The organism is Vibrio barjaei (assembly GCF_001639065.2).
Lineage (GTDB): Bacteria > Pseudomonadota > Gammaproteobacteria > Enterobacterales > Vibrionaceae > Vibrio > Vibrio barjaei.
This window is the reverse complement of sequence record NZ_LQXO02000036.1, coordinates 57548-105365: the sequence shown is the minus strand read 5'-3', so window position 1 is coordinate 105365 and position 47818 is coordinate 57548. Positions and strand designations below refer to the sequence as shown.

At 45.6% G+C, this 47818-nt stretch carries 40 protein-coding genes and 1 tRNA gene (1 of these 41 only partly in view); 24 read left to right on the top strand and 17 right to left on the bottom strand.

Annotated features, from left to right (window positions below):
* Positions 1-105: 105 nt before the first annotated feature.
* A tRNA-Pro gene (locus AWH66_RS17895) sits at positions 106-182 on the top strand.
* A 277-nt stretch (positions 183-459) separates the two neighbouring features.
* On the opposite strand, the gene AWH66_RS17890 is transcribed toward AWH66_RS17895, so the two are convergent.
* The gene (locus tag AWH66_RS17890; protein WP_063604183.1) at positions 460-1023 is read right to left on the bottom strand and encodes a porin family protein; all 564 of its coding nucleotides are present in this window, start codon (positions 1021-1023) and stop codon (positions 460-462) included.
* 117 nt (positions 1024-1140) lie between these two features.
* A complete protein-coding gene (locus AWH66_RS17885) occupies positions 1141-1995 on the bottom strand; it encodes a LysR family transcriptional regulator (protein WP_006072050.1) in 855 nt (284 codons plus the stop codon).
* A 159-nt stretch (positions 1996-2154) separates the two neighbouring features.
* On the opposite strand from AWH66_RS17885, the gene AWH66_RS17880 reads away from it, so the two are divergent.
* The 10 genes from AWH66_RS17880 to AWH66_RS17835 all read left to right on the top strand — a co-directional run bounded on the left by AWH66_RS17880 (position 2155) and on the right by AWH66_RS17835 (position 13216).
* Complete coding sequence (locus AWH66_RS17880) at positions 2155-3045, top strand: LysR family transcriptional regulator (protein ID WP_063604184.1); 891 nt, start codon at positions 2155-2157, stop codon at positions 3043-3045.
* Entirely contained in the window at positions 3035-3862 is an 828-nt protein-coding gene (locus AWH66_RS17875; RefSeq protein WP_063604185.1) for a LysR family transcriptional regulator, read from the top strand. Before AWH66_RS17880 ends, AWH66_RS17875 begins: the two co-directional genes overlap by 11 nt.
* Positions 3863-3971: 109 nt before the next feature.
* Positions 3972-4337: a hypothetical protein gene (locus AWH66_RS17870; RefSeq protein WP_063604186.1), complete on the top strand. Its 366-nt coding sequence runs from the start codon at positions 3972-3974 to the stop codon at positions 4335-4337.
* Between the two features lie 152 nt (positions 4338-4489).
* Positions 4490-5515, top strand: coding sequence for a hypothetical protein (locus AWH66_RS17865; protein WP_063604187.1), 1026 nt, complete (start codon positions 4490-4492; stop codon positions 5513-5515).
* A gap of 56 nt (positions 5516-5571) precedes the next feature.
* The gene (locus tag AWH66_RS17860) at positions 5572-6090 is read left to right on the top strand and encodes a transporter suffix domain-containing protein (protein WP_063604188.1); all 519 of its coding nucleotides are present in this window, start codon (positions 5572-5574) and stop codon (positions 6088-6090) included.
* 663 nt (positions 6091-6753) lie between these two features.
* A complete protein-coding gene (locus AWH66_RS17855) occupies positions 6754-8472 on the top strand; it encodes a dipeptide ABC transporter ATP-binding protein (protein ID WP_063604189.1) in 1719 nt (572 codons plus the stop codon).
* A gap of 85 nt (positions 8473-8557) precedes the next feature.
* Positions 8558-10111 carry an ABC transporter substrate-binding protein gene (locus AWH66_RS17850; protein ID WP_063604190.1) on the top strand — a complete coding sequence of 518 codons (1554 nt, stop codon included), beginning with the start codon at positions 8558-8560 and terminating at the stop codon, positions 10109-10111.
* A gap of 144 nt (positions 10112-10255) precedes the next feature.
* Positions 10256-11233, top strand: coding sequence for an ABC transporter permease (locus AWH66_RS17845; protein ID WP_038228651.1), 978 nt, complete (start codon positions 10256-10258; stop codon positions 11231-11233).
* 2 nt (positions 11234-11235) lie between these two features.
* The gene (locus AWH66_RS17840; RefSeq protein ID WP_063604191.1) at positions 11236-12180 is read left to right on the top strand and encodes an ABC transporter permease; all 945 of its coding nucleotides are present in this window, start codon (positions 11236-11238) and stop codon (positions 12178-12180) included.
* A gap of 115 nt (positions 12181-12295) precedes the next feature.
* Positions 12296-13216, top strand: a complete 921-nt coding sequence (locus AWH66_RS17835) for an SPOR domain-containing protein (RefSeq protein ID WP_063604192.1) — start codon at positions 12296-12298, stop codon at positions 13214-13216.
* A 3-nt stretch (positions 13217-13219) separates the two neighbouring features.
* On the opposite strand, the gene AWH66_RS17830 is transcribed toward AWH66_RS17835, so the two are convergent.
* The 5 genes from AWH66_RS17830 to AWH66_RS17810 form a co-directional block, all read right to left on the bottom strand.
* The gene (locus AWH66_RS17830) at positions 13220-14236 is read right to left on the bottom strand and encodes an acyltransferase (RefSeq protein WP_063604193.1); all 1017 of its coding nucleotides are present in this window, start codon (positions 14234-14236) and stop codon (positions 13220-13222) included.
* A 115-nt stretch (positions 14237-14351) separates the two neighbouring features.
* Positions 14352-15851: a glycoside hydrolase family 19 protein gene (locus tag AWH66_RS17825; RefSeq protein WP_063604194.1), complete on the bottom strand. Its 1500-nt coding sequence runs from the start codon at positions 15849-15851 to the stop codon at positions 14352-14354.
* A 267-nt stretch (positions 15852-16118) separates the two neighbouring features.
* Entirely contained in the window at positions 16119-17474 is a 1356-nt protein-coding gene (gene gorA, locus AWH66_RS17820) for a glutathione-disulfide reductase (protein WP_063604195.1), read from the bottom strand.
* 220 nt (positions 17475-17694) lie between these two features.
* Positions 17695-18393 carry a glutathione S-transferase family protein gene (locus AWH66_RS17815; protein WP_063604196.1) on the bottom strand — a complete coding sequence of 233 codons (699 nt, stop codon included), beginning with the start codon at positions 18391-18393 and terminating at the stop codon, positions 17695-17697.
* A gap of 217 nt (positions 18394-18610) precedes the next feature.
* Complete coding sequence (locus AWH66_RS17810) at positions 18611-19450, bottom strand: 23S rRNA (adenine(2030)-N(6))-methyltransferase RlmJ (protein ID WP_063604197.1); 840 nt, start codon at positions 19448-19450, stop codon at positions 18611-18613.
* A gap of 199 nt (positions 19451-19649) precedes the next feature.
* Here AWH66_RS17810 and prlC point away from each other — a divergent pair, with 199 nt between their 5' ends.
* Together prlC and AWH66_RS17800 are read left to right on the top strand one after the other, a co-directional pair.
* Positions 19650-21692 carry an oligopeptidase A gene (prlC, locus tag AWH66_RS17805; protein ID WP_063604198.1) on the top strand — a complete coding sequence of 681 codons (2043 nt, stop codon included), beginning with the start codon at positions 19650-19652 and terminating at the stop codon, positions 21690-21692.
* A 552-nt stretch (positions 21693-22244) separates the two neighbouring features.
* The gene (locus AWH66_RS17800; RefSeq protein ID WP_063604199.1) at positions 22245-24998 is read left to right on the top strand and encodes a cation-translocating P-type ATPase; all 2754 of its coding nucleotides are present in this window, start codon (positions 22245-22247) and stop codon (positions 24996-24998) included.
* A 103-nt stretch (positions 24999-25101) separates the two neighbouring features.
* Here the strand turns inward: AWH66_RS17800 and asnC are convergent, their stop codons facing one another.
* Positions 25102-25563, bottom strand: coding sequence for a transcriptional regulator AsnC (gene asnC / locus AWH66_RS17795; RefSeq protein ID WP_006072083.1), 462 nt, complete (start codon positions 25561-25563; stop codon positions 25102-25104).
* Between the two features lie 148 nt (positions 25564-25711).
* On the opposite strand from asnC, the gene AWH66_RS17790 reads away from it, so the two are divergent.
* Positions 25712-26491: a class I SAM-dependent methyltransferase gene (locus AWH66_RS17790; RefSeq protein WP_063604200.1), complete on the top strand. Its 780-nt coding sequence runs from the start codon at positions 25712-25714 to the stop codon at positions 26489-26491.
* A gap of 131 nt (positions 26492-26622) precedes the next feature.
* Positions 26623-27138 carry a hypothetical protein gene (locus tag AWH66_RS17785; protein WP_063604201.1) on the top strand — a complete coding sequence of 172 codons (516 nt, stop codon included), beginning with the start codon at positions 26623-26625 and terminating at the stop codon, positions 27136-27138.
* Between the two features lie 19 nt (positions 27139-27157).
* Here the strand turns inward: AWH66_RS17785 and AWH66_RS17780 are convergent, their stop codons facing one another.
* Both AWH66_RS17780 and uspA read right to left on the bottom strand, forming a co-directional pair.
* Entirely contained in the window at positions 27158-28036 is an 879-nt protein-coding gene (locus tag AWH66_RS17780; RefSeq protein WP_063604202.1) for a carboxylate/amino acid/amine transporter, read from the bottom strand.
* A 105-nt stretch (positions 28037-28141) separates the two neighbouring features.
* A complete protein-coding gene (gene uspA / locus AWH66_RS17775) occupies positions 28142-28567 on the bottom strand; it encodes a universal stress protein UspA (RefSeq protein ID WP_063604203.1) in 426 nt (141 codons plus the stop codon).
* Positions 28568-28932: 365 nt separating this feature from the next.
* Between uspA and ftnA the strand changes: the two genes are divergently transcribed.
* The 5 genes from ftnA to AWH66_RS17750 all read left to right on the top strand — a co-directional run bounded on the left by ftnA (position 28933) and on the right by AWH66_RS17750 (position 34854).
* Positions 28933-29460 carry a non-heme ferritin gene (ftnA, locus tag AWH66_RS17770; RefSeq protein WP_006072091.1) on the top strand — a complete coding sequence of 176 codons (528 nt, stop codon included), beginning with the start codon at positions 28933-28935 and terminating at the stop codon, positions 29458-29460.
* Positions 29461-29529: 69 nt separating this feature from the next.
* Entirely contained in the window at positions 29530-29853 is a 324-nt protein-coding gene (uspB, locus tag AWH66_RS17765; RefSeq protein ID WP_006072092.1) for a universal stress protein UspB, read from the top strand.
* A 192-nt stretch (positions 29854-30045) separates the two neighbouring features.
* Positions 30046-31233 carry a BaiN/RdsA family NAD(P)/FAD-dependent oxidoreductase gene (locus AWH66_RS17760; RefSeq protein ID WP_063604204.1) on the top strand — a complete coding sequence of 396 codons (1188 nt, stop codon included), beginning with the start codon at positions 30046-30048 and terminating at the stop codon, positions 31231-31233.
* Positions 31234-31560: 327 nt separating this feature from the next.
* The gene (locus AWH66_RS17755) at positions 31561-32847 is read left to right on the top strand and encodes an L-cysteine desulfidase family protein (RefSeq protein ID WP_063604205.1); all 1287 of its coding nucleotides are present in this window, start codon (positions 31561-31563) and stop codon (positions 32845-32847) included.
* A 684-nt stretch (positions 32848-33531) separates the two neighbouring features.
* The gene (locus tag AWH66_RS17750; RefSeq protein ID WP_063604206.1) at positions 33532-34854 is read left to right on the top strand and encodes an SLC5/6 family protein; all 1323 of its coding nucleotides are present in this window, start codon (positions 33532-33534) and stop codon (positions 34852-34854) included.
* A 61-nt stretch (positions 34855-34915) separates the two neighbouring features.
* On the opposite strand, the gene AWH66_RS17745 is transcribed toward AWH66_RS17750, so the two are convergent.
* From AWH66_RS17745 to flgA, 7 genes are all read right to left on the bottom strand, one after another.
* Positions 34916-36187: an NRAMP family divalent metal transporter gene (locus tag AWH66_RS17745; protein ID WP_063604207.1), complete on the bottom strand. Its 1272-nt coding sequence runs from the start codon at positions 36185-36187 to the stop codon at positions 34916-34918.
* Between the two features lie 327 nt (positions 36188-36514).
* Positions 36515-37399 (bottom strand): DMT family transporter, encoded by an 885-nt coding sequence (locus AWH66_RS17740; protein WP_063604208.1) that lies wholly within the window; start codon positions 37397-37399, stop codon positions 36515-36517.
* A gap of 91 nt (positions 37400-37490) precedes the next feature.
* Positions 37491-38048: a lytic transglycosylase domain-containing protein gene (locus AWH66_RS17735; protein ID WP_373682920.1), complete on the bottom strand. Its 558-nt coding sequence runs from the start codon at positions 38046-38048 to the stop codon at positions 37491-37493.
* Between the two features lie 154 nt (positions 38049-38202).
* Complete coding sequence (gene flgN / locus AWH66_RS17730) at positions 38203-38640, bottom strand: flagellar export chaperone FlgN (RefSeq protein WP_063604210.1); 438 nt, start codon at positions 38638-38640, stop codon at positions 38203-38205.
* A gap of 41 nt (positions 38641-38681) precedes the next feature.
* On the bottom strand, positions 38682-38966 hold the full coding sequence (gene flgM, locus AWH66_RS17725) for a flagellar biosynthesis anti-sigma factor FlgM (RefSeq protein ID WP_006072105.1): 285 nt from the start codon (positions 38964-38966) through the stop codon (positions 38682-38684).
* A gap of 92 nt (positions 38967-39058) precedes the next feature.
* Positions 39059-44203 carry a polysaccharide lyase family 8 super-sandwich domain-containing protein gene (locus AWH66_RS17720; protein WP_063604211.1) on the bottom strand — a complete coding sequence of 1715 codons (5145 nt, stop codon included), beginning with the start codon at positions 44201-44203 and terminating at the stop codon, positions 39059-39061.
* 173 nt (positions 44204-44376) lie between these two features.
* Positions 44377-45099 carry a flagellar basal body P-ring formation chaperone FlgA gene (flgA, locus tag AWH66_RS17715; RefSeq protein ID WP_063604244.1) on the bottom strand — a complete coding sequence of 241 codons (723 nt, stop codon included), beginning with the start codon at positions 45097-45099 and terminating at the stop codon, positions 44377-44379.
* A 133-nt stretch (positions 45100-45232) separates the two neighbouring features.
* Between flgA and flgB the strand changes: the two genes are divergently transcribed.
* The 4 genes in view from flgB to flgE are tightly spaced (at most 58 nt apart) and all read left to right on the top strand, a layout consistent with a single transcriptional unit that may run on beyond the window.
* Positions 45233-45595 carry a flagellar basal body rod protein FlgB gene (flgB, locus tag AWH66_RS17710; protein WP_006072109.1) on the top strand — a complete coding sequence of 121 codons (363 nt, stop codon included), beginning with the start codon at positions 45233-45235 and terminating at the stop codon, positions 45593-45595.
* Positions 45596-45597: 2 nt separating this feature from the next.
* Complete coding sequence (gene flgC, locus AWH66_RS17705) at positions 45598-46032, top strand: flagellar basal body rod protein FlgC (RefSeq protein WP_006072110.1); 435 nt, start codon at positions 45598-45600, stop codon at positions 46030-46032.
* Positions 46032-46709 carry a flagellar hook assembly protein FlgD gene (flgD, locus tag AWH66_RS17700; RefSeq protein ID WP_063604212.1) on the top strand — a complete coding sequence of 226 codons (678 nt, stop codon included), beginning with the start codon at positions 46032-46034 and terminating at the stop codon, positions 46707-46709. The genes flgC and flgD overlap by 1 nt, the downstream gene beginning before the upstream one ends.
* Positions 46710-46767: 58 nt before the next feature.
* Positions 46768-47818: the 5' portion of a flagellar hook protein FlgE gene (flgE, locus tag AWH66_RS17695; protein WP_038228686.1), read on the top strand. The gene runs 146 nt beyond the window's last position; only the first 1051 of its 1197 coding nucleotides appear in the window; it begins with the start codon at positions 46768-46770; its stop codon lies beyond the right edge, outside the window.

The window sequence follows — 47818 nt, the reverse complement described above, 5'->3', positions numbered from 1 at the left end:
CTGGATTGTGATTCCGGTGGTCGCGAGTTCGAATCTCGTTAGCCACCCCATTTATTTTGGTAGCGTTTGCTCCCCTTTACGATTTAACTCGTAATAAAACATCGTCGGTGAATAGCGCAGCTTGGTAGCGCATCTGGTTTGGGACCAGAGGGTCGGGGGTTCGAATCCCTCTTCACCGACCACCATTTAAAAGCCTCGTCGAAAAGACGGGGCTTTTTTTCGTCTGAAATCTGGTTTATTGAACCGAAAGTTGGATGATAAGGCGCAATACACTTTCGTCTTTAGTAGCTCTGTTTGTTAAATATCTAGTTCAAGTGAGTCTTGTTATATGATGGGGCTTTTTGCATTTTGGGATGGTAATAAATAGAGTGAGAGGTAAAGGCAGCAAAGAGAAGGCTTAGTGCTAAGTTGGAGTGGGCAAGTTGCATCCTTGCAAACTTGGTTAGGTTGTATAGAGAATTAGAATTTGTAAGCTAGGCCTAGGTTGATAGAGTGTGCATCAAACTGCTTGTGGTTCGACAGCTTCATCAACTCTAAGTTTGCACCTAGTGAGTTGGTAAAGTTGTATTGAGCACCAACACCGTATGAGAAGGAATTGATGGTCTTTTTGTTGTCATTTCCTTTATAACCAGCTTGTTTTAGGCGGATGTTATTCACACCAGCTAAGCCATACAGCTCAATGTTGTCTGATACATTGAATTTGATCTTTCCGTAAAGTCCGGTTTGACTGCCAACTTCTAAACCTTGACCATTTTTCTCTACCTTGCCGCTGTCGCGACTGTGACGCATTTCCGCCCCAAACATCGAGTTAAAGTCATAACCCGCTTTAAGGCCTAGTGAGCGAAAGTTGCTCTTCACTGATGTTTCAGTTTTCGAATTTACTATATTGTCAGTGTTCTTAGCTGACATCGTACCTAGATAAGTCCCCAGATAAAAACCAGAATCGCTTGTGGCTAAAGCTGGAGCTGAAACTGCGCCCATTAAAGCTAGCAAAGTAGCGGTTTTCAAAGTTGCTTTTTTCATATTTTCCTCGTTTAAAGTTTGGTCTTTTGACCTTATTGTGTGTTTCGAAGCGCATAGTAATCAGGAGCGCGTTTTTGTAAAAATCAGACTCTGTCGATGTTTATGACAGAGGCGGCGCTAGTGCGAGACGTGCTGACGAAGAACGTTATAGAGCACTTCTCGTATTCCATTAGCACAGTGTGAATCGCGGTAGCCAAGGCCAAACTTACTTCGCTGAATGGCTTCGCGGTGATTGATGATGACGAGCTCATTATTGTTCAACTCATGTTTAATCGAGTCTTGATCGATACAGATCCATCCAATGCCATCTTTGGCGAGTTGTCTTGCGGTTGCCACGTTGTTGACCGACATGGTGTCGAACTTGTAGCTACCCCATAAAGATTCATTTTGCTGCGTAATAGCGATAGCCAAATGCTGACTCAGCTGTTCTGTAGAGACTTCATCGAGTTGGGCGATGGAATGTTGAGGTGCGCAGACTGAAACGAATTGGCGCTGTGTGACATTCATAAACTCCCAGTGACCAATCCCGCTATAGGGATAGTGACTAATAATAAAGTCGTAGTCAGATGACGCGATGAGGTCATCACAAGGCGAAAATTCAATCTGCAGATCCATTTCAGCATCAATGTCGCGCAGCTGGTGGATAAGATGAGAAACAATTTTCGGGTCGATAAATGTCGTGATCCCAAGTCGGATGCAGCCTGCGCCTGAACCGTTTATTTTCTCGACATGAGACGCTAACTTTTCAGACAGCTGTAGAATGGATGATGCTTTATCCAAGAGCGCTTGACCTTGTTCTGTTAACACGGGTTTGTGCCCAGCACGATCAAACAGCTCGATCCCCCAATCCAACTCAAGATTGGCGATCCATTGACTTACTTGGACCCGACCTTTGTTCATCGCTTTCGCAGCAGCGGAAATGGAGCCGAGCTCGGTAGTAATAACAAACGCTTTGATGGCATTGATATTCATAAGAACCTCATATAGACATTGGGTGAATGTGCTTGTCTTATCCCGTATTCCCTACATGATGTTGCAAGCCAAAATCAGAGCTTTCCCTAAAAAGTGAAGCCATGGTAAATATCTTTGATAAACTAATATCTAGAACTAATGGTTTAAAAAGGTTATCACTTGGCTTCAATAGAGCAGTTAGAGAGCTTTGTCGCTGTTGCGAAAACAGGATCGGTGGTAGCGGCGGCTGAAAAGCTTGGCAAGACTCACGGCCCAGTAAGTCTGGCGATACAGAATTTGGAAAGCCGCTGGGGTGAGTTGTTTGTCGTTGGCACGGGCAAGAAACAGTTGTCGGAAAAAGGGGAGGCGATACTTCCTTGGGCAGAGGCTGTGATTGCTAGTTACTACGAGCTAAAAAACGCAGTGGCCGTTGAGTCACCAACACAGATGACACTCGGTGTTGATATCGCTTTACCTCGAGTCTGGCAACAAGAAATCTTGGCTTCTATCATCGATTTGAATATCAGTATTAGAGTCAATTGCTTGCCTAGTGATGAATTGATTGCCGCCTTTAATGCTCAGTGCCTAGATTGGATAGTGACACTGGTTGATTTACCTTGGCCCGAAACACCAAACTTTTTTTCACTTGGTACTGTGGATAGTTACTTGATAACCAGTAGTGAAGGGCTGTTAGAATCCAGCAACCAGTCGCCAATCGTGTTCGACAGTGGCCACCTTCTGACACTGCCTCAACTCTCTATTTCTCATGCTAAGCGAACTTCCGCTCCAATATACAAGCGCTTCGATTTCCCTTGTCCTTGGCAAATTCGAGTCACCGATCATCAACAAATAGCTGCCATTCTTTCGGAGTTACCGAGTCATACGTCTGCGGTGTACAACAATATTGATCTAACAGACACTATGAAAATCGTGACAGAACCGCACCTTAAAGCGACTTGGGGAGTGTCGGTTTTCTGGGGAGAGCATTTAACAGGGAGTCAAGTGTTGCAATGTTTGACAGACTGGGCGATGAGCAAGTCAATGAGAGGTAGACAACAGGATGACTCTTGACCAAATCAAAATTTTTGTTGCTATTGCTCATCATGGCAGCGTGAGAAAAGCGGCACGAGCACTTGGCAAAAGTCAGCCAGCACTTACGGCAACAGTGAGTCGTTTGGAAGCTTCTCTTGGTTGCGAGCTGTTTATCAAAGGCACTCGACCACTCAAGCTGTCTTCTTTTGGTCTGAGATTTTTACCGCGAGCAATGGAGTTTGATGAGGTGCTGGCCCTCACTCACACTTTCTCCAGCAAAGAGAATGTCAAAAAGCTGCGGGTTTGTTTTGATTACGGCATCGCACTGGATGAAGTGAATCAGCTCTCTCAGCTCATCATTACTGACAATTCGCTTCGAAGCATAGATTTGTTTCGCACAGATACGGCAACCATTCATCAGCTCTTGATAAAACAGCAATGTGATTTAGCATTGACTCAACCGTTATCGCACTTACCTCCCTTTCTTGAAGCTCAACACGTTGGGGGGCGTGAGTTTGTCGAGGTACAGGCACCGTTACAGACAAACAAACAGCATCGTATGATGTCTGTTCACGATGAAAACGGGCAGCCGTTGTGGGTTAACAATACACACCAGTACAAAGACCTCATTTCATTTAACCGACCGGTTGATATGCTTGAAGCCTTGGTAAATTTTTATGGCAAAGGCTGGCTACCAAAAGGTGAGGTAATTATGGCTTTGAGCGAAGGCAAGGTAGAACTGACGGAAAAACCAAGCTATCAACGGCACTTTAGCTTGGTCTGGCAGCAACAGTTAAAAGCAGAAGCCAAGTTGGTTAATCGCCTAGTTCGTTATATTCAGTTGAACAGAAGCTAGTTGGTTACCAGTGCTGTATGGATTTACGTTCAGAGTTTAAGTTTTTTTCTGAACTGAACTTAACTCGACTACGCTGCTGTTCCGAAGAAAACGTGTAAAGGTGATAGAAATGGGTTGTTTACGAAAGCTATCCATCATTTTGGTGTTAATCGCCGCTCCTTCCTTACGTGCAGCAGACTATGTCGCTGAATTGCAACTCAATGTTGTGAACGTGTTTCGTGGTGATGTCACCATTGGGTTGCGAGAAAGCAAGTTGATTAAAAAAGACAAGCATACTCGCGTGTTCCTGGTCAGCGAGTCGTCAGTGGCAAACAATATTGCCGACTTGCATTACACCATAATCGAGCAAAGTAATAGTGAGCCGTTAAACTCGAATCAACTGCAATTGCCCAGCATGTCGACTTACATTGGTAGTGAAGCGGGTGTTGAAGTTGAGGGGGTGGTTTCCTATCGAGTGGTGGTCAGGGCGCGCTAGCCCTCTGTTTCAGTTATCTTATGGTATTCCCCCCCAAAGTGAAAGCCTTTCACTGCGTAGAGTGTTTTTTGCACTTTAGCCTATTAGGTTAACCTCAAATTGTTCATCGGAGAAAGGACTCTCTTTTTCTAACTTATTTGGGGAGTAATCCTATGTCGAAAATCACAACACAACACCAAGTCTATGTACCAGCCGCAACTAGACACAGTTATGGAGAGTTTAACCTTTATGGAAAGCTCCGAGAGGTGGCTGTGGGTTACAGCCAGAACTTCCGCCTGCCGGTGCTAACAGAAGAGGTAAAAGCAACATATCAGAGTGTACTGCAGCCCGACCTATATGATCTCTGTGAAAAAGCGGGAGGGCAGTTACTTTCTCATGCTTCTCCATCATTTTCTGCGGCCCTAGAGCGTGAGAATGACGCGTTGATCAAAGCATTTCAGGACTTTGGTATAAAGGTTCATCAGGCTAGGGAAGTGTCTGAAGAAGAAATAGCCGCGTGCCAAAGAACGAATGTTTTTACCCAAATCTTCGCTGCAGAACCTATTTGGGTGGTAGGTCGAAATGTTTTGGAGAATGTCTGGGCAAGCGATATGAGCTGGGCTTCTATAGCGCCAGTGCGAGAACTCCATCTCCCCTTTATTGATGGTGATAACCACGTTCTACATTACACGGCACCAAGGCCGACCCTAAATCGAGATTACATTTATGAGGGGGGAGATGTGCTCAACCTTGGTGATGGAAGAATACTGGTGGCAACAGGTCCTTCATCAACTAATGCTCGTGGCGCTGAGTGGGTTAAGCGCATGCTAGAACACGATGGTTACCAAGTATGTATCACAGAAGTGGAAGATACCGGAATCCATCACTTGTTTGCTGTTATGTGTGTGGCCGGTCCTAAACTTGTGATCGCTTATCGAGACGCCTTTCCAAACGGTTTACCTGAATTTATGGATGACTTTGATGTGGTATGGGCAAACAGAGAAGAAGCGCTGGCAACCGGGCCGTGTGCAGTGATGCTTGATGAAAGCCACATCCTAATGCCAGAAGAGACCCCAGCTCTCAATCGAAAACTGGAAGCAAAAGGATTAACGGTTGTGACCGTTCCATTTTCTCATCACGCGAAGCTTTGTGGTGGAATGCGCTGTAAGACCTCGGTGCTCCGCAGAGACATACACTAGTCGTTTTCCCTTCTATCCCCCTCATTTTATATGAGGGGTAACAGGGTGTTCCTTATATGAAATTAGATTTTGGCGTTTTGTTCCGCTCAGCATTAGCTTATTTGCGGGTTAGCTTGGGCATAATGTCGTTGTTGCTCGCTTTATCGAGTCCGTTACTTATTCCCTTGATTAGTTCAATGGAGATTTGCAGCAGTAAAAAAGCGTTACTCAGCGGTGCAATGATTTTTGGTGTACCTGAAGTGGCGACTATTGTCGCTCTGTGCTTGTTAGGCAAGGAGCGCCTACAGCAAATCAGAAATTGGTTTGTTAGACATTTACTGAAGCTCAAGCCTAGTCGCCACTCTACAAGATTTGGCTACTATATGGGATTACTACTGATGGTAGTGGCGGGCCCTGTTATGAATATGGTGCTGTTTTACTTTCCAACCTTTGGTATGGACTGGATAGAGCATAGAAAGGTGATAGCACTGGCTTGTGATATCACCTTTGTAGCGGCGATATTTATAGCGGGCGAACAATTGTGGAGGAAAATAGAAGCTATTTTCCGTTTTGAACCGACAACTACACCTCACTAAAACGTAATTGTGGCGCTTGATAGGTGATTTTGACTGTTAAGTGCCATTGTTACGGCTAAATCTTCAGTGGTTCGTCTATGAGAACAGCCATTGAATAACATTTCCCCCATTCTTCATGAGTAAGAATTGGAGCTAAATTCTACCGATCGCACGATGGCCAGTATTTTGTTCAATATGCAGGGTTGTGACTTGTTGTAAATCACAATAGCGGAAAATACTGTGCAATCGACTTATCAAAGTGATCAGTGTATTAAATGTGACGAAGATCTAGAGTTTGGTGCTGCACTCTGTCATGTTACAAAATTTATGTTTCTATAGTGTTAAAACTACATCAGAATAAATATGCGAGTGGCATTAGTCATAAATATTGCCGATAACGTGAAGTTCGGCGTTTTATATTCGTTGTCTAGCACGAATTTCTGAGTGTACATCAACTTTTCATGCCACTTGTATCACTACTATATGTACTTAAATTGCATATATATTTATTTATACTGCTTTAGATTTGCTCAATTTCGAATTTTTATCCTATTTTTGTTGCTTTTCTGTGAAAGATTTGCCAAATTGATGCCCTTATAAATAGTCAGCAGAAAATGCTGCCTAAGAATGGATTCAATTTTTCAGACAGGGGCAGAAAGCTGCCAAAGCAGTAGAGGTCTGGTAATGTCACTATTAGAAGTAAAAGATCTTCGTATCGAATACCCATCACGCCATGGGGTACATGCCGCGGTTAAATCTTTGTCGTTCAATATTGAACGCGGCGAAATAGTTGGTGTGGTTGGGGAGTCCGGCGCGGGCAAATCAACGGTAGGTAACGCTGTTATCGATTTGCTTTCACCTCCTGGCGTTATTGCTAGTGGTGAGGTTTTCCTAGATGGAGAAAAAGTCTCTGGTTTAACGCCAGAAGCGATGCGCAAAGTTCGTGGCTCAAAAATCGGGTTTATATTTCAAGACCCAATGACCTCTCTCAACCCACTATTCACTGTTGAGCAACAATTAAAAGAAACCATCCATGCCAATATGAAGGTATCGGATGATGAAGCGTATCAACGCGCGCTCAATCTCATGAATCAAGTGGGTATCCCACAACCAGAAAACCGCTTGAAGCAATACCCTCACCAATTCTCTGGTGGTATGCGTCAGCGTGTGGTGATCGCTATCGCGCTTGCCGGCGAACCGGATCTTATCATTGCAGACGAACCCACGACGGCACTTGATGTATCGATTCAGGATCAAATCTTAGGTTTGATTCGCGATCTGTGTATCAAGAACAATGTTGGTTGTATGTTGGTGACGCACGATATGGGTGTGGTTTCTAACGTAACGGATCGCGTAGCGGTAATGTACCGTGGTGACTTGGTAGAGTTTGGGCCAACGGCAAAAGTACTGGGTGAACCCGATCACCCATACACACGTAGCCTGATTTCAGCAGTACCGCGTTCAGACATGAAACTCGATCGTTTCCCTCTCGTGAGCTACATCGAAGAAGCACATGAGATGGAACCTTTAGATGTTAAGAACCACTGGTTGGGTCAAAGCCAGGATCACCGTGATTATACTGGTCCGCTTCTTAACGTAGAAAACGTCAACCTACGCTTCGTTACGAAAGATTCGCTATTTGAAAGCCGACGTGAGTACGTTCAAGCGTCAAACAACGTTAGCTTCGAAGTGCATGAAGGTGAAACGTTTGGATTAGTGGGTGAATCGGGATCGGGTAAATCGACCATTGCACGTGTGATTGCGGGTCTATATGCCCCTAACTCTGGCAAAGTCACGTTTGAAGGTATTGACCTTACGTCGCTGAAGTCTGAGAAAGAGCGTCGCCCGATGCGTCGCCAGATGCAGATGGTGTTTCAGAACCCGTATACTTCGATGAACCCTCGTATGAAAATCTACGACATCATCGCAGAGCCAATTCGTTTCCATAAATTGACGGCAAACGAGACCGAAACTAAACGAATCGTCGAAGACCTGTTGGAGCACGTAGGTTTAGGAAAAATGGCGGGGGTGAAATACCCACACGAGTTCTCTGGTGGTCAGCGTCAGCGTATTTCTATCGCGCGTGCACTAGCAACGCGCCCACGTTTGTTGATTTGTGACGAACCAACGTCGGCACTTGATGTATCGGTTCAGGCTCAAATACTTAACCTACTCAAAGATCTACAACAAGAACTTAACCTGACCATGCTGTTCATCAGTCATGACTTGCCTGTAATTCGTCAAATGTGTGACCGAGTGGGCGTGATGCAAATGGGTACGCTATTGGAAGTGGCACCGACGGAGCAGCTATTTACTGATCCGCAGCATGAATACAGTCAGCACCTAATTTCCTTAATGCCTGAATTCAAAGGCTTAAGAGATGATGTAGCAAAAACGGCGTAAGCCATACAATTCCCTATTGGGACTCGATAACAGAAGCAAACACAACAACAAGGGATCCGGATCCCCGCATGAAGGAGTTATGCAAATGAGAACCATGAAAAGCAAATTAGCAGTAGCGCTAATGGCAGCGGGCCTAAGTTTTAATACTCTGGCAGCAGATATCAAAGTTGGCTATGCAGCTGACCCAGTATCTCTAGACCCGCATGAGCAGTTGTCTGGTGGCACATTGCAAATGTCACACATGGTATTTGACCCACTCGTTCGTTTCACCCAAGAAATGGACTTCGAACCTCGTCTGGCTGAAAGCTGGGAACGTGTGAATGACACAACGGTTCGTTTTAAGCTACGTGAAGGCGTTAAGTTCCACTCTGGTAATGGCCTAACAGCAGACGATGTTGTTTGGACATTTAACCGTCTTCAAAGCTCTCCTGACTTTAAAGCTATCTTCGACCCGTACGAGAAAATCGTTAAGGTTGATGACTACACGTTTGACCTAGTGACTAAAGGTCCTTACCCACTTGTACTACAAACAGCGACGTACATCTTCCCTATGGACAGCAAGTTTTACTCAGGTAAAACGGCAGATGGCAAAGACAAATCTGAGCTAGTTAAGCACGGTAACTCTTTTGCATCGACGCATGTTTCTGGTACTGGCCCCTTCATCGTCACAGCTCGTGAGCAAGGCGTTAAGGTTGAATTTGAGCGTTTCGCTGACTATTGGGACAAAGAAACCAAAGGTAACGTAGACAAGCTAACATTAGTACCAATTAAAGAAGACGCGACGCGTGTAGCAGCACTTCTTTCTGGTGGTGTTGATATGATTCACCCAGTTGCGCCAAACGACCACAAACGTGTAGCTAGCGCTGAAGGTGTTGATTTAGTGACGCTACCTGGTACGCGTATCATCACGTTCCAAATGAACCAAGAAAGCAACGAAGCACTGAAAGATGTTCGCGTTCGTCAGGCGATTGTTCACGCAATCAACAACGAAGGTATCGTTAAGAAAATCATGAAAGGCTTCGCAACCGCTGCTGGTCAGCAAAGCCCAACAGGCTACGTTGGTCACAACGATGCGCTTGTTCCACGTTACGACGTGAAAAAAGCGAAAGAGTTGATGAAAGAAGCTGGCTATGAGAATGGCTTCACGCTAACGATGATGGCACCTAACAACCGTTATGTGAACGACGCGAAAGTAGCGCAAGCAGCGGCAGCGATGCTGTCTAAGATCGGCATTAAAGTTGATCTTAAGACCATGCCTAAAGCGCAATACTGGCCAGAGTTTGATGTGTGTGCAGCGGACATGATGATGATCGGTTGGCACTCAGATACTGAAGATTCAGCGAACTTCAATGAGTTCCTAACAATGACTCGTAACGAAGAAACTGGTCGTGGTCAGTACAACTGTGGTCACTACTCAAACCCAGAAATGGATGCGATTGTTGAAGCAGCGAACGTAGAAACGGATCCTGCTAAGCGTGCTGAAATGCTGAAAGGCGTTGAAGCAACACTATACAACGACGCAGCATTTGTACCGCTACACTGGCAAAGTGAAGCGTGGGGCGCGAAGTCTAACGTGAAAGCAGCAGCAATTGTTAACCCTATGGTAATGCCTTACTTTGGCGATCTAGTGGTTGAATAATCACAAGTGATTGTGGTGTAGGAGGGGAGTGTTCCCCTCCTCAATTCTCTCTACTCTGCTCAGTTTATTTCAGTCGGATTGAGCGGTTATTAAGACTGAATGTTTCTCTCTCAATGAGATCTATGGATAGTTAAGGGGCAAGGAATGTTTTCGTTTCTGGTCAAGCGCCTGTTTCAGGCACTGATAGTGATGTTTGTGATCAGTTTGGTGGCGTTTGCCATTCAGGATAACCTGGGTGACCCGCTGCGTGAGCTTGTAGGTCAGTCGGTTTCGGAAGCAGAGCGTCAAGCACTGCGTGATGAGTTGGGCCTCAACGATCCTTTCGTAACAAAATACACTCGTTTTATTGGTGCAGCGCTGCAAGGCGATCTTGGCACTTCATACTTTTTCAAACGTCCTGCCGTTGAGGTTATTCTCGATAAGCTGGTGGCAACACTAGAGCTGGTATTCGGCGCGACGCTTATTATTATTTGTTTATCGATACCACTCGGTGTGTACTCGGCAATTCATCCAAAAAGTTTCTTTACCAAATTGGTGATGGCTGGCAGTAGTATTGGTATCTCGATTCCGGTTTTCCTAACGGCGATCATGCTGATGTATGTCTTCTCTATTGAGTTAGGCTGGCTACCGTCTTTCGGACGTGGTGAAACCGCGAATGTGCTCGGTTGGGAGTCTGGGTTCTTCACGATCGATGGTATTAAGCACCTTATCTTGCCATGTGTCGCACTGGCATCGATTATGTTGCCACTTTTCATCCGCTTGGTTCGTTCTGAGATGCTAGAAGTACTGAGCTCCGAATACATCAAATTTGCCAAAGCAAAAGGGCTACCTCTTAAAAAAATCTACTATCAACATGCCCTTAAAAACACGATGTTACCTGTTTTGACCGTTGGTGGTGTTCAGATCGGTACTATGGTGGCGTATACCATCCTGACTGAAACTGTCTTCCAGTGGCCTGGCACAGGCTTCCTTTTCCTTGAAGCGATTAACCGTGTGGATACACCATTGATTACCGCTTACGTTATTTTCGTTGGCCTTATTTTCGTGGTGACGAACACTATCGTTGACTTGTTGTACGGCTTGATTAACCCAACCGTAAACCTAACTGGAAAAGGAGCATAACTATGAGCCAAGTAAATGTAGCCGCTGCTCCTTCAGTGTGGGAGCGTTTTAAAAACTCGGACTTCTTGTATTACTTCAAGCGCGACAAAGTCGCTATGGCAAGTTTTACGGTCTTTATGATGTTCTTGGTGTTGGCACTAGCTGCGCCCGTCATCGCCCCTTCTGACCCATATGACTTATCGTCTATCGATATTATGGACTCGGAGCTGCCGCCATCTTGGATGGAAGACGGTGACGAGAACTTCGTATTAGGTACCGATGACCAAGGTCGTGATATTTTATCCACCATTCTTTATGGTTCTCGACTGTCTCTGACCATTGGTTTCCTAGCGGTAGGTTTACAGTTATTCCTAGGTATTGTGATTGGCCTATCGGCGGGTTACTTCGGTGGTCGTATCGATAGCTTCTTGATGCGTTTTGCTGATGTTCAGTTGTCGTTTTCAACCATGATGGTTGCGATCATTGTCTCTGCTATCTTTAAGGCCAGCTTCGGTACGGAGTTCTATAGCCAATATGCCGTGACCATGTTGGTCGTGATCATTGGTGTGGCGGAATGGCCGCAGTATGCGCGTACTATCCGTGCCTCGGTTCTTGCAGAGAAAAAGAAAGAGTATGTAGAAGCTGCGCGAGTGATGGGCTTTAGAGCACCACGTATCATGTTCCGTCATATTCTGCCTAACTGTTTGTCGCCAATTTTGGTTATCTCAACGGTACAGGTTGCGAACGCTATCATGTCCGAAGCGGCACTATCGTTCTTAGGTCTTGGTTTGCCAGTAGACCAGCCATCATTGGGCTCCTTGATCAGTATCGGCTTTAACTACATCTTCTCTGGTTCGTGGTGGATTACCGTGTTCCCAGGCATCGTTCTGATTACCTTAGTGTTGGTTATTAACCTACTAGGTGACTGGCTACGTGATGTATTCAACCCGAAAATCTACAAAGGGTGATCCAGAGTGATTGATTTTTAATCCCGATCGTCACTACACTAAGAGTCGCAGATAATTGCGGCTCTTTTTATTTGTGCCGCTGATAACGATAGCCAAGAGTGTTCAGAGGATGTTTATGAGCTCTTTAAATGGTGTAAAGGGATTCGGTTGTTTTTCGTTTAGTGCTTTGTTGGGCACCTTGTTGTTAACCAGTAGTGTGGCTCCTTTACCAGTTTATGCTGAGGATACGTTGTGTGACGCTTCCCAGCCCTCCATCAATGAACTGCCGGTTTTAGATAAATCCTGTCCGATTGGAGATGGGATTTGGAGCCATGACGTTCCTGTGAGCGCGACATCGCTTTATTGGATTCAATGCGGCATTCTTGATGCACCTATGGCACTAACTCAAGCGAAAACCTTGTACGCTAAAATCACCACCGATGTGTGGATGCTACCCCAGAAAAACAGCTATCGTTGTCTGATTGGGCCATATAGCGACGCTGAGATCGCCAAGCAAGAGCTTGTTCAAGTCAAAGCCTTATCTGGTTATCGTGATGCCTTTATCCGCCAAGTGGAACGAAACGCTTCTGCCAATGCACCTCAACGTACTGCCAAAGTGACGCCGCAAGTACCCGCTAAAGCCGCTAAGCCAGTGGCAAAAGCGATTGAGGAACCAGTAAAGAAAGCTGGGAAGATAACGCCTCTTGCGACCAGCGCTAAGGCTTCATTGAGTGTTCGGTTAAATGCTGAAGTTAATGGACAGCGTTATAACGTGCCTTATATCGCTAATAGTAGTCATCAGTTCTATATGGAACATGATAAAGCGTGGAACCGCTTGAGTTATCAGTCTGCCATAAAGGTATGCAGTGACCTTGATATGCATTTGGCAAGTAATGAAGACTGGCAGGCCTTGGTAAAATCACAAGTGATGCAGAAAAATCGCTGGCCACTACAAATGCCATATTGGGGAGATGGTCAGAAAGGGCTGTTTACTAATGGCAAAGTATCACCGTTAAAAGGCAATACTTTGCTCAATGTAGTGTGTGTGGGTAAATAACCTTTAAGGCAATAACCAACGAGTCTTACTGCTGAGTGACAACAACCAACTGGTTGCTAATGCCAAACTGCCGCTGACAATAACCCAAAATGGAATTATATAGATTGGGTGACCTTGATGTAGGCCGAGTTCGTTCATCGGCCACAAGAATAGCGGGTGAAGAATATAAATACCCAAGCTGTATTTACTAATAAAGCTCACCACTTTCTTGGCTCTTGGCCAAAGCTTGTCGGCGTGGGCTTTGCAAACAATAAATATCATGCTGGCCGCTAGGACGGTATTTAGAGTCTTGTAAGAGAACCAGCGTCCAACATAATAACGACCTTCTTCAATACTTCCTTGAACCACCATATAACTGCTCAGCGCCATCGCACCAACACCCAGAATAATGGACACAGTAACCACACCTCGGCTTGCTGGCAGTTTTTGATACAGGATATAGCCTAATGGCAACAAGCCCATATAAAGCCAGAACTGCTCGCTCCAAGGCCCATCCACTCTTAATAAGAACAAGAGCGTAGTGAGTAACCAAAGGCCGGTAAATGCGTAAAGTGCACTGTCATCAAACTTGCGAACGAACACCTGCAAGAACGGGATCGCCACATACAGCGGAATAAAGTAGTAAAAGAACCCAAGGTGGTAATAGGTCTGATGGTGATAGCTCTCAGACAAGACTTCTTTAACCGTATTACCGTTAAAGCCTTCAATGGTCCATCCGGATAAGTAAGCGTAGAAAAGTGACCATGCGATAAATGGAATCAGCACTTTGCCGAGACGACGAGACAGATAATATTTCATATCAAACGGTCGCGTGTCGTTAAGCATGAGGGCGCCGGTTATCAAAATAAACACCGGGACTGCCCAGCGGCTGAAGCCATTAAAGGTGATGGCGGTAATCCATTCGCCCATAGGGATCTGCCCGAGTTCATGACGGTAAGGGCCTAGCGCATGAATAATGATGACAGCGAGTGCCGCCACACAGCGCATGGCATCGAAGAAAAATATGTGCTTTTTATCCATTAATAACTCCTTACAGTCTTTAGAAACTATAAGAAATATAATCAGATGCGGGAAGAGTACTTAGATAAAAGTTGTGTAAAAACTGCTCCATACAGAGCAGTTTTGAGTGGTTTGTTCACGCTGAAGGGCAAACGACTTCATCCCAGAACCAGTTTGATTGTGTGGGTGACTCCCATACACCAGGGTTGTTCTTGGCAATAAAACACTTTCCTTGGTAGCTTACGATATCGCCATTGCTGACAGATGTACTACCCGGAACCCAAGTAATTAGATTAATTTCAGGTGGCGTGGTGGTGCTTCCACCACTATTGCCGTCACCAGTACCTCCGTTGCCGTTATCTGTTGAGGGAAGAGTGTCCACAATTCGCACTTCTGGCCAATTGGCGTGGGAGCCATAAAAGTTGGTGACGCACTTTTCATAGTCACCGGGTACGAGAGCAGAATAGGCAGTTTGGTAGCCGACCAAGTTACATTCAAAAGAGACACCACCGGGACGGTCTGCATGATAAGTCCAGCTGGCTTCCCAGTTAGTGTAAAGTACATCTGTCGCGCCGTTTAAGTTCAAGCTGCCATAAGGGGTTTGTTGCCAACACGTATTGCTTTCATCGGCTTCAATAGGAATCTGATAGTGTGCAGCTAGCCCTTCCCAGTAACGAATTCGGTTAACTGGCTGCCCTTTGTTTTTATTCTGCTCCCCACATTCAATACCGCCATTAATGATGTTGATGGTGGTACCAAACCCATAGCCAATACCAGCCTCCACTTCTCGCTGAGATGGTACCCAGGTTCTATCAATCACATGCAACATGGCGGGCTTTGGTGCTTGTGGCGTTAAGAAAAACCAGATAGCAGAGGCGAGGTTTAACCACGAGTCAGCCACAAGCGTTGGGTTATCAAGTAACACCGTTGCATCACCATCAAACATCACTTCAGAAAAAGGGCCATAGTTGAAGTGGTAAGAGAGTTGTTTGGCGCCACGACCAAAATAGCCTTGGTTGGCGGCGCAAGGCCAACGTTTGTTTTGCCAATCATTCTGACCACACCCCGTGGTATAGCCTGGTTGTCCTTCGGACCAACCCATTTCGCGCACATGAACCAGTGCTTGCTGCCATTCTTCGAGAGCTAAGGGGTTATCCCAAGAGTTATCCTTGGCGATATGGCCTCCGGTCTCTTGGGCAAAATGAGCGAAGGCGGTCACGATGGAACGCTTACAAATAGCATCGGCATCTCGACCGTCGCTATAGTCACCGCAAAACGCTGGAAATTTACCAATAGCCTGCAAAAAGCGCTGATAGGTGTACTCTGGCGCAGCCATATGAGTGAGAAAGTCCCACTCATCACGTGGGAAGACTCGCTCAGCCCGTTTTACGTTGCTTGGGTTGGTTGCCAAGCCTGCATCAATCGAATCCACGACAGAGTTTGAGGCTGTCTGCAATGCTTCAGCCCACACAGTGTACATGGGGTTGCTGGTTTTGCTTGCTTCACTATTTTGTATGTCGCTACGGGCAATAATATATCCGGTTGGATTTTGTGGATCGGGGTGCGGGTTTACCGCAAGGGCAGGTAAGCTCAAGCAGGCAGTGCTCGCTGCTATAAGCCATCGAGAGGTTTTCATCTGACGTTCCTTTTCAATATTATTTATCTTGGCTAGATAGATTCACCTGTAGTGAGGAGACGTTACTTTCTAGCGCAACAAACTATAGAAAAGGCCATGGAAGATTGGTTGTGGAACCCACGAATTTCGTGCTTGATGCTTTCTCTATGCGAGGCATTTCAAACCTTGCTTGAGTGACTAAGGTGAAACTCTCGTTGAAGTGTGCAATGGCTCTAAAACAAAAAAGCCCAGCATGAGATGCTGGGCTTTGAAAAGGGAGTGTATGCGTTAGCGCATGGTAACGAATTCCTCAGAACCCGTTGGGTGAATTGCCACGACAGAGTCGAAGTCTGCTTTGGTCGCGCCCATCTTCATCGCAACGCCAAAACCTTGAATCATTTCATCAACAGTAAAGCCGATGCCGTGCAAGCCAACAACCGTTTCTTCTGGACCAGCACAAACCAGTTTCATCTTGCATGGCTGGCGGTGCTTCGTTACTGCCGTGTACATAGCAGTGAAGCCAGAGGTGTAGACTTTGATGTTATCTTTGCCGTATTTCTCTTCCGCTTGTTGTGTGGTTAGGCCGATGGTGCCGATAGGTGGGTGACTGAATACCACAGTTGGTACTAGGTCGTAGTCCATCTTCGCATCAGGTTTGTTGTTGAATAGGCGCTCAGAAAGCTGGCGACCTGCTTTAACAGCAACTGGAGTGAGCTCAATGCCGCCTTCCATGATGTCACCAACACAGTAAATACCATCTACATTCGTGGTTTGATACTCATCGACTTTGATGTAGCCGCGCTCGTTGGTTGCCACACCTGTAACACCAAGATTAATGGCATCTGTCGCTGGGTGACGACCGATCGCCCAAATCAAGGTATCAACATTTTGGCTCTCACCGTTTTCAAGATGTAGCGTTAGGCTACCGTCCGCCTCTTTAACCACTTCTTTAGGCACGGAGTGAGTGTGCAGCGTTGGGCCTTCGGTGTTCATCACTTCAACCAACGTCTCGATAATCATTGGGTCAAAGCTACGTAGAGGTGATTCTTTACGGCAGAACAGGTGAGTTTCAGTACCTAGTGCGTGTAGAACACCTGCGATCTCTACTGCAATGTAGCCCGCGCCGATAACCGCAACGCGCTTTGGTTGCTCGTTTAGCTCAAAGAAACCATTGGAATCGATGCCGTATTCTGCGCCTGGAATATTTGGAATGGTAGGGCGACCACCAACGGCAATAAGAATGTGATCAGCAGTGTAGTGCTCGCCGTTCACTTCGACAGTTTTCGCATCAACAAACTTAGCAAAACCGCGAATGACATTAACTTTGTTGTTGCCAAGCACGCGATCGTAAGATTGGTGAATACGGCCAATGTATGCTTGGCGACTCTCGACTAGTTTGCTCCAATCGAAGCCTTTAACGTCGACATCAAAACCATAGTCTTCTGCGTACAGGTTCATCGCTTCAGCAACTTGTGCACCGTGCCACATGACTTTCTTTGGCACACAGCCAACGTTTACACAGGTACCGCCAAGATCTTGAGCTTCAATCAGCGCGACCTTCGCGCCGTACATTGCCGCACGGTTTGCAGATGCGATACCGCCGCTGCCACCACCAATACAGATATAGTCAAAATGCGTTGCCATTACGTTCTCCGAGAGCTTATTAATTTTATGATTGCTAATAACAGGTACATTGGGGTGAAGAGTAGGGAACTCAATATCATCGCAATGTTTTGTTAAGAATCGCTATCCATACTATAAATCGAGTCTAGCAACTTTCTCCAATGGGAAAAAGCAGAGTTAATTATGAGTAATAACGATTAATGACGGGACAAGAGGGCATTACGCCCTCTATAAAAGTCGCTCAGCCACAACAACTCGATGTTGAGCAATCTTGTTGAGCTTGCACGTCCTTTCCGGTAGCAAGGTAGGTATTAGTTAGGTAGAAATCAGCAAACCGCGTTTCAAAGTCGCTAGAAACTGTCTTCTCAACCAACCCTGATTCCATGATGTTGCGTTGCCACGCTTGCATTTTTGGCAGTCCGCAGAAAAAGTCATAGCCGGAATGCGCTTTTACAATCGCAGCGCGGTGCAAGAGTGGTAACCACGCCATATCAACATTGCTGAACGCGTCTGACTTGAAGAACTTAGTGTTGCCAGATAACTGGTTCTCTGCCTTTTGGAATGCCTTAATCAGTTTTTCCGCACGCTCTTCAAAGGTCTCTTTATCTTTGCTACTCATTGTGCCGCATTGAGCAAGGTAGTGTTTTGAGCCTAAATAGCTCCATGCACGATCGAGTGCGTGCTGCTCGTTACTCACGCCTTGCTCAATTGGACCGTATTCATCTTCGATGTATTCAATGATGGCGTCTGATTCAAACAAAGCTGTACCCGATTCTGTGACCATCACTGGCACCTGACCATTGGGTGAGATATCTAGGAACCATTGCGGCTTGTCTTTTAAACTGATGTATTCGATCTCGTAGGGAATGCGTTTTGCTTCTAGTGCAGCAGTGACACGTTGGACAAAAGGACAAATCTTAAAGCTAACAATCTTAATCATCTGGGTTTTCCTCACTAGGCTATTAGGGTGTACACATTGCACATGGCTTCGGTACTTTCACTAGTAAGACGTGGGAGGAGAGAGAAAGACGAAAATAATTTCAATAAAGTCGAAATATTTTCTGGAGAGCTAAAAAAAGCGCAATTAAAAAAGGCGCAATATTGCTTTAAAACAAGTGATTACGCCTCTTCTTGGGATTGAAAGTATGTCCCAAAAATTATTCTGGGACAATCCATTCTACTTTAAAGTGGCCTGTTGCTGGAGCGATCTTGTCTTTAAGGTACGGCAAAATGGTATTCATTTGCTGCTCTAGCTTCCACGGTGGGTTGATGACAATCATGCCCGATGCTGTCATTCCGCGTTCGTTAGTATCTGGTGAAACACCAAGTTCGATTTGCAAAATCTTGCGAATACCAAGACCTTCTAAGCCTTCAATCATATCGTCGATATCATAGCGATTGACCACAGGGTACCAAATCGCATAAATACCCGTAGCCCAGCGTTTATAACTTTGGGCAATGGCCGTCACGACATCACGATATTCACGAGCGAGTTCATAAGGTGGGTCAATCAAGACCAAACCACGGCGTTCTGCTGGTGGCAAGCTGCCTTTTAAGCGCTTAAAACCGTCTTCTTTAAAGATTTTGACTTGACGGTCGCGGTGGAATTCTTGCTCAAGCAATGGAAAGTCGCTTGGGTGTAATTCTGTTAATACCATACGGTCTTGAGGACGCAAATGGGCACGCGCCACACGAGGAGAACCAGGGTAATAACGCAGTGTGTCGCTGTTGTTCAGTGTCTCTATCGATTCAATGTAGCTGGCGATATCTTCAGGAATGTCGGCATTGCCCCAAATACGGCCGATGCCTTGCTTGTATTCACCAGTTTTCTCAGACCATTCGTGTGTAAGGTCATAACGGCCTACGCCCGAATGAGTATCGTGATAAACGAATGGCTTTTCCTTGTTTTTTAGTGAATTAAGGATAAGACTTTGTACTATATGTTTAACCACATCGGCATGGTTACCCGCGTGAAAACTGTGACGATAGCTCAGCAAAATAAAGACTCTGTTTAACAATAATGGACGGATTATAACCTCTTCTGACCAGAAGCGGCAGAGGTGTTGGTGTTTTGAATCATCGTAATTGAATCTCGAAGGATTGAAATTTCTCTTTCGAGACTACATTTATCTATTAATTACGCTCACTTGCCTTCCAATGAAGTGAGGGAATCCAATAACTAAAAAGGGACGCTGCATGGCAAATCCACTACTGACGTTTACCGACTTACCTCCTTTTTCTCAAATTAAGCCTGAGCATGTGAAGCCAGCCGTTGAACAAGCGATTGAGGCATGTCGAGCAAAAATAGACGAAGTGCTTGAAGGTAACACCAATCCGACTTGGGACAATGTCGTTGCGCCAATCGAGCAGATTGATGACAAGCTTAGCCGCTTATGGTCACCAGTGAGTCATATGAACTCAGTGATGAACAGTGATGAATTGCGTGAAGCGTATGAAAGCTGCCTGCCAATTCTTTCTGAGTACGGCACTTGGGTAGGACAACACAAGGGGCTGTATGAAGCGTACAAAGCGCTCAAAGCCAGTGACGCGTTTAACTCCCTTTCCCAAGCGCAACAAAAAACCATCAAAGACTCACTGCGTGACTTCGAGTTGTCTGGTATTGGTCTACCAGCCGATGAGCAGCACCGCTATGGAGAAATCAGCAAGCGTATGTCTGAGCTAGGCTCGCAATTCTCTAATAATGTACTTGATGCCACCATGGGTTGGACCAAGCACATTACCGACGAGAAAGAGCTCGCGGGTATGCCGGAATCGGCGCTAGCGGCGGCGAAAGCGGCAGCTGAGGCGAAAGAGTTAGAGGGTTATCTACTGACATTGGATATCCCATCTTACCTGCCAGTTCTAACCTACTGTGATAACCAAGAGCTACGAAAAGAGCTGTACGAAGCCTACGTCACGCGCGCCTCGGATCGCGGCCCAAATGCGGGTAAATGGGACAATACCGAGATTATCGCTGAGCAACTTAAGCTGCGCCATGAAATCGCGCGCTTGCTTGGTTTTGGTACTTATAGTGAAAAGTCACTGGCGACCAAGATGGCAGAAAGTCCAGCTCAAGTGCTTGGCTTTCTGAATGATCTTGCGACTAAAGCTAAACCTCAAGGTGAGCGTGAAGTCGAGGAATTGCGTCAGTTCGCTGAAAAAGAGTTTGGCGTTACTGAGCTAAACCTTTGGGATATTGCTTACTACAGTGAAAAGCAAAAACAGCACCTGTTCCAATTCTCTAATGAAGAGCTGCGCCCTTATTTCCCGGAATCAAAAGTGGTCAGCGGGCTGTTTGAAGTGCTAAACCGCGTATTCGGGATGCAGATTAAAGAGCGTGAAGGGGTGGATACTTGGCATGAGTCAGTACGCTTCTTCGATATTTTTGACAGCACTGACACACTGCGTGGTAGCTTCTATCTTGACCTGTACGCGCGTGAACACAAGCGTGGCGGCGCGTGGATGGATGAGTGTCGTGTACGACGCACGGATCTTGACGGTGAACTGCAAGCACCAGTGGCGTACCTCACGTGTAACTTCAATAAACCAGTCGGTGGTAAACCTGCCATGTTCACTCACGATGAAGTCGTGACTCTGTTCCACGAAACAGGTCATGGTATCCATCATATGTTGACGAAGATTGATACGGGTGCAGTGTCAGGCATTAACGGTGTTCCTTGGGATGCAGTTGAGCTGCCAAGTCAGTTCCTAGAGAACTGGTGCTGGGAAGAAGAGGCACTTGCGTTTATCTCAGGCCACTATGAGACAGGCGAACCGCTACCTAAAGAGATGCTCGACAAAATGCTAGCGGCGAAAAACTTCCAGTCTGCGATGTTTATTTTGCGTCAGCTTGAGTTCGGTCTGTTCGATTTCACGCTGCACACGGAATATGATCCAGACATCGGTGCACGCGTGCTAGAGACCTTGGCAGAAGTGAAGTCGAAAGTGGCTGTGCTTCCGAGTCTTGAGTGGAACCGTTTCTCACACAGCTTTGGTCATATCTTTGCGGGTGGTTATAGCGCGGGTTACTACAGCTACTTGTGGGCAGAAGTGTTGTCTTCCGATGCCTATTCACGTTTTGAGGAAGAAGGCATCTTCAATAAGGAAACAGGACAAAGCTTCTTGAATAACATCCTTGAAATGGGTGGCAGTGAAGAACCAATGGAGCTATTTAAGCGCTTCCGTGGTCGTGAGCCAGAGATCGATGCGTTATTGCGTCATTCTGGCATCAGTGCGTAGTATCCAATTGAAGTAATATTTGAAGCCCTTAACCTTTGGTTGAGGGCTTTTTTATTATGTTGAGAAAGCGAATTTTACCGGCTGAGCCAATAGCTAAGTTGGTAGAAAAAATCGTTAAGATGATATATCGCCCTAATTGAATAACTATTGAATAGTGATTGATAACCGATAATTTGTCATCAAAACCTTCTGACCTTCAGCAAGGTCCGTCATGTAACCAAGTTTCAATATTCGAAAAAACAGAAGTGTTATTTCAGTGAAAATTAGGTGTTATTAAAAACTGCTTACAATGAATAATTAGTTCTATGCTCTGAATAAAAAACTAGTTTGTTTTAAGTCAAAGAATCGTCCTAGAGTGCATGTAAGCACTCCGAAAGTTAATTACAAGCCTATTTGGTTTCGGGTAATTTATTTTTACTCATCGCTTACGCATTAATTGTTAATAAACATGCAAACAGCGTTGAGATTTTAAAAATTTATATTCAGCGATTGCTTTTTATCGGTTTGTCATTCTACCGGTGTCGACTGAATTTATTATTCGGAGTATCCCCTATGACTAAAAAGTGGTTCACTGAAACCGTTGAGAATACCCAGCAGATGATGGGTGTAGCGCCAGAGCAAGGTTTGTCTTCACAAGAAGCGGCAGAGCGTCAATCTCAGTACGGTAAAAACGAACTTCAAGAAAAGGCAGGAAAATCTGCGCTTGAACTCTTTGCTCATCAATTTAAAAACCCACTGATCTTCATTCTTGGTGTGGGTGCCATTGTTTCCTATTTCACCGGGCATTTAGTGGATGCTATCGCTATTACTGCGATCATCTTTATCAATGCACTTATCGCGTTCTGGCAAGAATTCAAAGCCCAGAAAGGAATGGAAGCTCTACGCCAAATGGCCGCACCATCTGCACAGGTGAAGCGTGATGGCGAATGGATTGATATTCCAGCCAGCGACATCGTACCTGGTGATATCTTAAAAATCAGCACAGGTGACATCCTAGCTGCTGATGTTCGTATCTTAGAAGCCAACCGTCTGTCTATCGACGAAGCGGCGCTGACCGGTGAATCTGAGCCAGTAGATAAAACGGCTAAAGTGATTGACGACGAAACGGTAGGCCTTGGTGACCAGCTAAACATGGGCTTTATGACGACCATGGTTACATCGGGCACGGGTCTAGGTTTAGTTGTGGCAACAGGTATGCAGACCGAAGTAGGTCACATTGCCGACCTGATGGCGAACACTGAAGAAACTAAGACACCAATGCAAGAGCGTATGGACACCATCGCCAAGACATTGATGCTAGTTGCGCTTGGCGTAGTAGCAGTGGTGTGTGCAATTGGTCTTTATTATGGCATGCCTTGGTTAGAGATCTTAAACACAGGTATCTCACTGTCGGTAGCCGCTATTCCTGAAGGTCTTCCTACGGTAATCACTATTGTTCTGACCATGGGTTCTACTCGTATGGTGAAGAATAATGCTCTGGCTAAGCAGTTGGCTGCGATTGAGACATTAGGTTCTACCACGGTTATCTGTTCAGATAAAACAGGTACGCTCACTCAAAACCAAATGCAGGTGATGAAGGCGTATGATGCGAGCGGTCGCTATTGGGAAGTAAGTGGTAAAGGCTTCAGCCCTGAAGGTCAATTTAAGCCGCTATCGCACAGCACAGATGCAAAACACAGCCCAGAGATGATGAAAGGCTTAGTGGTTGCAACACTATGTAATGACTCTGAATACATCATGGATGGCGACAAGTCGACGGTTCGTGGTAACCCAACAGAGGGCGCACTGATAGTGGCCGCGGCGAAGGCGGGTCTCAACCAATCAGAGATGCTGACTTCAGGTGGCTATTCAATTGTTGAGAAGTTCCCATTTGACTCTTCTCGTAAGATGGCCTCGGTGATTGTTAAAGATCCAGAGGGTAACCATTTCCTTGCGATTAAAGGTGCACCAGATGTGATTCTTCGCAATGCTGCAGGCTTTATGGTTGATGGTATGCCAGTAGAGCACACACCAACCGCGACAGACGGCAACTTAGCGCTAGCGGCAAGCCCGAGCGAAGAGATTGTGGCGAACTATGAAGCGGCGATTGAGAACTTTGCTCAAGATGCACTACGTACGTTAGCGGTTGGCTATAAAGCATTAACTGAAGCTGATCTTGAGCGTGACCATAGTGAGCTTGAGCAAGATATTACGGTGCTTGGTTTATACGGCATCATGGATCCACCGCGTCCAGAAGTACGCGATGCCATTGAAAGCTGCTACCAAGCAGGTGTGAGAACGGTAATGATCACTGGTGACCACGCGTTAACAGCCGCGGCTATTGCTCGTGATATCGGTATCATCCGTAGTGAGAAAGACTTAGTTGTGACGGGTGCAGAGCTCGATGAGATGGACGATGACAAGCTTCGTCAAATCTGTCCAGAAGTTGCGGTATTTGCCCGTGTAACGCCAGAGCACAAGTTACGTATTGTTCAAGCTCAGCAGTTCAACAACGAAGTCGCTGCGATGACAGGTGACGGTGTTAACGATGCACCAGCACTGCGCCGCGCAGACATTGGCGTTGCCATGGGTATTACCGGTACGTCGGTTGCGAAAGACTCAGGTGACCTTATCTTACTGGATGACAACTTCAGCACTATCGTGAAAGCGGTACGCCAAGGTCGTCAAATCTTCGATAACCTTCGTAAGTTCATCCGTCAGGCTCTGACAGCGAACGTTGGTGAAGTATCGGTTATCCTGTTCGCGTTCCTAATGATGGGCCCAGAGGCTATCTTGCCGCTAACACCGCTAATGATTCTATGGATCAACTTGGTATCGGACGGTCTACCAGCACTAGCGCTTGGTGTTGAGCCAGAAGAGAAAGATCTGATGGAGCGTAAGCCTCGCAAACGTAACGAGAGCTTCTTTAGCGACCACTTAGGTACTCGTATCCTGACTCGTGGTCTGGCATTAGGTGGCATGAGCTACATGGCGTTTAATTGGGCACTGACGAACGGTTTCTCAGCGAACTACGCACAGACAATGGCATTTGCTATGTTGGTGTTTGCTCAGCTTTGGCATCTATTTGACTCACGTACCTTTACGTCGCTATACCGCAGAAACCCATTCACCAACCCGTACCTATTAGGTGCAGTAGCGGTGTCAGCGATTTTATCGCTAGGGGTTATCTACACGGGTCTAGGTCAGCTAATCTTCAACACAGAAGCACTAGCAGCAGGTCACTTATTCGGTGTCATTATGGCAGCATCACTACCGACGCTGGTTATGTCTGCAGTGAAAGAGGCTACTAAGATTAAGTGGGTTTAATCTCTCACTTGAGATAGTAAAAAGGCGCTCTAAAGAGCGCCTTTTTTGGGTTTGGTGGACCCTGCCTGCGCAGGCAGGAATCTACATACGGCGCACACCACCCCTAAGGATTCACATTCCGACTAATCGGGTTCTGCAATGAGATCAATGTCTCCGTCGATTGCACCTCTTCAATCGCTTGCAGCTTATCGATTAACACGTGCTGCAGTTCCTCAATCGAGCGACACATCAGCTTCACGAAAATGTTATAAGCCCCTGTGGTGTAGTAGGCTTCAACCACTTCATCTAAGGCATTCAGTTTCTCTAGTGCAGAGTGGTAGTCACGCGCAGCGTAAAGGTTAATACCGATAAAACAGCACACGTCGTAGCCGAGTTTTTTGGTATTCACGACCACTTCGGTACCTTCGATAATCCCAGCGGCTTTCATCTTTTCAATGCGCACATGGATAGTGGCAGGACTGACATCGAATTGCTTTGCCATCTCTGCATAAGGGCGACGGGCGTCTTCCATCAGTGTTTTTAGGATCGCTTTGTCGAGGTCATCAAGTCCATTAGTGGCATGCATATCGAGTCCTAGGTTATCGTCGTATTGATGGGGCTAAAGCTTATCACTATTTCCATCTGGTCGTCTTTGTGCGGATCACGGTTATTGGTCACCGTTGCGACTTGAGGTAAACTTGCGCGCTATACCTTAGCCTTATTCGGAGCCTATCTTGCAAATCCAACTTATCTGCGAACATGAGCCACGCCAACAACAGTTACTGGAACTTGCCAGTCGCTGGGGCTTAACGGCGTGCCAATCGTCTGAGTTCGCTCTGGTTTTAACAGAAGAACGGCTAGAACTACGCAAGTTGGATGAGCCTAAGCTAGGTGCTATCTTTGTTGATCTTGCCGGTGGTGCGGTGGCTCATCGTCGTAAGTTTGGTGGTGGCAAGGGACAGGCTATTGCTAAAGCAGCAGGGTTAAATAAAGGTGCGACACCCACTGTTCTTGATGGAACGGCAGGTCTGGGCCGAGATGCCTTTGTGCTGGCTTCTCTGGGTTGTAAAGTACAAATGGTAGAAAGACACCCGGTAGTGGCCGCTTTACTTGATGACGGACTTGCACGTGCTAAGCAAGATGAAGAGATCGGAGATTGGGTCAGCGAGCGAATGTCTCTGCTGCACGCATCAAGTCTGGAAGCTTTGGATTCCCTCGCCGATGACAGCCAGTTTGAACGCCCCGATATCGTTTATCTTGACCCTATGTACCCGCACCCAGAAAACAAGAAAAAGTCTGCTCTGGTAAAAAAAGAGATGCGTGTTTTCCAGTCTTTGGTCGGTGCCGATACTGATGCCGATGGGTTACTGGAGCCAGCTTTAAAGCTTGCGACTAAGCGTGTCGTGGTGAAACGTCCTGATTACGCCAATTGGCTGGATGAGAAAAAACCGACAATGGCGATTGAAACCAAAAAAAATCGTTTTGATGTTTATGTCAACGCATCAATGAGTTAACGCTCTTCATTTGTTTATTTGAGTAATTTGCTCGATGTAACTGGAGCAAGTTACTTGAAACTGCCCGCATTAGACGTTATATCTAACTAAGAATCATTCCTGTTTTCGTTGTCTGAGTGTTGGAGAGTGGTATGAGTAAGCGTTTGTGTAAGTTAAATCGTCGTGATATTAGCGACAACCTCGGTGAAATACACCGCTTAGTCACTGAGCCTAAATACTTATGCCGCTCCTGTTCCCGTTCTTCTGTGGACAAGTCAACGCTGTGCAAGCCTGCCGCGATTCCTCCTGCCTCTTGTCAAAGTAAGCCAGTTCACGAGCAACATCAATGTGGTGTTCTTGCTGAAGCTTTACCTCAAGTTCGCCCTGTTAAGCTGGATAAGCTCTCTGAGACAAATGTCAGCAAAACATCAGTGTTAGAGGCGAATTTGATTGATTCAGAGATGATGGAAGTGGTGGATAAAAAAGCAGTAAAGCGTGCCAAGAAAGCGCTCAAGGCACAGAAAAAAGCTCAGAAGAAATTGCTGAAAGTACTCAAGAAGAGCCAAAAGCTCGCTCGCAAACAGAGTAAGTTAGAACAGAAGTATCAGCTCGCGGCCAATGTGGTTGAGAAGCAGGTTGTTAAAGTGCAGCCAGAACAGCTGCACTAGTTTTCTCTAGTTGGAAGTCCTAAGCGTTATTGAACTGGGCTTCCGCTCTCGGTTTCACCCACAGTTCATTGACCACCAATGACAGCAGAATGATTCCGCCTCCAATCGATAGTTTTACTAAATCCACATCGCGATTCCAAATTACGATATTGACGATAAGCCCAGCAGGAACCAACAAGTTATTCATCACGGCCAGCGCTCCTGCATTGACCAGACACGCCCCTCTGTTCCAAATGAAATACCCCAAGCCCGATGCAATTACACCTAAGTAGATAAGCACGCCCCATTGCACGCTGGTGGTTGGCATCTTGTCAAAACTGCCAAACAGCGCAAAGGCAATCGTCGCCACGACGGTTGCTCCGAAGTAGAAGTAACCAAACACGCTATGCTGTGGAAGCTCGACGTCCGTTTGTTCCATCACATACTTATAACCAACCTGTCCGATAGCAAAACAGAGGTTGGCACCCTGAACCACGAGAAAACCCGTGATGAAGTTGTCGTTGATACCCGCAAACTTGATAAAGGCAGCGCCAGCTACCGCAATGGCGGCGGTGATTAAATACCAAGGAGAGAAGCGTCCTTTAAGGAAGTCATAGAAAAGTGTCACGTAAATGGGCGTAAAAACAGTGAACAGCAACACTTCAGGTACGGATAGCAATAAGAAGGACTGATAGTAGAAGCAATACATCAGGCCTAGTTGGATACCACCAATGGCCATCAGCTTGGCTTTTAAGGCTCCTGGCACTTGTCTAAAGTTAGTAAAAGGCAGGAAGACTAATGCGGCTAACACCACACGCATTAGAACTGAGAACCACGAATCCACCTGACCCGCTAGATAGACTCCGATGAGGCTAAAAGAAAAAGCCCAAAGCAGAGTGACAGAATAAAGATAACCCATTGCTTAAACATGTTGTTAATGTGAATGATGGAGTTATTGTAACATCTTTGTGAATCAATACAGATCGGATCAAAAAAGGCTTCTTTCGAAGCCTTTTACTGCAAGTTAGTCCTTAATCGGAACCACTAACATATCGACAGGTGAGGTATTGATAAGTTGGCGAGTCGAAGACAGGATTTTGCTCCAGAAATCTTGGTGATGACCGCATACCACAAGGTCGACATTGTATTCACCAATGGTATCGCGCAGCTCGTTGCTCAAATCACCGCTACCTACTAAAGAATGCTTAATTGGGTAGCCTGCGTATTCTGCGAAATCTCTTAATTGAGTCATCGAGGCTTCCATCGCCTGATGTTGCGTCTCGGCCATGTTTAAATCTATCAGCCCGGTGTACAACTCGGCATAATTGACATCAATATGGATAAATGAAACCTCTGCATTCAGTGGCTTCGCGAGAGAGACCGCCTTGTCTATGAGCATTTTGCTTTCTTCTGAGAGATCTAATGCGACCATAATATGTTTATAACCCATAACGCACTCCTCCTGACGTTAGTACTATGGAAAACATAGCATTTTCCTCCATAAAATTATGTTGATGTGATCTCAAATCGTTATCCAAAGTACAAATTTCAGGCGGGCACTCGTGATCCTGTGAAGACATATCACGTTCGAACAGAGACCCTGTTTTGTGTCAGGTAGTGATGGAAACGTGGAGTCCAAAAAGTTAATTCTCAGCAACAAGACAATAAATTGTGAGCAAAGTCGCCAAAGTTTTCTAGAATCAAAAGTAGCGATTGAGTATCCAGCAGGTTGTGAGTTTGGGTTTGAGATCAGAGACTCCTCAATAAGTTATGTTATAGTGGCGTTAACTTTTGAAATAAAATTAGGAGTCTAGAATGCTTTCTCCAGCAATGGTTCAGCATCTGAATGAGCAAATTAACCTCGAATTCTTCTCATCCAATCTATACTTACAAATGAGTGCTTGGTGTGAAGACAAAGGTTTTGAAGGCGCGGCGCTATTTCTTCGTAAACACGCTGACGAAGAAATGCAGCACATGCACAGACTGTTTACTTATGTCAGTGAGACTGGTGCGTTACCGATTTTAGGTAGCATCGAAGCTCCAAGACATGATTTCGAAAGCCTAGGTGATGTGTTCCGTGAAACCTATAAGCATGAGCAGATGATTACCGAAAGAATCAACAAGCTTGCTCATGTGGCGTTCACCGCTCAGGACTACTCAACGTTTAACTTTCTTCAATGGTATGTTGCGGAGCAACATGAAGAAGAAAAATTGTTTAAAGGGATCTTAGATAAGCTAGAACTCGTAGGTGAGAATGGTCAGGCGCTATTCTTTATCGACAAAGATTTAGCAGTGTTAGCAAAAGAGGGTTCTTCTTCCATTATGGACGCCCCAGCTGAGTAATCTCAGCGTCTAAAAGTCGACTGTTCGTCTTTTTCTCTTGGGTGTCTAGGAAGATGTAGGGAGGAAAAGATGATCAGTGGAGACACTATTCTATTAGCATTGATGCTCATTACTTCAGTCAATATGGCGAGGTATTTGACTGCACTACGCGCACTTATATTCATCATGCGTGAAGCACACCCATTGCTCTATCAGCAAGTGGATGGACGAGGCTTCTTTACGGCGCACGGCAATATGTCGAAGCAAGTGAGACTGTATCACTATCTCAAAACTAAAGAATACCTCCATCACCACGATCCAGTGTTTACCGGAAAGTGCGACCGAGTTCGTGAGCTATTTGTACTTTGCTGTGCGCTTATTGGTGTGACCTTGTTTGCTGGATTTTTGCTTTAACGACAAAGCGCTGCGGCACCTATTTTAGGGTGCGCTTGAGGTAACACAAGGAAGAGGCGAAGTTGTAAACCGGGCTAAAGGCATCGGGGAGTTGGCTTTATTTAATGAAGTCGCTAGAATAGCGCCAAATTGTCGAAAGGATGTGCAATAAGCACATCCTTTTTTTATTGAAATTCTTGTCGGAACGTCGTGATGAGTCAAAAAGTAGATGTGGTTGTTATTGGTGCTGGTGCGGCAGGTTTAATGTGTGCAGCAGAAGCGGGAAAACGTGGGCGCAGTGTGCTCGTGCTTGATCACGCCAAAAAACCAGGTCGTAAAATTCTTATCTCTGGTGGTGGTAAATGTAATTTCACCAACTACGACGTGTCAGCCAATAATTACCTGTGCAGCAATCCACACTTTGTAAAATCGGCACTGTCGCAATATACCAACTGGGACTTTATTGCCATGGTGAGCAAATACGGTATTGAGTTTGAAGAGCGCGATCACGGTCAGTTGTTCTGTTTAGAGTCGGCAAAAGATATCGTCAAGATGCTGCTGTCAGAATGTGAAACGCCGAATATTCGCTTCCGCTATCAAACCGATGTGCACAGCATTGAGAAGAGGGAATCAGGTTTCTCTCTGCACGCTGATACCGATATTATTGAATGTGAATCATTGGTCGTCGCTACTGGTGGATTGTCGATGCCTAAGCTGGGGGCGACCCCGTTTGGTTATAAGATTGCCGAGCAGTTTGGTCTCGAAGTAAAACCTACGACTGCGGGATTAGTGCCATTTACTCTGCACAAGGAAGACAAAGAGGATTTCGCGGAGCTATCGGGTATTGCGGTACCTGCGGAGATTACCGCTAATGATGGTACTTTGTTTAAAGAAGCCTTGCTGTTTACTCACCGTGGTCTGTCTGGACCGTCAGTGCTACAGATTTCTTCTTTCTGGAAACCAGGTCAAAGTGTGTCGGTTAACTTAGTTCCAGAAGCGGATATTGATGAACTGCTTGCCCGTTCGTTGGAGAAGCACCCAAATCAAAGCTTGAAGAATACTCTGGCTCGTGTGCTTCCTAAACGTTTAGTGGAAGTGCTTATTGAGCGCAAAGTATTTGCAGACAAACCATTGAAGCAGTACCACTCCAAAGAGCTGGTGGCGATTCGCGAAGCGCTAGAGCACTGGAAAATCGCACCGAATGGCACTGAAGGGTATCGAACAGCGGAGGTGACGCTTGGCGGCGTGAACACCGATCATCTCTCTTCTAAAACTATGGAATGCAAATCGATCCAAGGCTTGTTCTTTATTGGCGAAGTTATGGATGTCACAGGCTGGCTTGGTGGCTACAATTTCCAGTGGTGCTGGTCTTCCGGTTTTGTGGCCGGTCAGCACGTTTAATTAGCCAACCTTATTCAACATTCTATCTCGCTGGGCTTCTACACATTTGGAGAAGCCCGTCATGTTCTTACTATCCTCTTCAATCCGCTTTCTCCTATCTAAAAATGTGATGCGCTTAAAAGACCTTATTTGTTAAGTGGTAATTGGAGAAAATAATTCTCCAATTTTGGTTTTTGATAGTAAATAAGGTAAAAAAAATCTCTAACAAAGCTCGTATAGTGTACCTATTCGCTTAAAAGCATATCAGCCTGAAACGCTTGTTGAACGGGCTGAAATTCATAATTTTTGGTCTTGGAATTCTGAGGCTTGGTGAGTATAGGTGTATTTATGAGAACTGAACTTTGGGATGGTTTTACCCGCCTAATTAAAAAAGAAGTCGTACCTGCATTAGGTTGTACTGAGCCGGTGTCGGTTGCACTAGCGAGTGCGATTGCCGCTCAAAAGCTTGATGGAGATATCCAGAAGATCTCTGTCCATGTTTCCCCCAACCTAATGAAAAATGGCATGGGTGTAGGCGTTCCGGGAACGGGAATGGTTGGATTGTCTATCGCGGCCGCTATCGGCGCTGTGGCAGGCGAGCCAGAGGCTGGACTTGAAGTTCTCAAAAATATTACGCCAGACGATGTGACTCAAGCGAAATCATTGCAAAGTGCAGTGACGGTCGAAGTGGCCGATGTCCTCAACATTATTTATGCCAAAGTGGTGGTCAGTGACGGTGAACATCGCGTTGCTGTGACCATTGCAGACAGCCACACTAGTGTAATGTCTATTGAAGAAGACGGCTTAACCACTTACATCCATGCACAAGAGCAAGAGGCAAAAACAGCTTCTGAGCCAACAGAAAGTCCAATGAAAGATGCTTGTGCACAGGACATTTTTGATTTTGCCCTGAATGCGCCTTTAGAAAGCATCAGCTTTATTGAGCAAGCCTATCAGCTTAACAATGACCTATCCCATGAGGGGTTAAGCCAAGACTATGGTTTGCAAGTTGGCGCTACATTTAAGCGTAATGTCGATAAAGGTTTGCTTGCTAATAGCTTGATGACGGACGTACTTTGTCGCACTTCGGCTGCGTCGGATGCTCGTATGGATGGTGCGATGAAGCCAGCTATGAGTAATTCGGGTTCGGGAAACCAAGGTATCTCAGCAACAATGCCTGTTGTGGTGGTAGCTGAGCATGTGCATGCTGACCGAGAAACCATGATTCGAGCGCTAATGTTATCCCATCTAATGGCAGTCTATATTAAGAGCTATCAACATAAATTGTCGGCACTATGCGGAGCGACAACCGCTTCGATGGGAGCTGCGGCCGGAATGACATGGCTTCTTGGTGGTAACTTCAAACAAATTAGCGATGCGATATGTAGCATGATTGGTGACGTGGCAGGCATGATTTGCGATGGTGCAAAAACCAGTTGCGCGATGAAGGTCTCCTCCTCTGCTGGTGCTGCTTTTAAGGCGACATTGATGGCGCTGGACGGCATTCGCGTAACAGGAAATGAAGGTATTGTCTCAGAAAATGTGGATGAGTCTATTCGCAATCTTTCTAGTCTTGCAAATGGGGCGATGACTCAGACTGATGTTCAAATTCTAGAGATCATGGTGAACAAGTAACGCTCTTTGGTGCCCAAATTGCTCTATGTGTTGACAGGTAAAAATAAGCTAAATTGAATACAATAAAAGGCCAATGTTTCATTGGCCTTTTTACTTTTCTTGTAGGGTTGTTTTCTTCAACCTAAAACCACCTTCTTTCCTCTCTTTATGGAACGTATATTCGTGCTTAATGGCATGTTAGTAATATTTGTCATTAACGTTATTTTTTGTGTAATTGTTGAATTTATATTGCAAAGAGATATCTATAAGGAGCGCTTAGAATAAATATCATAAAATGGTTTATTATTCTTATTTGAAATAAAAGGCTTTTTATATATTGTTATTTATTATTAATGAAGATATAAAATTAGATCGGTTAATTGTTCGTGGTTATTTTATTTCCCATTGTGTGATCTTGTTCAACTTGACGAAAATATTAGTTAACGTTTTTATTGTTGTTAAATATTGTGCTATGTCACAAATATGCATTGATTAAAGTTTGGTTTTATTGATTGTAATCAAAGTGAGAAATTGTTTTTGTGCGGTGTCTCTATGAGTAGAATTATATTCTAATTATCTGTTTTAATTTAAGAAAAGGAAAAAATTTTTCTCATATTGTTAATGTACTCTCTAAAAATCATCTGAGTTCCACTTAGAAAATAACAAAAAATAGAACAATAATTAATTCCAAAACGGAGACGTACAATGACACAGATTAGTGATGGCATCGAGCTAAGAGAGCAAGAAACGCCTTACGAAAAAGCAGGAATGTCGCTGCAAGAATGGCAAAAAGCCATTAAATTCGATAGCGTAGATATTGGTTGGATTGTGATGAGTATTGGTATGGCTATTGGTGCTGGTATCGTATTTCTTCCGGTTCAAGTTGGGGTAATGGGACTTTGGGTTTTCTTACTCTCTTCGGTTATTGGTTACCCTGCCATGTACTTATTCCAGAAGTTGTTCATTAATACCTTGGCTGAATCAAAAGAATGTACTGACTATCCGGGAGTCATTACTGGCTATTTAGGCAAGAACTGGGGTATGGCTTTAGGTGCACTATATTTCATCATGCTGGTTATTTGGGTGTTAGTTTATTCTTTAGCAGTGACCAATGACAGTGCATCATACCTGCACTCATTTGGAGTGACAGAAACAAAGTTAAGCGATAATGTTTTTTATGGTCTAGCGCTTATTTGTGTGCTTTCTTTTATCGGTTCTAAAGGCGAAAAGTTGTTGTTTAAACTGTCTGGATTTATGGCAGTAACGGTCCTCTCTCTGGTTGCATTAATGGGGGTGCTTTTGGTTGCAAGATGGGACTTCAATAATATTCCAGCAGTGGGGAATATAGGCCCTATGATTAAAGATGCCATCATTACACTACCATTTACGCTGACCTCAATTTTATTCATCCAATCTCTTAGCCCGATGGTGATCTCTTATCGATCTCACGAGAAGTCTATCGAAGTTGCGCGTTATAAAGCGACTCGTGCGATGAAGATTGCCTTCGCGGTTCTCTTTGTTATCGTATTTTTCTTTGCCGTTTCCTTTACGTTTGCTATCAGCCAAGACCAAGCGGCCGATGCAATGAATCAAAACATTTCTGCGTTAGCGATTATTGCTAAATATTTCCCAGGCAGCTGGGCGACAATTGCTGGTATCGTAATTAATATCTTTGCGGTAGTGACGTCTTTCTTCGGCGTGTTCTTGGCATTTAAGGAAGCGTGTACTGGTTTGGCGATGAACGTGATACTGCGTAAATACGATGAGTCCCAAGTAGATGCTAAATTGATCAGCAAATTGGTTACCGTATTCATCATTTTACTTGCTTGGGGTGCTATCGCCATCAATGCCCCAATCCTATCGTTCACTTCGATATGTAGTCCTGTATTTGGTTTGGTGGGCTGTTTGATTCCGGCTTACTTGGTGTATCGAGTCCCGCACTTAGCGAAGTACAAAGGCATGGCAACCAACATGATTATCATAACGGGCGTCCTGCTTTGTATCTCTCCATTTTTAGCGTTCTTGTAATCAAGTACATAGTTAGACGCTAGTCTAAAAAACGCCGAGCATTGAGCTCGGCGTTGTTGTTTTACATTATCCATTTCCACCAAATGAATAAGGCGAGGAAACCGAACAAATAGATTAAGCCTAGAATTGACAGTGCTTTTAGCTTGCTGCCCATCTGAAGAGCTGTCGGTAGCTCAGTTTTGGAGACAAGAATGTAGTTCAAAAGAGCAAAAATAGGCGTCGTCACAAAGGCCATGATCATCGCAAAGTTGAGCATTGGCATTAGCGCTTGAGCAAAGAAGGCAATGATAGAGATCGCGACAATAGAGACCACGATAACCCAGGCTTGATAAGTCTTCGGATTCTCTTCCGTTTGATTTTGTAGTAGACGTTGTGACTCCGCGATGGCGCGTGAATAACCGTCGATCACCGTGATTGTACTACCAAAGATACAGAAGAAGGCGATAACCGCAATGAGATAGCGAGACCATTCACCGATAGTCGAGGCATACATGCTCACCAACTGATGGGAGAATCCTACGCCTGATGCTGAAAGCTCAGTACCAGAACCATGAATCACCAAAGCGCCTAAGGCGACAAAAACAATCGCCAATACCGCAGTACCAATATAACCGACGTTGAAATCAAACAATGCAGACTCTGCAGTCACTTTTTGTTTCTTACACTGGCTCTTAAGCCACATAGATGTGATGCTAGAAATCTCAATTGGAGCAGGCATCCAACCCATGGTAACCACAATGAAGCCAATGGCGGCAATCGTCCAAGGAGAAGGGGATTGATAATCTGCCGGAGCTACACTGCCGTTAGAAGCGGCGATAATGACAGCTGTAACCGTCGCGACGGTGAGTGTTGCCATGATGGCTTTTGACAGCCCATCCAATGCTCTGTAGTGCCCTGCAAACAAAATTGCTACACAAGTAACTAAGACCACGCCACATAGAGCTAACGAAGGCAGTTCAAAAGGTAAGAAATAGCCAAGTAGGCTGGCACTGAATAGTAGAAGCGCAGCGGTGTTTACCACTGCGGAAATAACATTGAGAATCGTGAAGACCCAAAGGTAGCCGCGACCAAGCCCCGCGTAGCCTTGAATAAGGCTATCACCAGTACCGACGGTATATTGCACACCTGCTCGGAAGAATGGGTATTTAAAGAGGTTTACGAGCAGAATGAGTGCAGCCAATTGCCAACCATAAATAGCACCTGCTTTGGTTGAAGCGACGAGATGCGAGCCGCCAACGGCTGCGGCAGCCATCATGATACCGGGGCCAAGTGAACGAACTAATTGAGAGATGCCGGGACGAGCGGCACTGGATGAAGGAATGGAGTTATCCATAAAGCATTTCCTTTGTCATTATTATCCATAGAGGGAGTGTTGGGCTGTATCTAAATGTTTACACTTTAATTATTAATTTATTTAGTGCGTTTACATTTCTACAGGTTTTTTAGAGTGATGCAATGCCGAAAAGGCAATGTCATTTTTCAATTTGGAGTGATTGCTTGTATGAGTGACTTTTTCTGGAATTTTATGCTAATAAAAAGAAGGGCGAAAAAGGTTCGTTTTTGAGAACTAGGTAAAAAAAGTATGAAAAAAACGGCTGATGGCACAGTAAACCAAGCGTTTAAAACGTTTGGTTTACTGCAGGTGAGAAGCGGAATGAGGTTATGCTTTGCGTTTGATTTGCTGAACAACCAGTCCGATAACAATCAGTACTAAGCCAACTAACGTGGATGGATGAATGTCTTCGCCGATAACATATGCCAGCAACATCAATGAAATAAACGGTGACGCAAATATAAGGTTACTAATACGAGCGGTGTTCTGTGTTAGTTTCAGCGCACTTAGCCATAAGACAAAGGTTATGCCCATCTCAAATAGGCCCACATAGGACACGGCCAGCCAACCTCTGATGCTGATGGTTGACCACGCTGCGCCTTCATAAAGTGCAACGGCAAAGGCAAACGGCAGTGCGACTAAAAAACCGAGCAACACGCCGACAACAGGATCGGCGGTATTGCGAGTATTTAAGATCCAATAACCCGCCCAAAGTAGAGTAGAAAGCAGGGCTAAACCGACGCCAGCAGGACTATCGAACTGTAATCCCAGCACATCGCCTTTTGTGGCGATAACCACAACCCCTAAATAGCCCAGCGCACATGCAAACCAGTCTTGAGGGCGAATTTTCTGCTTGAGAAAAACCGCGGCCATTAAGGTTAAGGAAATGGCCCAACTGTAGTTGATGGGCTGAGCTTGCGAAGCTGGTAGCAAGTCGTAAGCTTTGAACAAAATGAGGTAATACGCTAGCGGGTTAATCAAACCAAGTAGCAGATAATAAAATGGGTTTGAGACAAAGGTGGTCTTTACTTGCGACAAGGTACCTTGAAATGCGCAGACTGCGACTAAAGCAAGGGTAGAAGCGAATGAGGCTGCCGCGACCATTTGTGCTGGTGTGAATTCAGCTAAAGTCAATTTAAATGCCGTCGCGACTGTTGACCACAGGAGGACAGCGGACAATCCGAAGATGATTGCCTTGCGTTCGTTATGCATGAAAGTGAGTCTGGGTGAATAGGTTAGAATGTCAGCATCTTACCAGTGAATAAGGTGATGGGAACAAGCAATTTTTAGATTGTTAGCTTAGTCACAGCGAAATCAAGGGTGGCAGTGGTGTTAAGTCGATAAGTGGTGCTTGTTGCCAATGGGTTTCGCTGGCAAATAGCCACATTGTCGTCACGCGATCTTGTCTTAGTGAATTCACGTCGACTAATGCCAGTAGAGCATAAAACCGGTGAACGTAGTGCGTGGTCTCAGTGGGTAGCCGTAAATCTGAAAATTGCCGACTACCCGCTCTTTTGATGGCTCGCTGTACACGCCCTTCGCCTGCGTTGTAGGCGGCAAGAGTCAGGTTAATATCACCGTCAAACTTGTTATACAGAAAGTCGAGATATTGCATCGCCGCATGTGTGCTCGGCGCTATTTCAAAACGTTGGTCGTGCTGCTGAGTCACCGTGAGCCCAAAACGTTTCGCAGTAGCCGGCATTAGCTGCCAAAGCCCGGCTGCTTTTGCAGGTGAAATAGCTTTAGGGTTATAGGAGGACTCAAGCATGGGAACTAAAACCAAACTGTCTGGCAGAGAGCGTTTTGAGAGCTGTTTGAAGATCTCATCGACCAAAGGGTTGAATTCTTCAAACTTCTTCATGATCTGTTTCTGGTAAGGCTTTAGAGTGTCTAAATGGGGCTGAATTGCACTCTCTGACGGGCGACTATTCGCATAGCTAGGACGAAACCAGAGACACGCTAAGATAAGTCCCACCCATAAGAGTAAGTGGTAACAGTATATGTTGCGGTTCAGGTTACCTGACATGTTCCCCATAACAGTGTTGTTCTTGCCCTGTTAACTCCCCGAGCAATTCATGGAAGGCGGCCGAACTTTGTCCATTGTCATGATTGTACTTTTGACACTCTTTAATCAGCGCCTCTAGAATTTGCCACTGCTTGGCAATAGTATCGGATAGTTTGGCTGGCAGAGCGCGAATGAGCTTTTTAGCTCCGTTTTCAGAACATGGCAATTGCAGTTGTTGCAACGTGTAGCTGCGTTTACTGGCATTGCTTCCTAATTGCTTGAGAATCGGCAGTTGGTTATGAATGTTGTTACTCAATGCCTCACCATCAAACTTTAAGTACAGCGCTTTTTGATGCTGTAGCAGCGCCAATAGCTTGCGATAAAGCTTGATGTCTTCAGAGATTGAAAGCACAAATTGCTGGACTAGCTCTGTCCTTGTTGCTGCCATTTAGTTGTCCTCTTGCTGAGACATAGCCCATTTAATAACGGCTAAGACTCATGTCCTGTATGAAAACGCATTACTGCTTGTGATAACGCTTTGACGTCTAGTCCCAACTCACCTTTCGCCAGTGCATTACGAACCGCCTCAACCTTTGCCATATCGACATTCGGCATTGCGGCAAGTTCGGCTTGGGCTTTATCCAATGCTGCTGTATTGGCATTAAACGCCGACTCAGAAACGGTCTTGCGCGTCGGAGCTTCAGTGGTCTGTGTTTTAGATTGATTAAAGTTGGTTTGGGGGACGTGCCCACCGGCCACCTTATCGATTTTCATCACAAAATTCCTGTCTACATTGTCGTTAACAGTATAGGGCGACAGGCAAACAAAAAGTATTAAACAATTTGTTTGCCTATTATGAGGTTGTCTTAGTTAATCTCGCTGACGCGGATACTTGCTGGCATACCTAGATAGAGATTCTCCCTTCCTTGATAGTCGCTACTATCGCCCTCATCCGGTAGTTGGAACGTCAGTTCAGTGCCATCATTGATACTTGAAACCAAAACCTGTTGCGAGGCTAGTGCTTGCTTTTTGATACCTTGAGTCAGATATGAGTATGTCCCCGGTGAAAACTTGAGATTTACGTTCAAAACAATTTCATTAGGGCTTGTCAAAGCGATATGTTGAAAATGTTTTGTGGGAGCCGATACATTTGGATCATCATGCGCAAAGGGGTCGGTAACGGTCACGCTCCATTCTCCGTCATTGAGTTTGACCATTTGTACCAAGGCTGCCTTATTACTCGTCACACTTAACCCATTATTAAACACTTGTGTTCCAGCCGCCCTAAAGACGATTTGTGCAACCTCGTGTGAAGAACTGCTAGCCCGGTAGTAGATAGCTTCTCGTTGTTGCTCTGGTGATTGATGGACTTCTAACTGAGTAAGGATTTCCTCAACTCGTTGTGGCATCTCATCTGCAGTGACAAAAGGTAATGTGAGGTAGGTGTAGTGACTTCTTTCTCCTGACCCTTCAATCTCTGTTCCATGGTTTATTGCAATAAGCAGTGGCGTTAAGCGCTCACCTGTTTCTGTACCAGGTTTCGTCGGGTCTGAATCCGGAATACTGTCACCGCCCCTTAAGTAAGTTCTGACTTTTTGTCCGTTTTGCGGTAAGACAATGTAGCCTTTGTTTCCTTGATGGAACCACATTACTTGGTCACTTAGACTAAGGGTAGGGTCACTGGCTGGATTGGATGACCAACTGGTTTGTATTTGAGTAGTCTTTCTACCACCTACACCAACACTCTCTCCCTGACCAGGGTTGTAGACAAAAGGTGTCTGCCAATTGACTTGGTCAATAACCGTGAGTATTGGCGAGTTAGCCCCTGTAGTGGACAAATCATCGCGTACCCGATAAATACGGTTACCCATGGCAACGACTAGCTCATCAAGGAAGAAATATGACTTATTCGCCGTGACGCTTGTATAGCTGTGATCACTGGCATGCTTGAATGCCGCCATCGAATAGGCTTCATCAGGGGTTTGATAGCTGTTTGTTAACACGGATGAAAATGCCGATGGATTGCCCGCCGATTCGCTGGATTGCAATGGCAATTTGTCTTGCCTCCAAGCTTCGGTTACTCCGGGGAGGAGATGCCAATCCCAATCGTAGCGGATATTACTGTAGTCCTTATCGCTGGTTTTGATTTGCAGCACTCCGCGACCATTCATGAATCCAAATGAACTTTCTGAGAAGCTTTCTGCCCCTCGAGTTCGCTGCGACTCAAGTTTGACCGAACTGAACCACTCCTTAGTTTGTGAGTCAGTAGCATCCCACTTACTTTTGCGATGAACCAGATAGTCATTTGACCAGAATGCATTAGCGCCTAATTGTTGATGAGAGTTCATTAAAATGTTCTCAGTCATTTGTGTAAGCGTGGTAATCATATTGTTATCTGTTGAGCTTGGGGCAGAACTGGTCAGTAGCTCAGCATCTTTTGATAGTATGTAGCTGCCGAAATCACTGACATGAGCTTGGTAGTGACTTCTTCCAGTTGCTTGAAAATCAGTGGCTTCACCATAGATTAGCCATGGCATTGTGTAATTTAAGACATTTAGCGAAAACTCATAAGGTGTTTTGGATGCTTCGAAAGCAGTCCCTTTTAAATAGGACGCGAATACAATAGGCTCTTCGGTTAGCCACTCATAGCCGTAGGCGTACATAGCTAAATCCTGTCTTAACCCTACATGATGACTCATGGTGCCATCAGGAAGTAACCCTGACTGCCCATATTTTTGCGCGCTAATACCGTTACTATCAATCCAAAATTTGAAATCCTGAAAACTACCTCGAGGGCTCCAGCCGGGTAAAATTGTGGTGCCAGCGGACTGCCATCCTAATCCAGGTTGGTCGCCTTCATAATCTGGATACCACAATGCGTTATAGGTAATTGGGCGGTTATAGTCTTTAAAGAAAGCAATCATAGCAGCCCAGGTTCTTAAGCGGTGAGCTCGGTTGGCATCTGACCAAGCTCCAGAAGACGCGGCTAAATCGTCGGGATTAAAATAGCGGAAGTAATCGATGGAGGCTTCATTATTAGGCAAGTCGAAAGCAACCTCAGATAGAAATTCACTGGCTTTATCAAAGACTCTTAAAGATAGGCTATGCTCTTCTCCAATGCCGTTATGAATGTCTTTCGCTAATGCGATAAGGACACCTGAAATGGGATCAGTGAAGCGCCAAGCATGGGTCGTATCGTTGTAGTCTACTCCGGTAAAATTACCAAAGTCGGAACTTGGAAATGCATCTAGCCAGGCTTCCAATGCCTTCAGCAACGTCGTCTTTAATGAAGAGCGCTCTGAACCAAATTGATATTCAAACAAGTGCGTGTAAGCGCGAGACAGGGCGGCTAGGTGCAATGCACTTTGTTCAAGCTCATCCGCTAAGATTGAAGGTGTGACGACTTGCTTGCCGTAATCGGCCAGATCGTCTTCATTTGGGTAGTCGTAAAAATTAATGGCAAGACTGGTGTCTTCTATCCATCCTGAACCACTGTTTTTAAAGCCGCTACGGACTTGATAATTGTTTGCACTCAGTTCGTTTATTTGTTGGTTTACCAGTTCATAGGTGTAGTCTCTACCACTGTGCAGGCGATACGCTTCGTCTGTTGCATAGATATAAAACTGGTCAAAAAACTGCTGCCAAGCCGTCTTGTTGAGAACTTCCACAAGGGTTTCTACTCTGGCTATGGCGATACCATCTTCCTGTAACTCAATCTCTACCAGGTGGTTGTTATCCCAATTTACACTTCCATTGTCTTTCAAAGATAGAACCCCAAATAATCGCCCATCTCTGTCTCTAACATTAGTGAGCTCAAAAAGATCGCTATTATCGCGGGTCAGGACAAAGGCGAGATTAGCATCAGGCGCAGACTCTGGAGCAAAGCGATTCGTTACTGGCTGAATTCGGCCAATGACTTGCGCGTTTGTTTTAGATTGGGTCTGGATTTCAAACCGATTAAACAACAAGGTTTCAGTGGCAAATGAAGTATGTTTGAAGCGTTGGTCGCTTTGGTCATCATTATCACCAATACCATCGCCATCGCTGTCGCGATAGTTTCCGGAATCGAATGGTAACTCATCGACTCTTAACCCTGAGTCGAGTTGACATTGGAGATTACATTGCTCGTTCCAACTGTCAGGGTAGCCGTCACTATCTGTATCTACGCTGGCGGCGTGGTTATTTGGAAAGGCATCTTTGTTGTCACCTACACCATCCCCGTCGCTATCCAGCCATTCTGTTGGATCGTTTGGGAAAGCATCTCGACCGTCTGATCTACCATCGGCATCCATATCGACAAGCTTTGTTAATGAGAAGGCATCGAGCGATGCACCGTTTGCGTCATCAAAACGCAGCATTAATTGATGGTTTCCTGCTGATAATGGGATGTCGGCGTTCAAAATGACGGCTTGGTATAGGCGCGGGTTAGCTACATTGGCCGTATAGTCGAGGTTAAAAATGTTGTTAATGTGAACTGATAGTTCCACGGGTTTGCTGACTTGACCACTGCCAGCCATGAGTTCGAGCTGATACAAGCCACTCTCTTTTACGTTAAGGTCGTATATGAGCCACTCACCATCAGCGGTGTTAGCGACTCCATAAGTCGGGTTTCCTATCGCATCACTTTGATTATTGTTTTGAATATCGACATCCACATCCAAACGATGCTGGCCTTTTGAATTTCCAGCGGTTGAGTCAAAGTACGCTTCGCCATTTTCAGCGTATTGAAAATGCTCGGCTTGCATGTTGCCTGGCACTGGCATTACTGGGTCTACCCAGAGATCGGGAAGTAATGGATAAATGTCGGCATTGTCTCCCACCCCATCACTATCTGAGTCGAGCTGCTCATCGGCGTCATTTGGAAAGGCATCTAGTGTTAGCGAAGTGGTCGAGTCTTGCTGGGTTTTCCCTTCATTCCAGTTATCTGGGTAACCGTCGCCATCGCTGTCAATACTGGCAGCAGGATCATCAGGGAAGGCATCTGTATTATCACCAACCCAGTCTCCATCCCGATCAGGGGAGACGTTAATTTCAATATCCCGAATTCGAAAACCATTGGAGGCAAATTGTATTTCTAATTGTTGACGGCCCTCATGTAGGGTTAGACCTTTCAGAATAAACGGCTGAAAATTGTAGGCACCAGCACCTTGGGTGTTAAAGGCTAGACTGCCAAGCGTTTTACCCGTGTCATCTTTCAAGGTGAGAGTTTTATCTTTACTGCTGTCAGATGCTAAGTAAAAGACAGCGTCATAGGCCCCACTTTTGGCGACCGCCGTTTCAAATCTTAGATATTCTTGAGGTTGAGTCCAACCCACCAAGGGGAGTTGGTCACTGACTCGAATATCAACATCCTCTTGGCGATAACCTCCACCTGAATTGCCCTCGGTTGTATCGAAGTATTCGCTGTAATCTGCGGCGAAAAAGCGGCCAGGTAATCTAGCATAATTGACAAGGCTAGAACCGGGACCATATTGAGTGTCTGCGGGAGAGGCGGCTTGCTCCAAAGTGAGCATAAAGTTATCTAATGACAAGGCTCGATCATGCAAGCGAGCTTGAATCGTAACATCACCTTGTGGAAGCCAGATATCAGAGAGAGTTTCGTTTTGAAAGCTGCGCACATCGGCGACATTGGGTATGTAGGTTAGAGTGCCAAGATGGCTGCCATCGGTCAGATGAAAACTCAGTGTTATGGAGTTGGTCGTATTACCGGCGACTAAAGCGTCTAATCGATATTTTCCCGCTTGTTCTATGTTCACCGTGTAATTTAGGTATTCGCCATTGTCGCTCCAGCCGATAGCATAGCCGCCCGAACCATTGCTTCTAATATCAACGTCATCTTGACGGTATTTACCACCAAAATTGCCTGTACTGCTATCAAAATAGCTGACATTTTGGCCCCCTGAGTCATAGTCTTCAAACTCAACGGTAATTGTATTTGCAGCATGCGAAAATGGTGCAAGTAGGGTTAGTAACCCAATGGCATTGCACCTAGAAAAGGTTGATCTTTTCATAACCACCACTTTTTGTTTTATGGATAATTCTGTTGTTTTTCTTTTTACGATAGCTCGCGTAAATAGAAGGTGGTGGTTGGATTTTTGAACGAATATCGCAATTTACAACATGAATGACGGTATGTATTGATAGGACTTATGGATTGAGTTGTGAGCATTGGGTCTGGATAAGATTAAAATTGCGTATGCACCTGATTGAGTCCAGAGACAATAGCTCGAATCACCTTCTTCGATTGGCTATTTTGCACCTCGATTTGCTCACCTGCTCCACCAGTTTCCAACGCAATGCCCTTCGTGCTGGCATTGAATTTTCCTTTTGCTGCAATGATGACGACTTCATTGCCCTTTTCGACGAGCGGGGGCTTGACCACGAAGCTGGCATCAATAATTTGCCCTGTTCGCATGCGGCGAGAGACTTGGTTGCCAATGATTTGTGATAAATCGGCAACGAAGTGAACGGCGCGACTGAGAGTGCGAGTTTCCAGTTGTACCGATGCAGCGGTGATCTGAGTATCTCGATTTAATGTTTGACTGGCGACGGCGACAGGCAGCGATAAGGTCACTTTGGCGCTGGTGTTGATGCGCCAATCGTTGTGACCATCTTGGCATTGCACACTGCGTCTTAAGTTGCCTACAGGCAGTGCTTGACTATCTCGGCTGGTGATAATCAGTGGTGCTTGGCATTTCGCTAAATGTTTTGCTGACTCTGGAACGAACATCACCAGATTGGTCTCGTAGTGTTGCCAGTTTTGTCTCTGTGCGGTGCGCTCGATCTCCGCCAAGACTGACTGTTGTACTGCCATTTCCACATCTTGTGGCGTCATTTTTTGCGGAGTTTCGGCTTGTGAAGGTAAAGTTAGCAGCAGAAAAAAAGCACTTCCTAGCCACTTCCTCATCTCACGTCTTGCTTCCGTAAAACGGAAGTTCCATTTCCTGATAAATATGTAAGTCATTGTTTTTGTTTTATAAAAAAATTGGCACATATCTTGTAATTTCCCTTGGTACTTCGCCCATTTAAGGACAAGAGACATGGCAATCAGTTTTGATAGTGCATTGGGAGTTCACCCACAGGCACTCAACTTTCGGGTTCAGCGTACCAAGGTGCTTGCTAGTAACTTAGCAAATGTCGATACCCCTGGATACCTAGCCAAAGACTTGAGTTTTACCACCGTGATGAAGCAAGCCAATCCGAATGGTGTGCATACGCCAACACCAAAATTGGACATTGCGACGCAATACTCAGTGCCTTACCAAAACAGTAAAGACGGCAATACCGTTGAGCTCGGTGTAGAGCAAGCCAAGTTCACCCAAAACAACATGGATTTCCAAACCAGTCTGACCTTTATGAATATGAAATTCAGTGGTTTGGCTAAAGCGATAGAGGGACGCTAATCATGTCATTCACTGATATCTATTCCATCGCAGGCTCTGCGATGACAGCGCAAACTGTGCGATTGAACACGGTGGCAAGTAACTTGGCAAACGCTGATGCCGTGTCGGCTAACCCCGATGATGCTTACAAAGCGCTAAAGCCAGTATTTGCCACGGTATACAGCCAAACTCAACTTGCCGCAGGACAAAATGTGTATCCGAATGCGGAAGTGCGCATTGTTGATGTGGTGCAAAGTGATGCCAAAGCCGATCAGCGTTTTGAACCGAACAACCCGCTGGCAAATGAAGAAGGTTATGTGTACTACCCAGGTGTCGATGTGGTGGCGGAAATGGCCGATATGATGTCGGCAACTCGCAGCTTTGAAACCAACGTTGAAGTGCTGGCTAATGTGAAAAGCATGCAGCAAGGCTTGTTGAGACTAGGAGAAGGACGCTAATGAGTATCGCGCAATTTACCGCTCTGGATACGGACACGCCGGCTCCGAGTCAAAGTAATGCTGGTATCGCTGCCAACCCACAAGATATGAACAGCGCAACATCACTGCAAAATGAGTTTATCACCTTGATGGTGGCGCAGATTCAAAACCAAGACCCACTGAACCCGTTAGACGGCACTGAGTATGTCAGCCAATTGGCACAGTTCTCTCAGGTACAAAGTACCGAGAACATGTCGATGCTGATGCAAAACAGCATGGTGCTGTTGGATAACATGCAAGTGCTTTCAACCGCAGGGCTGGTGGGGCAAACCGTGTATGTCAGTGGTAATGAAGTGGAGCTATCGGACGGGGTACAAAACGGCCGCGTTGAGCTGGCGCATTCATCCAATCAAGTGACCTTAGTGGTAGAAGACGAGTTCGGTCAGAAAACCAAAGTGCCGCTTGGCGCGCATCCTGCGGGAGACGTGGACTTTTCCATCAACCCTGAAGAGTTGGGTCTTAAACCCGGTAAGTACTCGCTATCGGTAGAGGTTCAAGAGGGTCAAGCGGATCCTAATTTATTGCTTGCCGGTGAAGTGAAGCAAGTACGAATTCCAAGTAACGGAGGCGCAGCCATGGTGAATATCGCTGGTGTTGGCAACGTGCCTTTCTATCAAATCAGTCAGTTTGGTGCCTAGCGCCTACGCTCATCGCACAACAACGTGCTGAGACACATTATCAGAATTAGAGGACATTATGAGCTTTGATATCGCATTAAGTGGCTTGGACGCTACTAACACTCAGCTTAATACCATTAGCCACAATATTGCTAACGCATCGACTTACGGTTTTAAAGAAGCGCGTACAGAATTCTCTGCGGTGTATAACGGTATGCAAGCCGGAGGGGTAGAAGTCGCATCCATCTCGCAAAACTTTGATAAGAACGGTTCGGTTTCTGGAACAGGTCGTGCAATGGACTTGGCCATCAATGGTAATGGCTTCTTCGTCACTAAAGACCACATGGGGCAAACGCTGTATACCCGTGCGGGCGTATTTGGTACCGATAAAGACAACTATGTGGTCGGTAATACGGGGGCGAAACTGCAAGGTTATGGTGTTGATAGCAACAATAATCTACTGACGGGTTCAGTGGGTGATTTGAAGATCAGTACTTCATCACTAGCAGCACAAGCGACTGATAAATTGGACTTTGTGGCTAACTTTGACGCCAGCTCAAAAGTGGTCGATCAAACGGTGAACCCATTTGACCCAGCAGACCCAAGTTCTTTCAACTCGTCTTATACTTCCAAAGTTTACGACTCCTTAGGCAACTCTCATACGGTGACTCAGTACTTCACTAAGACTGCAGACAATACTTGGGAAGTGAATGTTCAGGTTGACGGTGGCAGCACGCCAGCACAAACGGTTCCGGTTACCTTCAATCCGGATGGCACACTAGCCTCACCAACGGGCAGTTTTAACGTTGCGTTCCCTGCGGCAGGTGCGAATGCCATGAGCATCGATATTAGCCTTGAAGGCAGCACTCAGTTTGGCGCGGCATTTGGTGTGAGTACCAACAATCCCAACGGTTACACCTCAGGTGAATTAGCAGGCGTGCGCGTTGAAGATAACGGTATGGTGTTTGCGACCTACACTAATGGTCAATCTCAGTTGCAAGGACAAGTGGTGTTAGCCAACTTTGCTAATCCTCAGGGGCTTGCAAAAACCAATGGTACCGCATGGACTCAAAGCTATGGCTCAGGGGCACCTGTTATGGGTACTCCGGGCTCTGGTGTGTTAGGTGACC

What these genes read in the sequence shown, in the direction of transcription:
- prlC (WP_063604198.1), top strand. Translation starts at nt 19,650, where the DNA reads ATGGCAAATCCACTACTGACGTTTACCGACTTACCTCCTTTTTCTCAA.
- AWH66_RS17740 (WP_063604208.1), bottom strand. Translation starts at nt 37,399, where the DNA reads ATGCATAACGAACGCAAGGCAATCATCTTCGGATTGTCCGCTGTCCTC.
- AWH66_RS17870 (WP_063604186.1), top strand. Translation starts at nt 3,972, where the DNA reads ATGGGTTGTTTACGAAAGCTATCCATCATTTTGGTGTTAATCGCCGCT.
- AWH66_RS17845 (WP_038228651.1), top strand. Translation starts at nt 10,256, where the DNA reads ATGTTTTCGTTTCTGGTCAAGCGCCTGTTTCAGGCACTGATAGTGATG.
- AWH66_RS17755 (WP_063604205.1), top strand. Translation starts at nt 31,561, where the DNA reads ATGAGAACTGAACTTTGGGATGGTTTTACCCGCCTAATTAAAAAAGAA.
- flgC (WP_006072110.1), top strand. Translation starts at nt 45,598, where the DNA reads ATGTCATTCACTGATATCTATTCCATCGCAGGCTCTGCGATGACAGCG.
- flgN (WP_063604210.1), bottom strand. Translation starts at nt 38,640, where the DNA reads ATGGCAGCAACAAGGACAGAGCTAGTCCAGCAATTTGTGCTTTCAATC.
- AWH66_RS17835 (WP_063604192.1), top strand. Translation starts at nt 12,296, where the DNA reads ATGAGCTCTTTAAATGGTGTAAAGGGATTCGGTTGTTTTTCGTTTAGT.
- AWH66_RS17890 (WP_063604183.1), bottom strand. Translation starts at nt 1,023, where the DNA reads ATGAAAAAAGCAACTTTGAAAACCGCTACTTTGCTAGCTTTAATGGGC.
- flgB (WP_006072109.1), top strand. Translation starts at nt 45,233, where the DNA reads ATGGCAATCAGTTTTGATAGTGCATTGGGAGTTCACCCACAGGCACTC.
- flgA (WP_063604244.1), bottom strand. Translation starts at nt 45,099, where the DNA reads ATGAGGAAGTGGCTAGGAAGTGCTTTTTTTCTGCTGCTAACTTTACCT.
- AWH66_RS17850 (WP_063604190.1), top strand. Translation starts at nt 8,558, where the DNA reads ATGAGAACCATGAAAAGCAAATTAGCAGTAGCGCTAATGGCAGCGGGC.
- AWH66_RS17875 (WP_063604185.1), top strand. Translation starts at nt 3,035, where the DNA reads ATGACTCTTGACCAAATCAAAATTTTTGTTGCTATTGCTCATCATGGC.
- AWH66_RS17735 (WP_373682920.1), bottom strand. Translation starts at nt 38,048, where the DNA reads ATGAAGAAGTTTGAAGAATTCAACCCTTTGGTCGATGAGATCTTCAAA.
- uspA (WP_063604203.1), bottom strand. Translation starts at nt 28,567, where the DNA reads ATGGGTTATAAACATATTATGGTCGCATTAGATCTCTCAGAAGAAAGC.
- AWH66_RS17815 (WP_063604196.1), bottom strand. Translation starts at nt 18,393, where the DNA reads ATGATTAAGATTGTTAGCTTTAAGATTTGTCCTTTTGTCCAACGTGTC.
- AWH66_RS17865 (WP_063604187.1), top strand. Translation starts at nt 4,490, where the DNA reads ATGTCGAAAATCACAACACAACACCAAGTCTATGTACCAGCCGCAACT.
- gorA (WP_063604195.1), bottom strand. Translation starts at nt 17,474, where the DNA reads ATGGCAACGCATTTTGACTATATCTGTATTGGTGGTGGCAGCGGCGGT.
- AWH66_RS17745 (WP_063604207.1), bottom strand. Translation starts at nt 36,187, where the DNA reads ATGGATAACTCCATTCCTTCATCCAGTGCCGCTCGTCCCGGCATCTCT.
- AWH66_RS17840 (WP_063604191.1), top strand. Translation starts at nt 11,236, where the DNA reads ATGAGCCAAGTAAATGTAGCCGCTGCTCCTTCAGTGTGGGAGCGTTTT.
- AWH66_RS17760 (WP_063604204.1), top strand. Translation starts at nt 30,046, where the DNA reads ATGAGTCAAAAAGTAGATGTGGTTGTTATTGGTGCTGGTGCGGCAGGT.
- AWH66_RS17780 (WP_063604202.1), bottom strand. Translation starts at nt 28,036, where the DNA reads ATGGGTTATCTTTATTCTGTCACTCTGCTTTGGGCTTTTTCTTTTAGC.
- uspB (WP_006072092.1), top strand. Translation starts at nt 29,530, where the DNA reads ATGATCAGTGGAGACACTATTCTATTAGCATTGATGCTCATTACTTCA.
- AWH66_RS17750 (WP_063604206.1), top strand. Translation starts at nt 33,532, where the DNA reads ATGACACAGATTAGTGATGGCATCGAGCTAAGAGAGCAAGAAACGCCT.
- AWH66_RS17855 (WP_063604189.1), top strand. Translation starts at nt 6,754, where the DNA reads ATGTCACTATTAGAAGTAAAAGATCTTCGTATCGAATACCCATCACGC.
- asnC (WP_006072083.1), bottom strand. Translation starts at nt 25,563, where the DNA reads ATGCATGCCACTAATGGACTTGATGACCTCGACAAAGCGATCCTAAAA.
- AWH66_RS17825 (WP_063604194.1), bottom strand. Translation starts at nt 15,851, where the DNA reads ATGAAAACCTCTCGATGGCTTATAGCAGCGAGCACTGCCTGCTTGAGC.
- ftnA (WP_006072091.1), top strand. Translation starts at nt 28,933, where the DNA reads ATGCTTTCTCCAGCAATGGTTCAGCATCTGAATGAGCAAATTAACCTC.
- AWH66_RS17885 (WP_006072050.1), bottom strand. Translation starts at nt 1,995, where the DNA reads ATGAATATCAATGCCATCAAAGCGTTTGTTATTACTACCGAGCTCGGC.
- AWH66_RS17720 (WP_063604211.1), bottom strand. Translation starts at nt 44,203, where the DNA reads ATGAAAAGATCAACCTTTTCTAGGTGCAATGCCATTGGGTTACTAACC.
- AWH66_RS17785 (WP_063604201.1), top strand. Translation starts at nt 26,623, where the DNA reads ATGAGTAAGCGTTTGTGTAAGTTAAATCGTCGTGATATTAGCGACAAC.
- AWH66_RS17830 (WP_063604193.1), bottom strand. Translation starts at nt 14,236, where the DNA reads ATGGATAAAAAGCACATATTTTTCTTCGATGCCATGCGCTGTGTGGCG.
- AWH66_RS17860 (WP_063604188.1), top strand. Translation starts at nt 5,572, where the DNA reads ATGAAATTAGATTTTGGCGTTTTGTTCCGCTCAGCATTAGCTTATTTG.
- AWH66_RS17800 (WP_063604199.1), top strand. Translation starts at nt 22,245, where the DNA reads ATGACTAAAAAGTGGTTCACTGAAACCGTTGAGAATACCCAGCAGATG.
- flgM (WP_006072105.1), bottom strand. Translation starts at nt 38,966, where the DNA reads ATGAAAATCGATAAGGTGGCCGGTGGGCACGTCCCCCAAACCAACTTT.
- flgD (WP_063604212.1), top strand. Translation starts at nt 46,032, where the DNA reads ATGAGTATCGCGCAATTTACCGCTCTGGATACGGACACGCCGGCTCCG.